Raw genomic sequence first — 56,204 nt, 5'->3', positions numbered from 1 at the left:
TGATCCAGGCAGCGGTGGAGATACACCACCCAGAGGCCGTGGCGGAGGTGAACCGGCTCCGTGCGCAGGGTCTCATGCTGCGCAACTGCGCTGCGGCAATGCTGATCGCCGCACTGGTTGCCGCAACCGAGGCGCTGTTGGGCGACAGGCCGGCGTTCGCGGCGACATCAGCCATTCTGCTCGCCGTTCTGGGCGTCGTCGGCGTCCACGGCGGACAGCGGTTCAGGAGCTGGGCGGCAGCCAAGACGCTGGAGGTCGCCTACTGGACGAGCGACGTCAATCTTCCGATCCCGGCCAGGCCGGCGGTCCCGGACACCGTCGGAAGTGGACGCGGTTGACGGCGATGCCCCGCCGGCTTTCGCGGATGCGTCAGCGGCTCCCGGCGTCCACGTGGTCCCGCCAGGAGTGCCGAGGCTCGTAGCCGAGCATCCGTCGGGCCTTGTCGATGCTGAGCAGGGTCTCGTGCTCGCCGAGTTCACCGCGGATCTCGACCCCTGGGTAGACCTCCGCCATGAGGCTGGCACTGGACCTGCTCATGACGGTGTCGGCGTTGGCGATGATGAAGACCTCCGCGCCCGGCCGGTCGTACGCCAGTGCCCGCTCGACCGCCTGCGCCCCGTCGCGGGCGTCGATGTATCCCCAGAGGTTCCAGCGACGCAGCAGCGGGTCGGCGTCGAAGGACGGGAACCGGGCGTAGTCCTCGACGTCCATGACGTTGGAGAACCGCAGACCCACCATGACCAGCTCCGGGTCCCAGCGGCAGAAGTGCCGCGCCATCTCCTCCTCGAGCACCTTGTTCAGCGAGTACGTCGACTCCGGACGCGGCGCGTACTCCTCGTCGACCGGCGCGTACGGCGGCGGGGTGTCGAATGGCAGCCCGAGCACCGTCTCGCTGGACGCCCACACCACCCGCTTGATCTTTGCTGCCTTGGCCGCGGCGAAGACGTTGTACGTCGCCGCGGAGTTGTTCGCGAAGGTGGTCGCGTTGGGCAGCAGCCCGGGAGCCGGGACCGCCGCCAGGTGCACGACGGCGTCGACGCCGCCCGCGTGCTCGTCGGCGCCGCCGGTGAACGCCTCCACCACCTGGCCGTAGTCGGTGAGGTCGACGAGGAGGAACTCGCCCTCGACGTCGCGGGGATCGCGACCGCCGGCGCGGTCCACCGCAAGCACGTCGACGCCCACCTCGCGCAGGTGCGCGACGACGGCGCGACCGAGTTTGCCGGTGGCCCCGGTCACGACGACGCGCCTGGGGAGTGGGGATGCGGAAGCAGGGTCGGTCATGGTCACATCCTTCCCCTGCGCCCGGATGATCCGCACCCGCGGGGTGCGTTCGCGTCGACCAACGGGATCAGATGGCGGTGGCCTTGGCGACCCGCCACTGCCCGTCGACCATGACCAGGGTGAGCACCACCCGGTTCTGGTCGACCTTCTCCCCCGCCGTGTTCACGTTGCGCCGGTACTGGTTGAGGTACACCAGCAACTCGACCCGCTCGGTGGTCGCCGTGACCACACCGGTGGAGGACACCTCGGCCGCCACGACCGCCTGTTGCTTCGTGGCGGTCTCCTTGAGCGCCGCGGTGGTCTGCGCGTACTCCTTCTCGAACTCGCCGGTGGCGAAGGTGCGACCGTTGGCGATGCTGTCGTCGAAGGTGCGGTAGTCGTAGGAGAAGATCGCCTTGGCGGCGGCCGGTGCGGTGGCGAGTGCCTGCCGTACGGCCGTGTCCCGCTGCGCCGCACGGTGGTCGCCGAACCAGGCGAGGCCGGCGAGGGCGGCTGCCAGCACGATGGCGACGGTCAGCGCCGGGACGAGCCCGATCCGGCCGGGGCGCCGCCGGGAGACGCGCGTTCGGCGCGCGAATTCGACCAGATTGCCCACGTCTGCTCCCTCTCTCATCCGACGAACTGCAGGCGGGACACCAGCCACCGGCCGGATTCCCGGTCGTGGACCAGGTCCGCCTGGATCCGGTAGTGCGACGGTCGTCCCTGCGGCGCCTTGACGTTCTTGACGGTGGCGTCGACGGCCACCAGCACGACCGCCCGGCGGCGGTCCCCGGAGACCAACCCGGCCCGCAGCACCGTCCCGCGCGAGTCGACCTTGTTCTCCACCACGGCGGCCCGGACCTGCGACTGACCTCGGGTGAACTCCTCCTTGAAGTCACCGGTCGCGCCGTCGATGATCCGCTGCATGTCCCGGTCGACGCTGGCCGCGCTGACCGAGACGAAGTTGACGCTGGCCTGCTTGGCGGCGGCGAGGGCGGCCTGCCGGGCCTGATCGGTGGCCCGGTCGGCGTACCACCGCTGACCGGTCACCCCGGCCGCCGCGAGCGTCGCGGCGAGCACGGCCACCAGCAGGACGACCAACGGCCGCCGGCGCCCGGCCGGCGTGGCCGTGGCCGGGACGCGGGCGCGCCGGTCGTCAGCGTCGTCCTGCGGCGGGCCGTCCACGCTCGCCGGGTCGTCGCCGGCGGTCGGGTCGTCCCCGGCCGTCGGATCGTCGGATGTCGTCGGGTCCTCGACCGGCTCCTGGTCGAGCCGCTTCAGCAGGTCCTCGATCGGCTCCGCGGGCCCGCGAAGCTGGCGGGGAACGATCCGGCGCTGTGCCACCCGGCCGGGTGCCCCCGCCTTCGCGCCCTTGATCACTTTCAGCGTGTGGTTCCTGCGAGCCTGCACCGCCACCTCCTCCTTATCGCCGGTCACGGGGTCACCCCGGCGAGCAGCAACTGCTTCCATGACTGGTCCCCGGCCGTCCGGGCCTGGCCGCCGGTCCCGCCGAACCGCAGCGGTCGACCGTCGGCGCCGAGCACCAGGCCGGTCGCCGGGTCGTACCCGGAGGTCCCGGCGGCGGGCGGTGGCGCCGCACCGGACCGGGACGGACCCGGCGCCGGTTGCCGGCCGCCCGGCCGGGGGGCGTTGCCCGCGCCGCGCACGCTGTCGCACGTCGTCGCGCCACCCTGGTAGACGCAGGACGGCGGGTCGTTCACGTTGAGGACGAGACCGAGGTGGGCGGTGCCGTCGCCGGGGGTGACCGTGAAGCCGCCGGCGACCGCTATCGGGTAGACCACGAGGAGCTGCTCGATGCCGGGCAGCCGCCGGGCGGCGATGCCGTTGACGGTCACCAGGTTGCCGAGCAGGGTGCCGACCGTCGGCTCCAGTCCGCGCAGCAACGCGACCAGTTCCCGCCCGGCCGGCGGTCCGGCGGCGAGCAGCCGGCGCAGATCGGGATCGGCGGCGCGGACGGTGGCGGCCAGCTGGGCCAGGCCGGACGCCCAGCGGCGCAGCGCCTCGGCCGAGTCCGCCTGGGTGGTGAGCACGGTACGTCCGTCGTCGATCAGCGTGAGGGTCTCCGGCAGCCGCGTGGACGCCTCGGTCAGCAGCGCGTCGCCGGCGTCCAGGATCCGCGCCAGCGCCGCCTCGTTGCCCTCGAACGCGGTGCCGAGTTCGGTGATCAGCACGTTGAGGTCGTCCGGATCGACGGAGCGGACCAGGGCGTCGAGGTTGGTCAGCAGCACCTCCGGGGCGAGCGGGACGCCGGTGCGGTCGGCGGGGATCACGGCGCCGTCACCGAGATACGGAGCGCTGTCGCGCTCGGGGCGCAGGTCCACGTACTGCTCACCGACGGCGGAGCGCTGGGCCACCACGGCGCGCAGGTCGTCGGGCACCCGGACGTCGCGGCGCAGCCGCAGGTCGGCGCGGACCCCGTCGCCGCGCAGGCTGACGGCGGTGACCCGGCCGACCGGAACCCCGCGGTAGGTGACCGGGGCGTTGGGGAAGATCCCGCCGGCGCGGGCGAGGTCCAGGTGCACGAGGTAGCTTCCGCCGAGCAGCCGGTCGCCCAACCCGACGTAGCGGATCCCGACGTAGCCGACGCCGAGGACGCTTACCAGCACGAACGCCAGGACCTGCAGTCTCGCGGTTCGTCCGATCATGGTGTGAGGCCCCCTCCGAGGACGTCCGGCAGGTCACCGATCAGACCGGTCACCGCGCCGGTCACCGGGAGCAGGCACTGTGCCGTCAGGACGGTGCCGGCGGGCAGTTCGGTGCCGGCGGGGAAGGCGGTGCCCGGCGGCACCACGCCCTTGGGCAGGATCAGGCCGCCGACGGGCACCGCCGAGCCGGGCTTGAGCAGGACACAACCCTCCGGCAGGAGGCAGTCCTTCGGCGGCGTCCAGGTCGCCGGGAAGTGGGCCAGGTCGGGCAGACATCCCACGATCGGCAGGTCGGGCACCGGACCGGGCTTGGCGCCGGGTCGCGGGGCGGCAGGTGCCCGGCCGCCGGCCTTCGGCGGCCCGCCCGGCGTGGACGGCTTCGGCGGCGCCGCCCGGCGTGCCGGTGCGGGGGCCGCGGCGACCAGGTTCGCCAGGATCGAGGCGGAGTCGAGATCGGCGGTCACGGACAGGTTGACGAAGTCGCCGACGATCGCGCCGGTGACGTTGGGCGGGAACGGGAACGACAGCATGAAGTCCAGGGACTTCGGCAGGTCGTCCCCGGCGCGTACCAGTTGCTCCAGGATCGGTTGCAGCGCCCGCAGGTCGGCCAGGGCGTCGTCCCGGCTGCGGTCGACGACCCGGGTGCCGACCTCACCGAGTTTGCCCAGGGCGGTCAGCGCTTCGGTCAGTTGGGCGCGCTGACGGGCCAGCACGGTCAGACCCGGGGCGAGTGAGTCCACCGCCTCACCGAGCGTCCGCCTCTGCCGGTCGAGCCGACCGCTCAGTCGGTCGAGGGCGTCGAGGGCGCGGACCAGGTCGGCCTTCTGCCGGTCCAGCCCACCGATGAACTCGTCGAGCTGTCCCAGCGCGTCCCGTACGGCGGGTTCCCGGCCTTCAAGGGCGGTGCCGAGCTCCTGGTTGATCGTCCGGAGCTGGGCCAGGCCGCCACCGTTGAGCAGCAACCCGAGGGCGGCGAGGACCTCCTCCACCTCCGCGCCACGGGCGGTACGGGACAGCGGGATGACGTCGCCGTCGGCGAGCCGGGCGCTCGCCGGTGCGGTGGGTGGCGCCGCGAGGGTCACGTACTTCTCGCCCAGCAGACTGCTCTGCCGCACCGCGGCGGTGGCGTTGGCGGGCAGGCGTACGTCGGTGCCGACGCGCAGGGTGACCCGGGCGGTCCAGCCGGCGAGGGAGATCTTCTCGACGCTGCCGACGGTCACGTCGTCGACCTTGACGGCGGCGCGGGGCACCAGGTCGAGCACGTCGCTGAACTCGGCGGTGACGGCGTACCCGTCGCCCTTGGGGGCGCCGCCGGGCAGCGGCAGACCGGCCAGATCCGGCAGGCCGCACCCGGCCGGGAGCAGCGCCACCAGGACCGCGCCGACCAGCGCGCGCGTTGCCCGGGCGCGCACGGTGCGGGCGGTCATGACACGCCTCGCAGGATGCCCCCGAGGGTCGGGTCGCTGGTGATGCCGGAGCCGCCCGGCGCCTGGTCGGGGATCGGCGCACCGGGGGAGCTGACAGGAGGTCCCGGTGAGGACCCGCCGGTCGCCGGGGCGCCGGGCGGCAGCTTGAGCAGCTTGCGCAGCTGGTCGGTCATGGGCAGCCCGCGCGAGTGCAGGGTCTGCGCGAGCGCCAGGCACTTCGCGGGCACCTTCGCCGCGGGGAGCTGATCCACGATCAACGAGCAGGCGAAACCCGCCGGGTCGTACGGGCCCAGCGCGTTGTCGCGGGTGTCCAGGGTGCCGGAACGGGGGTTGTAGGCCAGGTTGAGGTTGCTCAGCGTGAGTGGGGCGACATCGAGGATGTCGATGACCGCCTGCTGCTGACGGACCAGCACGCCGGTGATGTCGGTCAGGGCCGCGACGTTGGAGGTCAACGCCGCACGGTTCTGGTTGACGAACGTGGTGACCTCGGCCAGCGCGGCGGCGAGGTTGTGCAGCGCCGCGGCCAGCTCGTCACGCTCTCCGGCGAGCTGCCCGGCGACGTCGGCGAGCTGCTGGTTGAAGGCCCGCACCTGCTGGTCGCTGCGGGCCAGCGCGGTGGTGAAGCGTTGCAGGTTGGCGACGGAGCCGAAGAGGTCCTGCCGGCCGTCGGAGAGGGTGGTCAGTGCCTGGGACAGCCCGTCGAGGGTGTCGTGCAGGTTCTGGCCGTTGCCCTCCAGGTTGGCCCGGCCGGTGGCGACCAGGCCGGACAGCGCGCCGTCGCGGTTGGCGCCCTCGGGGCCGAGGGTGCGGTTGAACTCGTCGAGGGCCTGGTAGATGTCGTCGATCTCCATCGGTGCGGCGGTGCGCGCCAGCGGGATCTCCGCACCGTCGGCGAGCGCGGCGCCGCCGGCGTACGCGGGGGTGAGTTGCACGTACCGGTCGCTGACCACGCTGGGCGGGACGATGAGCGCCTGCGCGTCGGCGGGCACGGGGATCGCCGCGTCGTAGTGCATGGTGACCTTCACCGACCGGCCCTGCGGGGTCACCGCGACCACCTCGCCCACGCGTACGCCCAGCACCCGCACATCCGATCCCGGGTAGACACCGACGGCTCTGGTGAACCAGGCCACCACCTGTCGTGGGGGTGTGCCGTGGCGGAGGACGACCACGCCGGCGGCGACGGCGACCAGCAAGGTGGTGGCGACGGCGAGGGCGCGTCGCCAGCGCCGGATGGGACCGGGCATCAGCGGCCTCCGGTGGTGGGTTGGTACGGCTGGAGCAGCCCGGACACGTACGAGTCGAACCAGCGGCCGTTGCCCACCACGTTGGCGAACGCGGTGACGAACGGGCCCATCCGCTGGATGGTCTTCTCCAGGTCGTCCCGGTTGCGTTGCAGGATGGCCACCACCTCACGCAGCTCGCGCAGCGCGGGTTCGAGCTGCGCGCGGTTGTCGGTGATCAGTCCGGAGAGCTGGGTGGCGAGTTCGTCGGTGCCGACGAGAAGCTTGTGGATGGCGTCGCGGCGGCGGCTCACCTCGGTCAGCAGCGCCTCGCCGTCGGTGACCAGCTTGCGAAACTCCTCGTCGCGGGTGGCGAGCACCGACGTGACGTCCCGGGCCCGGGCGAGCAGGGTGCGCAGTTCGGCGTCGCGGCTGGCGACCGTACGGGACAGCCGGGACAGCCCGACCAGGGACGCGTTGACGCTGCCGGGGGTGTCGGCGAAGGTCTGCGACAGGGTGGTGAAGGCGGCGGCGAGCTGGTCGGTGTCGACCTTGTCGAGGGTGTCGGCGAGCCCCGTGACGGCCTGCACCACGTCGAAGGGCGCCGCGGTGCGGGCGAGCGGGATCTCCCCGCCCTCGCGCAGCCGCCCCGGCCCGGCCGGCGACAGGGCCAGGTACTTCTGGCCCAGCACCGTCTTGATCCGGATCGTGGCGCCGGTCTCGGTGCCGAGGCGGACGCTGTCGTCGTCCACCCGGAACCGGACCCGTACATGTGGTGCGCCGTCGCGGGCCAGTTCCACGGCGGTCACCTTGCCCACCCGCACCCCGGCGACGCGCACCTCGTTGCCGCTGGCGAGGCCGCTGGCGTCGTGGAAGGCCGCCTGGTACGAGCGTCCGGTCAGCGCGGCGAGCCGGTCGAGCTGGAAGGCGCCCAGCAGCACCGCCACGATCAGGGCCAGCCCGACCGAACCGACGACGGCGGGATTGCGTTCGCGAAACGGTGTCATTGGCTGCCTCCGGTGGCACAGCGGGCGGCCGAGGCGCTGAAGGCGGGCAGGTCGATCGGCGCCTGCCCGGCCACCGCCACGTTGCCGTCGAAGTCGCAGAGGTAGAAGTTGAACCACGAGCCCGAGGAGGCGACGCGGGTCAGCGCCTCGTACCGCTCCGGCAGCCGCCCGAGCGTGCTGTCGATGACGGCCGCGTTGCGGTTGAGGTTGCCGGCGAGGTCGTCCAGGGCGCGCACGTCGGCGGCGAGCGGTGGGCGGGCGTCGCGCAGCAGCGAGGACGTGGCGGTGGTGAGGTCGCCGATGCTGACCAGCGACTCACCGATGGCGGTGCGGTCGGCGGAGAGACCGGAGACGAACTGCTGCAACTGGCTGATGCTCTGGTCCAGGTTGCGGTCCCGTTCGGCGAGCGTGCCCAGGACGCCGTTGAGGTTGGTGACGACCCGCCCGATGACGGCGTCCCGGTCGGCGAGGGTGTTGGTCAGGGAGGCGGTCCGGCGCAGCAGGCTGCTCACCGTGCCGCCCTCGCCCTGCAACACCTGGATGATCTCGTAGGCGAGCTTGTTCATGTCGTCCGGGCTGAGCGCGGTGAACAGCGGCCGGAAGCCGTTGAACAGCACGGTGAGGTCCAGTGCCGGCGTGGTCTGGTCGAGGGGGATGAGGCCGTCGGACCGCAGTGGCCGCCCCTCCCCCGGCCCCTCGCTCAGTGCCACGTACCGCTGGCCCACCAGATTGCGGTAGCGGATCTTCGCGCGGACGCTGGTGGCCACCGCCACGTCGGGCGTGACGGTGAAGGCGACCTCGGCGACGCTGTCGTCGACCACGGTGATCCGGCTGACCCGGCCGACCTTCACCCCGGCGACGCGAACGTCGTCTCCCGGCAGCAGTCCGGTCACGTCGGTGAACCGGGCTCGGTAGGTGACGCCGCCGGGTGGGAAGGCGCCGAGGGTCTGGGCGAGCAGCGCGGTCAGCAGCAGGGTCACCGCGGCGAAGACCGCCAGCTTCAGCAGGGGTGCCCACGTCCTGGTGCTCATCGGGCGTTCACCACCCCGCCGCGCAGCAGCGGCCCCCAGAGCAGGACCGCGATGTCGGGGACCTCCGCCGGCAGGGTGCCCGTGACGGCCCCGACGAGGGGTTTGACCAGGGCGCGCTCCTCGGGAGTGCCGGCCTGGCCCATGGCCGGGGAAGCACCGGCGGGCGCGGTCGCCGGCGTGCCGACGACGAGGGGGGTACGGGGGCGGGCGCCGCGGTAGTCGTACCCGTCGTTGACGGGCACCTCCGGCGCCGGCTGTGCGGGGCGGGGCAGGCCGCGGCACTGCGGGCCGTTGCGCGCGCCGTAGGCCGGCTCGTCGCGGCCCTGCTCGTACCTGCCGCCGTCGCGGGTGACCTCCAGGGTGATGTGCATCCGTCCACCGGCGAAGACCTCCTCGACCCGGGGTTGCAGGGCCACCAGGCCGCTCATCAGGCAGGGGTACTCGGGGGCGTACGTGGCGAGCAGTTGCAGCACCGGTCGGCTCACCTCGCCGAGCGCGATGAGCTGGTCGCCGTGTCGGTCGAGGAAGCCCCTCGTGACGTCGGCGGTGTCGGTGGTGTCGGCCAGGAACGCCGCGAGCTGCCGGCTCTGGTCGGTGACGGTACGGGCGGTGACGGTCACGTCGCGCAGCAGCGCGAGCAGGTCGGGCAGCGCCGCGTCGTAGCCGTCGAGCACGACCGCCAGCTTCCGGACGTCCTCGGCGATGGTGGGCATCGCCGGGTTGAGCTGCCGGAGGTACTCGTCGAGCCGGACCACGTTCGCGCCGAGCTGGTCGCCGCGTCCCTCCAGCGCGGTCGAGAGGGCGCCCAGGGTCGCGGCGAGCTGGTCGGGCCGGATCGCCTGCAGCAGCGGCAGCGCCTGGTCGAGGACCCGTTCCAGCTCCACCGCGGTGCGGCTGCGGTCCTGGGTGATCACCGCGCCGTCCCGGATCGGCGGCCCGGCGTCGCCGCCGGGCGGCGGGACGAGTTCGACGTACCGTTCGCCGAAGAGGGTCTTGGGCAGCAGTCGCGCGCCGACGTCGGCGGGGATCCGGGGCGTGGTGCGGGGGTCCAGGGCCAGCCGGATGACGGCGCCGGCGCCCTCGGTGTCGACCGAGCGCACCTCGCCGACGACGACTCCGCGTACCTTGACGTCGGCGCCCTGGCTGAGCTGCAGGCCGGCCCGGTCGGCGCGCAGGGTGACCCAGGCGACCGGGGTGAACGCCTTGCGGTACTGCAGGACGGACGCGGTCAGCCCCGCCGTCAGCACGACGACGAAGACGATGCCGAGGATGCGATGTCTCATGGTCACCCCGCGATCCGGACGGTGGTGGTCGCGCCCCAGATGGCCAGCGACAGGAAGAAGTCGACGATGTTGACCGACACGATCGCGGTCCGGACGGCCCGGCCGACCGCGATGCCGACGCCGGCGGGCCCACCCGTGGCGGTGTAGCCGTAGTAGCAGTGCACCAGCACCACGATCACGCTGAAGACCAGCACCTTGGCGAAGGACCACAGCACGTCGCCGGGGGGCAGGAAGAGGTGGAAGTAGTAGTCGTAGGTGCCGGCCGACTGTCCGAAGTAGAAAACGGCGATGGTCCGGGTGGCGAGGTAGCTGGCGAGCAGCCCGACCACGTACAGCGGGATCACCGCGACGAAGCCGGCGATCATGCGGGTGGTGACCAGGAACGGCAGGGACGGCACCCCCATCACCTCCAGGGCGTCCACCTCCTCGGAGATCCGCATCGCGCCGAGCTGGGCGGTGAAGCCGCAGCCGACCGTGGCCGACAGCGCCAGCGCCGCCACCAGCGGGGAGATCTCCCGGGTGTTGAAGTACGCCGAGACGAACCCGGTGAACGCGCTGCTGCCGATCTGGTTGAGCGCCTGGTAACCCTGCAGCCCGACCTCGGTGCCGGTGAAGAAGGTCAGGAAGCAGATGACGCCGACGGTGCCGCCGAGCACGGCGAGCGCCCCGGAGCCGAAGCTCACCTCGGCCAGCAGCCGGAGCACCTCGCGCTTGTACCGCCGCATTGTCCGGGGCGCCCAGGCGAACGCGCGCAGGTAGAAGGCGAGCTGACCGCCCAGGTCGTCGAGTTGGCGCAACACGGCCATGTCAGCTTCCCTTCTGCGGTACGACCTGGAAGTACACGGCCGTGACGATGAAGTTCAGCGCGAACAGCAGCATGAAGGTGATCACCACGCTCTGGTTGACCGCGTCGCCGACTCCCTTCGGGCCGCCGCGCGCGGTCATCCCCTTGTACGAGGCGACGAGCGCGGCGGCGGCGCCGAACAGCAGCGCCTTGACCTCGCCCACCAGCAGGTCGGGCAGTTGCCCGAGGGCCTGGAAACTGGCCAGGTACGCGCCGGGCGTGCCGCCCTGCAGGACCACGTTGAACAGGTAGCCGCCGGTGACGCCGACGACGCTGACCAAGCCGTTGAGCAGGACGGCGACCAGCATCGCGGCGAGTACGCGGGGTACCACGAGACGTTGGATCGGGTCGATGCCCAGCACCTGCATCGCGTCCAGTTCCTCGCGGATCTTGCGGGAGCCGAGGTCCGCGCAGATGGCCGATCCGCCCGCGCCGGCGATGATCAGCGCGGTGACGATGGGGCCCGCCTCGCGGACCACCGCGAGCACCGACGCGGCCCCGGTGAACGACTGCGCGCCGAGCTGGCGGACCAGCGAGCCGAGCTGCAACGCGATGACCGCGCCGAAGGGGATGGAGACGAGCGCGGCCGGCAGGATCGACACCGAGCTGATGAACCACGCCTGCTGGACGAACTCGCGCACCTGCAGCGGCCGGCGACCGAGGCCGCGCAGCGTGTCCAGGCAGAACGCGAAGAACTCGCCGGTGGCGCGGACGGCGTTCACCGGGGCGCTCATCGGAATACCTCGGGCCGGTGCCGGCCACTGGTCGAGAGCCCGTCGAAGGAGCCGGGTGGCGGGGTGACGTCGTTGTCCCGGCACCACTGGCCGGGGGGCCGCTCGGCCTGGCGGGGCAGCCCGTCCGAGGGCGGCAGTTGCGGTGGGATCGGCGGCAGGGGCGCCAGCTCCACCCCGGCGTCCGCCTCGGCCTGCAACTCCTCGGCGTCCTTCTCCTCGGCCATGCCGATCGGGCCGACCCGCTGGGCGTTGAGGAACTGTCGCACCACCGGCTCGGTGCTGGACAGCAGCATCTCCCGCGGCCCGAACATGGCCAGGTGCCCGTGGTAGATCAGCCCGATGTTGTCGGGCACGGTGCGTGCCGTGTTGATGTCGTGCGTGACGATCAGGAACGTCGCCCCGGTCCGCTGGTTGAGGTCGACGATGAGCTGGTTCAGGTACGCCGTACGCACCGGGTCCAACCCGGAATCTGGCTCGTCGAACAGGACGATGCGGGGGTCGAGCACGAGCGCGCGGGCCAGCCCGGCCCGTTTGCGCATGCCACCGGAGATCTCGCCCGGCAGCTTCTTCTCCGCGCCGACGAGACCGACCATGTCGAGCTTCTCGGTGACCACGTCGCGGATCTGCGACTCGGACTTGCGGGTGTGCTCCCGCAGTGGGAAGGCCACGTTGTCGTAGATGTTCATCGAGCCGAACAGCGCGCCGTCCTGGAACAGCACGCCGAACAGCTTGCGCACCTCGTACAGCGCGCGCTCGGAGAGCCGGGGCAGGTCCTTGCCCTCGATCCAGATGGAGCCGGCGTCGGGCCGCAGCAGCCCCACGAGGGTCTTGAGGAACACCGACTTGCCGGTCCCGGACGGGCCGAGCAGGACGGAGATCTCGCCGGCCGGCAGCGTCAGACTGATGTCCGACCACACGGGCTGCCCGCCGAAGGACTTGGTCAGCCCCCGCACGTCCACCTCGACACCCATCGGCCCTCCCCTCGCCTCGTTCGAGAGATACATCGCGCGGGGACGCCAGAACGCAACACACACGTGTTCGGGTTTTGTCGGGCGCCGGGCCGCTGTCCGATGACAGAGGAGGCCGGACGGCGGGTGACAGCGACGACCACCCGTGCGGCGGGACGTTCAGCTCCGCCGCACGGGTGGTCGGTCTAGATGTTTCAGGTCCCCTCGTGGCCGTCGAATGGCGGCTCTGGGGAGGGGGTCAGCGCCTGCCGGCGTAGCGGACCACCCGCTGCGCCATATGGTCGAGAGCGGCGTACTGCACGTCGGTCAGCGGGTCGGTGTTGTTGCCGCCCGTGCCGTGCGAGACGCCGTAGGGGTTTCCGTCGGCGAACTTCAACGGGTCGGTGTATCCGGGCGGCACGATGATGCCGCCGAAGTGATAGATGCTGTTGTAGAGAGCCAGCAACGTCGCCTCCTGGCCGCCGTGGGGCGTCTGCGCGGCCGTGAAGCCCGCGTACACCTTGTCGGCCAGCAGACCCTGCACCCACTGCGGGCCAAGGGTGTCCAGGAACTGTTTGAGCTGGCTGGAGACGTTCCCGTAGCGGACCGGGGTGCCGAACAGCACGGCATCAGCCCAGACGACGTCATCCGCGGTGGCCTTCGGCTCGTCCTTGGTCCGGTCGAAGTGTTGGCTCCATGCCGCGTTGGAGGCGACGGCCTCCTCGGGAGCGAGCTCGGGGCACTGTCGAAGGCGGACCTCGGCACCGGCCTGCTGCCCCGCCTCCGCCAGGCGCTCGGCCATCGCATGGACCGTGCCGGTGGCCGAGTAGTAGATGACGGAAAGCTTGACGCTGCTCATGGCTGTTCTCCTGATCTGGCGGCCCCTGGCCGGGCGTCTCGTCCAGTCTCGGCGGAGCCTCAGCGTATGCGGCTTTCGAACTGGTTAGGGAGGCTTTGTGTAGCTGAGCCGGGCACTGCCGCCAGCTATACAAAGCCCCGGCCGGCTGGATAGCGTGCCGTTAACCAGTCGGTAATGAAGGTGCCTCGCGAACAACCATGACCACAGTGATCGAGCCGGAACTCGTCCGCCGGGCCGCCGAGGGCGACCGGGCGGCGATGGCCGCCCTGCTCACCGACGTACGGCCGCGGCTGGTCCGCTACTGCCGCGCTCGGCTGGGCCGCATCGGTGGGGCGTACACCACGGCCGACGACGTGGCACAGGAGGTCTGCCTGGCGGTGCTCAAGGCACTCCCCCGCTACCGGGAGCAGGGCAGACCGTTCACGGCGTTCGTCTTCGCCGTCGCCGCGCACAAGGTCGCCGACGCGCAGCGCGCGGCGGTGCGCGACTCCGCGGTCACCATGACCGACGCCCCGCTGGAGCACCCGGATGCCGCGCCGGGCCCGGAGCAGCAGGCCGTCGCCACGGATCTGGCCCGTCAGCTGTCGGTGCTGCTGCAGCGCCTCCCCGACGCCCAACGGGAGATCATCACGCTGCGGGTCGCGGTCGGTCTCACCGCTGAGGAGGTCGGCACGATCGTCGGTATGTCGGCCGCGGCCGTCCGCGTGGCCCAGTCCCGTGCGCTCGCCCGCCTCCGTACGCTTGCCCGCGGGGGACTGGACGAGGCGGTGGCATGAGCGAGCGTAGGCGGGACGACGAGGAACTGGACCTCGCCGTGGTGGCCCGTGACGACGCGACCCTCGACGCGCTCGGACGGGACGAGGCGGTGGCCGACGGTGACCTCCTCACGGAGATGCTGACCGCCTGGCGCGCCGAGGTCGTCGCCGACACGGCCGACGCCGACACCAGGATCTACGCCGTCGGCACAAGCGGCGGCCGCGATCACGTCGACCTGCCCGCGCCTGCCCTGCCCTCGGCGACCGGGCCCGCGCGGTCGCGGCCACCGCGGCGGCGGGCCTGGCGGCTGGCCGCAGCCGTCATCGCCGCGCTGGTGCTGGCCACGGGGCTCGGCGTCGGCAGCCGCAACGCCGGACCGACCAGCCCGCTGTGGTCACTGACCAGGGTCCTCTACCCGGAGCGGGCGGACGTGAGCAGCGTCGAGTACACCATCGCCCAGGCCCGCGACGCTGCCGCGGCCGGCCGGCTCGACGAGGCCCGGCAGTTGATCGAGCAGGCTCGGCGGGAGCTGGCCCGGGTCACCGACCCCACCGACGCCGCCCGGCTGCGCGCCGAGATCGACGCAGTCCTGCGCGACCTGGCCATCCCGGCCTGCCCCACCTGGCCCCGTTGCGGAACCGCGCCGGCGTCCCCGGCGCTCCCGCCCGCCGCCTCGACGCCCGCCGGCCCCCGCCCGAGCAGCCCTGCCCCGCGCACCACCGCCCCGGCCCGTCCGCCGGCGGCACCGGCGCCCTCGCCCAGCACCCGTCCCGAACTGCTGCCGTCGCTGCCCGGCCTTCCCCCGCCGCCGCTGCCCGGTCCCTCGGTGCTGCCGTCGCTGCCCAGTCCCTCGGTGCTGCCGTCGCTGCCCGGTCTGCCACTGCCTGGTCTGCCACTGCCCACCGGAGGTCTGCTCGACTGACCGGGGCCGCCCCGCGGGCCGACGTCACCAACCGCACGGGCACTTCCCGTCAGCGCACCCTCGACGCCGCACGGGACCGACGACCGAGGGGTGGCGCCGCACCCTCGGCGGGCCCCCGGCCGACGGGCCGGGCGGTCAGGGCGTGATGGGGGCCAACCGGCCGCGGGCCACCAGTTCGACGGTGAGGACGACCGCGATCGCCTCCACGGCCAGGAGGCCGACGAGGACGAACAGTTGCGTGATCCCGGCCGCCAGGGGTGTCGCTCCACCGAGGAGCACACCGACGAAGGCGCCCGGTAGGGTCACCAGGCCCACCGTGCGGGTCTGATCCAGCGCCGGGATCAACGCCTGGCCGGCGGCGGGGCGGCAGACCAGCAGGACCGCGTCGCGGGGCAGGAAGCCCAGCGCCAGGCCCGCCTCGACCTCGCCGCGCCGCCCGGTCAGCTCGTCCAGGGCCCGCCTACCGGCCAGCGAGGTCGCCGTCATCGCGCCGCCGATCAGAATGCCGGCGACCGGGATGATCGCGATCCCGCGCAGCGGAACCAGTCCGGCCAGCAGCAGACCCGCCACGACGGACATGCTGCCCGCCACGATCGGCACGCCCGCCCACCAACCTCGGACCCTGCCCGTGATCCGCCGGCTGGACGTGCCCGCGGCCACCGCGCACATGACGACGACGAAGCCGGCGGTGGCCCACAGCGACGCCACGATCGCCGCGATCAGCAACGACACCGCCGCCAGTTGGAGCGCGGCGCGGATGGCGGCGACGGCGATCTGCCGGCCGTGTCCGAGCTTTCCGGCGGTGACCACGGCCGCCGCCGCAGCGGTCAGCACGACCAGGGCCACCGCCAGCTTCGGACCGACCACCAGCATCGTCGTCGACATCCGGTCAGTCTGCCGCAGCGATCACGCCACGCTCGCCCGGCCGCGGCCGTACCCGCCGACCACCGTCACCCTGAAGAACCGCCCGGCCGTGCCGACCGCCGGGCCGGTCAGCGGCGGTGGCGGGTGGCCAACGAGCGCAGCGTCGGCCGGCGGACCACCGCCAGCCGGTCCCCGCGCACGGTGATCGACGTTCGCCCGCCACGCCGGCGCCGCACGGTCAGGTCGACGGTGGCGCCACCCACCTGTACGCCCTCCAGCCGCAGGTCCGGCAGCCACTCGGGCAGGTGCGGGTCCACGAAGATCGTCCGAAGCGGCGCTGCCGGGCGCAGCGCCAGCAGCGCCTGCACCAGCGCGATCACCGAGCTGGCCGACCATGCCTGCGGGGAACAGGAGTTCGGGTACACCCCCGGGTGCGGGTGCGCGGCGTCCCGGGGCAGACCGCTCAGCACCTCGGGCAGCCGATGCTCCTCGAACAACGCCGCCGCGGCGAACATCCCCTCGGCGAGCCGGTGCAGATGGTCCCAGCAGCCGTACCGGGCCAGGCCGAGGCCAATGGTGCCCGCCTCGACCGGCCAGACGCTGCCACGGTGGTAGCTGAACGGGTTGTACGCCGGATGGTCGCTCGACAGCGTGCGGACGCCCCAGCCGCTGAACATGTCCGGCGCGAGCAGCCGGTCGGCGACCATCGGGGCGACCCGCGCCGGCACGATGCCGGTGGCGAGCAGGTGCCCGTCGTTCGAGTTGACCGAGCCGACCGGCCGTTTGTCCGGTCCGAGCGCCATCGCGTAGCAGCCCCGGTCGGGCAGCCAGTACGTCCGGTGGAAGCGCCGCCGCAGCCGGTGCGCGCCGGCCAGCAGCGCGGCCCCCCGGGCCGGGTGACCGGTGGCGGTGAAGACCACTGCGGCGTGCCGCAGGGCCGCGTACCAGTAGGCCTGCAGCTCGCTGGACGCGATCGGGTTGGGCACCACCTGCCCGTGCTCGTCCACGATCGCGGTGTCCGAGTCCTTCCATCCCTGGTTCTTCAGCCCCGCGCGGGAGCGGCAGTGGTACTCGAGGAAGCCGTCCCCGTCGAGGTCGCCGTACCGCTCGATCCAGCCCAGGGCGCGCCGCGCGGTCGGCAGCAGCTCCCGCACCGTGTCCAGGTCGCCGGTCCAGACCAGGTACTGGCCGAGGAAGACCAGGAAGTCCGGCGCGGTCGACCAGTCGCCGTAGTAGCCGGTGAAGGGGTCGAGCCCGAGCACCGACACCGGTCCCCGCCGTGCCTCGTGCAGCGGCTTGCCCGGCTCCTCGTCACGCCACGGGTCGATCCGTCTGCCCAGGTGCTCGGCGTTGAGCCGCAGGCTGTCGCGCAGCATGGTGGGCCCGGCCAGCAGCGCCTGCCAGGAGGCGGTCATCGTGTCGCGCCCGAAGATCTCCTGGTAGATGGGGAGACCGGCGATCGGCGCGCTCGGGCCGGCCGGCTCGCCGAGCGGCAGCACCGCGAGGTCCTCCACCGCACACCGCCACGCGGCGGTGACGTCGAAGTTGCTGCTGCTCAACCGGGTCAGCTCGGTGCTCAGCCGGGCGCGGGCCCCCGCCGCGGTGTCGCCCGGCTCGGCGAAGGTCGCCGGCGGAGCGGCCAGCCGCGCGCCGTCGAAGACCGGCTCCACGAGCATGTCCGCCCGGACGCTGCCGCGCGGCGGCACCTCGACCTCGACGGTGAAGGCACCGTCCGCGTACCGGACCGGGGCGTCGGACCGGACCCGGACCGCCACCGCGCGGTCGAGACCGTCGCGTACGTAGGTCAGTCGCAGTTCCCCGGCCGTGGGATCCCAGCTCGTGTCCACGCCGCCGTGCTGCACCCGGTGGCCCGCCTCGGCCTCACCGGTGTCCGCGAAGTCGGCGCCGAGCCGGATCCGCACCGCCATCCGCAGCGGCTGCGCGGCGTAGCTGACCACGGTGAGCCGGGTGCGCAGCCCCTCGCCCACGAACCGCTCGGTCAGCAGGTACGCCGCCCGGGACGGTAGCCGCTCGCCGTCGCCCAGCTCGGCGTACGACAGCTGGGCGTGTCCCTGCACGTTCGCCGTGCTGAACGGCACCGGCTCACGCCCGTCGACGGTGATCCGCTCGGTGCTGAGCACCCGGGTGTTCCAGGCGAAGAAGCCCTGCGGGTCGGTGCCGGTGATCCGGCCCCGCACATCGGTGACCAGCGTGCTCCATCCGCTCGCGACATAGAGCAGGTCCGGCCGTACCCGCAGGTTACGGACCCTGGTCATCGCGCACGCGGCCGTTGCCCGCTCACCCCGCGCCGGTACCCCTTCGCGCCGCCGGTACACCCCGGCCGCCAGCGAGCAGCGCCGAGGTGGGTGTGACGTTGGCGTCGCCGAGGGCCGCGACCGCTTCGCGGGGTGCGTCAGAGGCGGTGGGGTGCGTACAGTTCCGGGTCGGACTTGGGGAGGGTCGGGTAGCTCCGGCCCAGGGAACGGGACGAGACATCGACGGCATGACGGCGGACAACATTACCGAAACCGGTCAGAACGGCATCGACCGCAGCCAGCTCGAGACCTGTCTCAGCGTCTTCGCGGCCTTGGAGGACCTGCCTCCCGACCATCCCGACGTGGTGCGGGTGCAGCGCGCCACCGCGAAGCTCTACAAGGTGATCAAGCAGCGGCGACGCGAGGAGCGGCGGGACGCCATCGCGGCGGCCGACCGGGCCGTGACGGCGGCCACCGCCACGGGCGCCCCGGGCCGGATCGACGACGAGACCCAGGGCATCCCGCTGGCCTCTCCCACCGCCGGTACCACGGCCGGTTTCCTGCACAACCCGCGCGGCTGCTACGTCTGCAAGCAGCGCTACCGCGAGGTGGACGCCTTCTACCACCAGCTCTGCCCGTCCTGCGCCGCGCTCAACCGCCAGCGCCGCGACGCCCGTACCGACCTGACCGGTCGGCGCGCGCTGCTCACCGGCGGCCGGGCGAAGATCGGCATGTACATCGCGCTGCGGCTGCTGCGCGACGGCGCGCACACCACGGTGACCACGCGGTTCCCGCACGACGCGGTCCGCCGGTTCGCCGCGATGCCGGACAGCGGGGACTGGCTGCACCGTCTGCGGATCGTCGGGATCGACCTGCGCGACCCGGCCCAGGTGATCGCCCTGGCGGACTCGGTCGCCGCCCAGGGGCCGCTCGACATCCTGATCAACAACGCGGCGCAGACCGTCCGCCGCACCCCCGGGGCGTACTCCCAGCTCGTCGCCGCGGAGGCGGCGCCCCTGCCGGACGGCCCGCTGCCGGAGATGATCACCTTTGCGAAGCCGGACGGCTGGGGCGACCCGGCGGCGATCCTGACGGCCTCGGCGCAGTCGGCCGCGATCACCCCGCGCGCGCTCACCGCGCTGGCGTTGACCAGCGGCTCCGCCTCGCCGGAACGGATCGCGGCGGCCACCGCCATCGACGCCGGCGGTCTGGTACCGGACCTCGACCCGGTGAACAGCTGGGTCCAGCGGGTGCACGAGGTGGACCCGCTGGAGCTGCTCGAAGTGCAGCTGTGCAACGTGACCGCGCCGTTCGTGCTGGTCAGTCGGCTGCGACCGGCCATGGCGGCGGCGACCGCCCGGCGCAAGTACGTGGTGAACGTGTCGGCGATGGAGGGCCAGTTCGGTCGCGGCTACAAGGGCCCGGGGCACCCGCACACCAACATGGCCAAGGCCGCGCTGAACATGCTGACCCGGACCAGCGCCCAGGAGATGCTGACCGACGGCATCCTGATGACCAGCGTGGACACCGGCTGGATCACCGACGAGCGGCCCCACCCGACGAAGATGCGGCTGGCCGACGACGGCTTCCACGCCCCGCTGGACCTGGTCGACGGCGCGGCCCGGGTGTACGACCCGATCGTCCGCGGCGAACAGGGCGAGGACCTGTACGGCTGCTTCCTGAAGGACTACGCCCCCTGCGCCTGGTGATCGCGGTCGGGCCATGACCGGATCTGTGGGGTGCTGGTCCGTACAACCATGGCCGGGCCGCGCGGCTGCCGCGCATGCTGGACACGCCGCCGGCGCCAGCCGGCGGCACAGCGGCACAGAGAGCGGGTGATTGGCATGACCTGGCACGAGCACGGCGAGGTGGCCGGAGTGCGGGTTCCGGACACCAAGCTCGCCCGGGCGGCGACCGAACTGGTCCGCGACAGCGCGAGCGATCTGATCTTCCATCACTCGCGACGGGTGTACTTCTTCGGCGCACTGCAGGGCCGCAACCGCGACCTCAGCTTCGACCCGGAGCTGCTGTACGTGGGTGCGATGTTCCACGACCTCGGGCTCGACGAGCGGTTCCGCGACAGCGGTCGCCGCTTCGAGGTGGACAGCGCGGACGAGGCGCGGCGCTTCCTGCGGACGTACGGGGTGCCGGAGGACAGCGTGCGGCGGGTCTGGACGGCGATCGCCCTGCACACCACACCGAACATCCCCGAGTTCATGGAGCCGGAGGTCGCGCTGGTGACCGCCGGCGTGGAGTACGACGTCCTGGGTCTCGGTTATCACGACCTCGCCGACGAGCAGCGGACGGCCGTCACCGCGCTGCACCCGCGTCCGGACTTCAAGCGGCGCATCCTCGACGCGTTCGCGGAGGGGATCCTCCCCCGGCCGGAGACCACGTTCGGCAACGTCAAGGCCGACGTGTTGCAGCACGTCGATCCCGGGTTCCAGCGCGGTGACTTCGTCCGTACCATCCTCGACTCGCCGTGGCCGGAGTGACCGGTTCCCGGATGCCCTGACCCGCGGTGGTGCCCCTCGCCTTCAACGAGGTGAGGGGACCGCCTTCTACGACAGCATCGCCTTCGACGAACTCTGGCGGAGCGTCCAGCCCTGAGCGGTCCCGGCCGGCCAGAGCGCGGCGAGCATGAGCAGTCCGGCGAGCGGCATGAGGTCGAGGGTGGCCACCGGCAGCACGATGCCCGTGATCATCAGGACCGGGCTCCACCACGGGGAGCGACGCGCCACCGCGAGCATGACGGTCAGGGTGAGCAGCCCCAGGAAGAACAGTTGCGGTCCGACGTCGTAGAAGGCCAGGCTCACGCCGGGGATGTCGTGGAACTGCTGGGACAGGGACCGCATCTCCGCCTTGTCCGCGGCCAGGAGTCCCTCCACGATGTCGGCGCCGAACTGCACCATCGTGCAGAGCAGGCCGACCAGGGCGACGCCGACGGTGCCGGTACGCCACGGCGTGCGAGGCAGCAGCCGGGCCAGCGCGAGGACGAGCGGGACGAACAGGACCATCCCCGCGAGGCCGGCGAGGTGCGCGAGCTGCCAGTCCAGGCCGGGCCCGTAGGCACCGTCGGCTCTGCCGGCGAGACGCAGGATGCCGTACGCGCTCACGAGCAGCGGGGCGGCGAGCAGGACGACTCGGTTCGATCTCATGATCTGATCCTCGTCGCCAGCGAGCCGGCGGCCCTCCGGCGGAAACCCGGTAACCGGCCCTGACTTTCACCGACGCCGGAGCGCAGCCACACCTAGGGGACACGTCTCGGGGTCGGGTCGCTGGCCTATCGTCGCCGCGCGCCCCTGCGCCAGCGAGGAGTCAGGAGCAGGACGGCCAGCAGGAGGGCGGCGCCGAGGCCGAGCGCGACGGGCAGCGCCCATGGCGACGCCGGCCGGGCCGGTTCGGGGCGTTCCCCCTTGACGGGTACCACCCGACGGTCGTACTTCTTCTCCTCCGGTGCGACCAGCTCACCGACCGACGCGCCGGGCGCGAGGGCGAAGCCCCAGTTGAGGAGAGCCGCCGCCTCGCCCAGACTGCCCAGCGGCGCCGTCTCCGCGCCGAGCAGGGTCACCGCGAGCCGTCGGCCGCCGCGTTCGGCCACACCGACGTACGTCTGCCGGGCGAGGTCGGTGAAGCCCGTCTTTCCGCCCAGCGTCCCGGGGTACCGGCCGAGCAGTGTGGTGTCGTGGGTGATCGCCAGGCCGGGCGTTCCCGGCTGCGCCGGTATCTGCGCCACCGTGGTCGCGACGTACCGCCGGAAGTCCTCACGGGCAAAGGCGGCCCGCGCGATCAGGGCCAGGTCGTACGCGCTGGTGTACTGCCCGGGACCGTCCAGTCCCGACGGTGTGGCCGCGTGGGTCTGGTACGCGCGCAGCCGGCGCGCCTCGTCGTTCATCGCCTGCACGCCGCCCTGCCGACCCGCCGCGCCCCCGCCGACGCGAGCCAACACGTTGGCCGCGTCGTTGCCCGATCGGAGCAGCAGCCCCAGCCACAGGCTCTCGACGGAGTACCGGCCGCCGACGGTCACCCCCATCAGTGAGCTGGCCGGGTCGAGGTCGCGCAGATCCGCCCGGGCCACCTCGACCATCTGAGCCGGATCGAGACGGGGCATCAGGGCCGCCGCCAGGAGCAGCTTCTGCACGCTGGCCGGCGTCCGGTGCACGTGCGGGCCGCAGCCACCCAGCACCTCGCCGCTGTTGAGATCCGCCACGAGCCACGAGGTGGCGGTGACCGCCGGCGCCGTCGGCGCACCGGCGGGAACGGCCAGCCCTGGGGTCGCCAACGCGGACCCGCCGACCGCCCCCTGTGCGGGGTCGACCGGTGGTGGAGACGGGAGGGCCGGCGGCGACACCGGTGGCTGCACGGCCGGGCAGCGCACGAATGGCGCGGCGGCCGCTTTCGTCGGTGGCACGACGCCGACCGCCGCCGTCGCGATGACGCTGAGCGTGACGGCCGTAACCCTTGAGGTGGTCACGTCAGCAAACGTTAATCGGCGGACGGGCGGGCGCGGACCGATTGCGGAAAGCGCCGGACGGAATGGAACAGGCGGCACCAATTAGCCGGGCCGGCGGCCTCACGAACGGACGAAACAGACGCACCAAGCAATGTCGCCCGTTACTGCCGGGATGTCGGCACCGCTGGACAAAGGGATCCAGCGGGTGGGTGAATTGGTTCTGCCGGGGCGATCAGTCGGTCGGGGTCAACGTGCGGCGCCGCTCGGTCGACCGCGGCCGGTCCCGGAGGGCCGGTGACCGATGCGGGGAGCCCGGATCACCGGGGAGGTGGCGGCCCCGGGGCGGAAATCGCGCGCCGCGCTGGCCACCATCTCGTCGGGATCGCGCGTGAGGGCCTGCCGGATGTGCGGCGGGACGACCTCCGATGTCGCCATCGCCAGCCGGACCTGCACCGAACGGTCCTCGATCAGGCGTTCCAGATCCGCCTCGGCCAGCTCGACCGCGCGGACCAGCGCGACACGGACGTCGACCACGGGGTCCTGTGCAAGCGCGCTGCGCTGTTCGGCGGTGGTCCGCGGGTTGCGGGCCAGCCCCTTGCGTACGCGTGCGGTGCGATCGGCCAGCAGGGCGGCGATCACGTCGGGGTCGTGGGTGTGGGCGGCGAGTCGTTCCCGTACCTCGGGTGAGACGTCGTTGATCAGCCCGGCGGCCAGATCCGGCTCCAGCTCCCGCGACTCCGCGAGCAGACCGCGAAGTTCCTTGTCGGATGCCGCCGCCATCAGCCGGCGAACCGACTCGTCGCAGGCCGGGTTGCCGGCCACCGCCCAGCGGACCCACCGGTCGGCGTCCTTGACGAGACGCAGCAGGTTACCGACCGAGGTCGAGGGGTTTCTCGCCACGGCCTCCCGAACCTGACGGTCATGGTCCCGGGTCAGCGGCCGCAGTGCCTGCGCCGGTGCGTCGGTCCGGGCCGCGACCGCCTTACGGACCACGGCCGACGGGTCGGAAGCGAGGTCGATGAGGGTCATCTGTGGCGTTGCGGGGTCCTGCGCGAGGGCGAGCCGCTCGTCCGCGCTGCCGTCGGGCGCACGGTGCTCGGTGGTGCCTGACCCGCTGTGACGGTCGGGCCCGCCGACGTCCTGCTGCTTCCCCATGGGCGCAATCATGTCACGGGCTTCCCGCGGCAGCGCGAGCCTGACCAGCGCGTCGACGACGGTCGAAGCGTCCACCTCAGCCGCTGCGCGGGGACACCAGGCCGGATTCGTAGGCGAGGACCACGAGTTGGGCGCGGTCGCGGGCGTGGAGTTTCGCCATGGCCCGGTTGATGTGGGTCTTGGCGGTCAATGGGCTGATCACCATGCGTTGGGCGATCTGGTCGTTGGACAGGCCACGCGCGAGGAGAGCGACGGTCTCGCGTTCGCGGTTGGTCAGCCCGTTCAGCCTCGTGGCCGTGCCCGTGTGCAGCGGTTCGGTCACGTACCGGTCGATGAGCTTGCGGGTGATCGATGGTGCGAGCAGGGCGTCGCCGCGCGCGGCGACGCGGATGGCGTGCAGAAAGTCTTCCGGCTCGATGTCCTTGACGAGGAATCCGGCGGCGCCGGCGCGCAGCGCGTGGAAGACGTGTTCGTCGAGGCCGTAATTGGTCAGGATGACGACGTGCACCCGGGCCAGGGCGGGGTCCGCGGCGATGCGCCGGGTCGCCTCGATGCCGTCCATGACCGGCATCTGGATGTCGATGAGCGCGATGTCGGGCAGATGTCGCCGGGCGAGAGCCAAGCCCTCCTCCCCGTCGGCGGCCTCGGCCACCACCTCGATGTCGTCTTCGACGTCGAGGAGCGCGCGGAAGCCGCTGCGCAGCAGCGGCTGGTCGTCGACCAGCAGGACGCGGATCACGACGTCCGACCCACGGGGAGTTCAGCCTGGATGGTGAACCCGCCCTCACCGCGCGGTTCCGCGCGCAGACGACCGCCGAGGGAGGTGACCCGTTCGCGCATCCCGAGCAGCCCGACGCCGGGCACCGGGGTGGTGTCCGCCATGGCCTTGCCGTCGTCATCGACGCGGATCGCGAGGGTGCCCGGGCGGTAGTCGATCCGGACCGACGCCGTGGCGGCGGCGGCGTGACGGGCGATGTTGGTCAGGGCCTCCTGAACGATCCGGTAGGCGGTGCGATCCACCGCGACGGGCACGTCGTGTCGTTGTCCCTCGATCGTCAACGTGGCGTCCAGGCCGGTCATGCGGGCTCGCTCCACCAGTGCCGGGAGCTGGTCGAGCCCGTGCGGCGGGGTGTTGCCGTCGTCGCGCAGCGCCTCCAGGGTCGCTCGCAGCTCCCGGGTCGCCTCACGACCGGCCTCCCGGATCGCCAGCAGGGCCTCCGGCACCTGTTCACCACGCTTCTGGGCCAGGTGGACGGCCACCTCGGCCTGCACCTTGATGATCGAGATCTGGTGGGTCAGGGAATCGTGCAGCTCCCGCGCGATGTGCAGCCGCTCCTCGTCGGCCCGGCGCCGCGCGGTCTCCTCCCTGGTGCGCTCGGCTTCGTCCGCCCGCCGCTCGGCCTGGCGCAGCGCTTCACCCGCGGCACCGGCGGCGACCAGCCAGGCCAGTTCGAGGGCGTTCCGGGCCCGCGCGAACGCCTCGCCCACGGGCAGGTCCCCCGGGAGAGCAAGGGCCGCGAGCGGGAGGGCGGCAAGCATCAGCACCGCCGCCACGACGGTGACGACGCGGTGGCCCGCCCGCACGGCGGCGTACACCGCGAACAGGAACGCGACGGCGGGCACGTCGAAACCGACCGCCTGGTAGCCCACCGCGCACACTCCGGTGGCGGCCAGGACGGCGACCGGAGCCCGACGGCGCGCGGCCAGAGCCAGGCCGCCGGCCACCAGCAGCGCGAAGCCGAGCGGGTCGACGGCCGTGGCGGGGCGGTCCCCGGACAGCCCGGCGACCAGCAGCACCGCCGCCACGCAGACGGCGATCACCCAATCCCGGAAACCGGCCCGCCCTGTGCTCATGGGCGCACCCTAGCCGGATGGCGCGACGGGCGAATCCTGCTCGCGGACGAGCAGCCGCCTACCGCGCACGCAGTACCCACGCGATGTCTGCGGCGTCTGCTGGAGCCGGCTGCGCCATCGGCGGCAGCGCGAAGTGCATCCGTCTGCTGGACGACCGGCGATGCGCGCGACGACATGATCAGGCGACATCCAAACCGGGAGAAGAGGAGAGGGACATGAGGTCTTCAGGAACGCCGGTCCGACTGGTGCTTGCCGCCGCCGTACCCGCCCTGCTCGGGGTCATCGGACTCGCCGCACCGGCGGCCGCGCACGTCTCGGCCCAGCCGGTCGCCGCCAGTGTCTACACCATGAGCGCCGGGCGACTCGGGGCGAGCGTGGCCGCGGTGCTGGGGCTGGCCGGCGTGATCATCGGTGGGCTGGCTCTGGCGCGCCCCACCAGTCGTGTCGGCACCGGCAACGGGCGACTCGGGGCCACCGTGGCCCTGGCGGCCGGGCTGATCGGCATGGCCCTCGGCGGACTGGTGGTGGCCACCTCCGACAGCGGCATCGGCACCGGCAACGGGCGGGGCGGGGCCTACGTTGCCCTGGTGGTGGGTTTGATCGCCACGGCCCTCGCCGGGCTGGCTCTGACCCGTTCCCGCCGCACCGGCTGATCGACCGAAGGCGCCGAGCCGCCGAGGCCGTCCTGGCCGTCGGCGCTCGGCTGGCCGGTCGGTGGACCGGCGGGTAATGTCCCAGGCCGTGAGCGCGACCGCCAGGAACAACGTCAAGGTCATGGGCAGTGGGACCGGTCGGACGCTGGTCTTCGCCCACGGCTTCGGCTGCGATCAGAACATGTGGCGCTTCGTCACCCCCCGGTTCGTCGAAGAGCACCAGGTGGTGCTCTTCGACCATGTGGGGGCGGGCAACTCGGACCTGTCCGCGTACCGCCCGGCGCGCTACTCCTCCCTCCAGGGCTACGCCGAGGACGTGCTGGAGATCCTGCGCGAGCTCGACCTGCACGATGTCGTCTTCGTGGGGCACTCGGTCAGCGCGACGATCGGCGTACTGGCCTCCGTCGCGGAACCGGAGCGCTTCTCTCGCCTGGTGCTCGTCGGGCCGTCCCCGCGTTACGTCGACGACGACGGTTACCGGGGCGGTTTCAGCCGGGCCGACATCGACGAACTGCTCGAATCGCTGGACAGCAACTACCTCGGATGGTCGGCGGCGATGGCGCCGGTCATCATGGGCAATCCGGACCGCCCGGAGCTGGGTTCAGAGCTGACCAACAGTTTCTGCCGGACGGATCCGACGATCGCCCGGCAGTTCGCGCGCGCCACCTTCCTCTCCGACAACCGCAGCGATCTGCCGAGCGTCACGGTGCCGAGTCTGGTTCTGCAGTGCTCCAACGACGTGATCGCCCCGTACGAGGTCGGCGAGTACGTCCACCACCACCTGCCCGGCAGTCGCCTGGTCGTGCTGAAGGCCACGGGGCACTGCCCCAACCTCAGCGCCCCGGAGGAGACGGCCGACGCCATCCAGGCGTTCCTGCGAGACGAACGGGCGTGAGCGGACCACAACCGCCGGGGGAGCCGCTCGCGCCCCTGTTGGAGGAGAGCGCCGCCGACCTGTACGAGGACGCTCCCTGCGGCTACCTCTCCGTCCTGCCGGACGGAACCGTCGCCCGGGTCAACCAGACTTTCCTGGACTGGACCGGCTACCGGCGGACGCAGCTGCTGGGCCGCCGGATCCAGGAGATCTACACCGTCGGCAGCCGCATCTTCCACGAGACTCACCTCACGCCGCTGCTGCACATGCAGGGTGAGGTGCGGGGCGTCGCGATCGAGTTCCGCACCGCCGCGGGCGGGCGGCTGGACACGCTCGTCAACGCGGTCCTGCGGCGCCAACCGACCACCGGGTCGTCGGTGATGCGGATGACGGTCTTCGACGCCACGGACCGCCGCAGGTACGAACGCGAGCTGCTGGACGAGCGCAGGCGCGCCGAGCGGATCGCCGCGCAGTTGCGGGTACTGCAGGAGATGGTGGCCCGGTGCGCCTCGATCGAACGTGCCGAACAGATCGTCGCCCCCATCGTGGCTGCCGGGAATGAGGCGTTCGAGGCGGCGGTGACCACGGTGTGGCTGCTGAACGCCGACGGGACCACCCTCACCGAGGCCGGGCTCAGCGACCCGAACCCCGCCGACCAGCCGCCGCGCGAGACGGCCGTCGACGGCTCGACGCCCGAGGCGCGTGCCGTGCGCGCCCGGGACGTGGTGGTGCACCACGACGACCCGGACGGGCGTGCGGTGACCCCGTTGCTGGTCGAGGAGCGCGTGGTGGGCGCGGTGTCCTTCGGCTTCGCCGGCTACCGGCAGTTCCCGCCGGACGAGATCGAGCTGATGCGGACGCTGGGGCGGCAGGCGGGGCAGGCACTTGAGCGCGTACGGCTGCACGAGGAGACCGCGCGGCGGGCCTGGCAGTCGTCCGTCCTGGCCCGGGTCGGACGGGACCTGGACGAGGCGGTCAGCCCGGCCGACCGGGCCCGGCGGCTGGTCAGCCTGCTGGTCCCGGACATCGCCGAGTACGCGCAGGTCGACATGGTCCACGCGGAGGACGACGGGTGGCTGGCCGCCAGCGCGTCACCGCGTCGGCCCGAGCGGGACGAGACGATCACCAGCGGCGCCGAGGGTCCCTGGCCCATTCCGGCGGAGGTCCGAGCGACCGTGCACACGGTGGCCCAGACCGGCGTCGCCGAGCCCGTGCCGTTGGCCGCCCCGGACGGGCGCCCGGCCGTCGTCCTGCCGCTGCGGGCCCGCAATCTCGTGATCGGCACGTTGTTGCTGGTCGGAGGGTCGACGCGGGAGCGGCTCGAGGTCGAATTTCTGCTCGATCTTGCCGACCGCGCTGGCCTGGCCCTGGACAACGCCCGCCTGGCCGAACAGGACCGCGAGGTCGCCCTCACGTTGCAGCGCAGCATGCTGGCCAGCGAACGGCCGAGCGACCCACGCTTCCACGTGGTCACCGTCTACCGGCCCGCCCTGAAGGCCCTCGAGGTCGGCGGAGACTGGTACGACGCGTTCGCCACGTCCGGGGGAAGAGTCGGCGTGGTGGTTGGCGACGTGGTCGGGCGGGGCATTCGGGCGGCGAGCGCGATGGGCCAGTTGCGCAGCGCGGTACGAGCGTTGGCGAAGGCCAGGTGCAGTCCGGCCACCCTGCTGCGGCACATGGACGACTTCGTCGCCACGCTGGAGGCCGGTCAGATGACCACCCTCGCCTACGCCGAGCTGACGCTGGACACGGGTCTGCTGCGGTACGCCTGCGCCGGCCATCCCCCACCGCTGCTGCTGTCACCGGGCAGCGACCCCCGCTATCTCTGGGAGGGCCGGTCCGGGCCGCTGGGCACCGGGGCCGCCAGCCGCTCCCGCCGGGAGGCCGAGATGACGGTGCCGCGGGGATCCCGACTGCTGCTCTACACCGACGGGTTGGTGGAACGCCGCGGGGAGCGCATCGACCAGGGGCTCGGCCGGCTGGCCGACGCCTTCGGCGGCCGACCGGACGCGCCACTCGCCGCCCTGACCCAGGAGGTCAGCGACGCGTTGCTGGCCGGCGAGGGCGGCCACGACGACATGTGCCTGCTCGCTCTCGCCTTCGACGGCGCCCCCCGGTTCCGCTCGGAGTTCCCGGCCTCGATGTCCGAACTCGGTCCGATGCGGGCCGAGCTGCAGGCCTGGCTCGCCGCCTGTGAGGTCGACGAGATCGAGCGCTTCGGCGTCGTGCTGGCCTGTTCCGAGGCGGTGGCCAACGCCATCGAGCACGGCTACGCGGGCAACCGGGCCGGCACGGTCGTCGTCACCGCCACTATCGACGGGGACATCCTGCGCCTGCGGGTCTCCGACGGTGGTCAGTGGCGTGCGCCCCGCGCGAGCGTCGACCGCGGGCGGGGAATGGCCCTGATGGGACGGCTGATGGACGACCTCGTCGTCGATCGCGGCGAGGGGACCAACGTGTTGATGAGCCGGCAGCTCGGGAGGACCGTGCGGTGAGTGCTGAGGACCGGGTCGCGGTGCGCAACGAGGGCGGCTGCGAGGTCGTCGAGCTACGCGGGGACGTCGACCACGCCAATGCCGAGCTGGTGGAGCGTGACGTGCTCACCGCCACCCGAGCCGCCGCGGGGGTGGTCATCGACCTCACCGCGGTGAGCTTCCTGGACAGTGCGGGACTGCGGTGCCTGGACCGGCTGGTGACCGCCTTCCGGCACCGGCGGGCTCCGGTGCGGGTCGTGGCCCCGCAGGGAACCGCCGTGCGCTTCACCCTGGAACTGATCGAGTTCCTGCCCGACCTGTTGGCCACGACGGTGGACGAGGCGATCGGTGACCTGACCGGCTGATTCGCCCCGGCCGAGCCTCCAGGTCGGGCCGGCGCGGACGGGCCAGCGGGGGCGATTCGGTTTCTACCTGCAATTTCGCCGCGACCGGGTGCTCGTTCCACCGGCCTGTCGATGCGGTTGATGCAACGATGGACGGCGTGGGAACTGCCAAGACGTCTATGCCTGCCATCTCGCCGCTCACTGGCGAGCCGATCAAGCGTGCCGATGCCGAGCGGCTCGCCGGGGTGCTGAAGGCATTCGCCGACCCGGCCCGGCTGCGACTGCTCAGCCTGATCCAATCCGCTCCGGAGGGCGAGGCGTCCGTGACTGACCTCACGGCGCCGCTCGGTCTCTCGCAGCCGACCGTGAGTCATCACCTTCGGATCCTCACCGAGGCCGGCCTGATCGAGCGCGAGAAGCGCGGTGTCTGGGCGTACTACCGCATCGTGCCGTCCGCGATCGCGGCGATCGCCGACCTCCTGACGCCGCCCCGCAAGCGGGCGACGAAGAAAGCCCGCTGAGCGGCTTCCGCATCGGTCCGGCCTGACGCGACGGGCCCGGTCGATCCGATGATGGATCGACCGGGCCCGTGGTTGGCGCCGGTCAGACGAGGTCGAACCGGTCGAGTTCCATGACCTTGGTCCAGGCCGCCACGAAGTCGGCGACGAACTTGTCACCGGCGTCCTGGCTGGCGTAGACCTCCGCGAGGGCCCGCAGCTGGGAGTTGGAGCCGAAGATGAGGTCGACCGCGGTGGCGGTCCACTTCACCTCGTCGGTGGCCAGGTCGCGGATCTCGTACACGTGCTCCTCGGACTCCGACGCCCGCCACCGGGTGCCCGGGGAGAGCAGGTTGGCGAAGAAGTCGTTGGTGAGCACGCCGGGCCGGTCGGTGAGGACGCCGTGCTGCGCACCGCCGACGTTGGCACCGAGCGAACGCAGGCCGCCGACCAGGACGGTCATCTCGGGCGCGGTCAGGTTGAGCATGTAGGCGCGGTCGACGAGCAGCACCTCCGGCTGGGTCTTCTCGCCCGGCCGCAGGTAGTTGCGGAACCCGTCGGCGCGCGGCTCGAGGACCCGGAAGGACTCCACGTCGGTCTGCTCCTGGCTGGCGTCGGTGCGCCCCGGCCGGAACGGCACGGTCACCTCGACGCCGGCGTCGCGCGCCGCCTTCTCCACGGCGGCCGAGCCGGCCAGCACGATCAGGTCGGCGAGCGAGATCTTCGCGCCGCCGGCGGCGTTGAAGTCCCGCTGGATGCCCTCGAGCGTGCCCAGGACGGTCGCGAGCTGCTCCGGCTGGTTGACCTCCCAGTTGCGCTGGGGCTCGAGACGGATCCGGGCGCCGTTGGCGCCGCCGCGCTTGTCGGTGGACCGGTAGCTCGCGGCGGAGGCCCAGGCGGTGGAGACCAGCTGAGCGGTCGTGAGGCCGGACTCCAGGACCTTCGCCTTGAGGGCGGCGACGTCGGCGTCACCCACGAGCTCGTGGTCGACGGCCGGCACCGGGTCCTGCCACAGCTGGGGCTCGGCGACCCACGGCCCGAGGAAGCGGCTCACCGGGCCCATGTCGCGGTGCAGCAGCTTGTACCAGGCCTTGGCGAACGCGAGCGCGAACTCTTCCGGGTGCTCCAGGAAGCGGCGCGAGACCTTCTCGTACGCCGGGTCGACGCGCAGCGCCAGGTCGGTCGTGAGCATCGTCGGCTTGTGCTTCTTCGACGCGTCGAAGGCGTCCGGGATGATCGCCTCGGCGTCCTTGGCGACCCACTGCTTGGCGCCGCCGGGGCTCGTGGTCAGCTCCCACTCGTAGCCGAAGAGGATCTCGAAGAAGCGGTTGCTCCACTGCGTGGGCACGTCGGTCCACGTCACCTCGAGGCCGCTGGTGATGGTGTCCGGGCCCTTGCCGCTGCCGTGGGTGCTCAGCCAACCGAGGCCCTGCGCCTCCAGCGGAGCTCCCTCGGGCTCCGGGCCCACGTGGTCGTCGGCGATGCCGGCACCGTGGGCCTTGCCGAAGGTGTGCCCGCCGGCGATGAGGGCGACGGTCTCCTCGTCGTCCATCGCCATCCGGCGGAAGGTCTCGCGGATGAAGTGCGCCGCCGCCAGCGGGTCCGCGTTGCCGCGGGGGCCCTCCGGGTTGACGTAGATGAGACCCATCTCGGTCGCGCCGACGCCGGCCACCATCTCCTTCTCGGAGGCGTAGCGCTCGTCACCGAGCCAGGTGTCCTCCGGGCCCCAGAAGATCTCCTCGGGCTCCCAGACGTCCTCCCGGCCGAAGCCGAAGCCGAAGGTCTTGAAGCCCATCGACTCCAGGGAGACGTTGCCGGCGAGCACGAGCAGGTCGGCCCAGGAGATCTTCTGGCCGTACTTCTGCTTGACCGGCCACAGCAGCCGGCGGGCCTTGTCCAGGTTGGCGTTGTCCGGCCAGCTGTTGAGCGGAGCGAACCGCTGACCGCCGTCACCGGCCCCACCGCGACCGTCCTCGATCCGGTAGGTGCCCGAGGCGTGCCAGCTCATCCGGATCATCAGGCCGCCGTAGTGGCCGAAGTCGGACGGCCACCAGTCCTGCGAGGTGGTGAGCACCTCGACGATGTCGCGCTTGAGGGCCTCGACGTCGAGCTTGGCGAACTCGCGGGCATAGCTGAAGTTCGTCCCCAGCGGGTTGCCCTTGGACGAGTGGGCGTGCAGCACCGAGAGGTCGAGTTGGTTGGGCCACCAGTCCCGGTTGGTACGCGGGCGACCGCCGGTCTTCGGGGTCGGCGAGTCGATCGCCGGGTTCTCGCTCTCGCTGCCGTGCGCGGTCACCGAGTCGTGCGCGACCGGGCAGCCAGCCGCGGCCTTCTTGTCCACGCCCTGCGCGCTGACGGGACCGTTGTCCTGGGTGTCGCTCATCTGCTTCCTTCCGAGCTGGCGGATCACTGTGGCGTGCGTTCGGTCGCGCAGTCGGGGCAGGTGCCCCAGTAGACGACCTCCGCCTCGTCGACCACGAAACCGTGGTCGCCGGAGGCGGTGAGACAGGGAGAATCGCCGACGGCGCAGTCGACGTCGGCGATCGCGCCGCAGGAGCGGCACACGACATGGTGGTGGTTGTCCGCGACGCGGGACTCGTAGCGGGCGGTGGCACCGGCCGGCTGGATGCGCCGCACCAGGCCGGCGTCGGTGAGCGCCCGCAGGACGTCGTACACGGCCTGGTGGGAGACCGTCGGGTGATCCGTCCGGACCAGCGCGATCACCGTGTCGGTGTCGACGTGCGGGTGGTCGCGCAGCGCCGCGAGCACCGCCAACCGGGGCCGGGTCACGCGCAACGAGACCGCCCGCAGCTGTGCCTCGAAGTCGGACGTCACCAGATGACCATAGCCTACTGTTCTGGAACGGATCCAGTCTTGCCCCAGCCCGAGCTGTGCGCCTCGACGGCGCCGCCGCGGCTCGGACACGCGGCGCGGCGGGAGCACTCGACGGCTCTTCGGGTCGAAGATCAGGAGGTGCCAGCCGGCCCAGGCATCCGGACGCCGCGCCTGGGGGCTACGAAGTAGGCGAGGAAGGAGCAGCCGTGCTCGGCGCCGGCGAGCAACGTGCGCCATGACCAGAGGTTCGGGTGTTCCCAGTGGGTCGCGGCCTCGGCCGGCGTCAGCAGCTCGACGGCCTTGGCCGCCTGCTCGCGGCTGAGCCGGAAGACCCCGGACGTGTCGACGTAGCCGCACACCGAGGCCAGGACGGCGGCTGGCAGCCGGTGCTCCCCGCCCGGCCCGTTCAGATACCCCACCGTGAGCCCGCCCGGATCCCTGCGCGCGAGGGTGTACGCGGTCGGCTGCACATAACCGGGGATGCGTGCGGCGAACCGCGAATGCGCGACCCGCAGGTCTTCGTCGGTCGGCCAGGAGTCGGCGGCAGAAGCAACCATGACAGAGCACGATAGCCGGACAGATCGAATGGCGTGGCCGACCCGGCCGTGGCCCCGTCGCCGCCGGCTCCAACCGACCCGGAGGTCCTCGGGACGGGATGTGAGGATGAAGGCGTGACTTCCCCGCTCGCGCTTCGCGTCCACCAGACCTGCCACCTGACCGGGTCGTTCCGCCTGCGCTCCGGGCAGGTGAGCGACGAGTACTTCGACAAGTACCTGTTCGAGGCGCAACCCGGTCTGCTGCGCGAGGTGGCCGAGACGATGGTTGCCCTGCTGCCGGAGTGCGACGTGCTGGCGGGGATGGAGATGGGTGGCATACCGATCGCCACGGTGATGTCGCAGCTGACCGGGTTGCCGACCGTCTTCGTCCGGAAGCAGGCCAAGGAGTACGGCACCGGCAAGGCGACCGAGGGTGGCCCAGTGGACGGCCGGCGCGTCGTGGTGGTCGAGGACGTCGTGACCACCGGTGGGGCGTTACTGGCGTCGTGCCGCCAACTGCGGGCGGCTGGCGCCGAGGTCGACTCGGTGGTCTGCGCCATCGACCGCGAGCAGGGTGGCCGGGAGAATCTGGCAGCGGAAGCGCTGCGGCTGCGCGCCGCCCTCACCCGCCGCGACCTGGAGTCCTGCCTGCCGGGGTGACAACACCTGTCCAATCCGTCGCACGTCATCTTCACAATGGCCGACGTGATGGCAACCCCTCGCCCACGACGTGAAGGAGACGGCATGTCCGACTCGATCCGGCTCAGTTCAACCACGCTCGACTGCTCCGACGTCGGCCGCCTGGCGGCCTTCTACGCCGACATCACCGGCGGGGCGGTGACCAATCTGGACGAGCACTGGGCCACGGTCCAGAGCCCGGGCGGGCGGATGGATTTCCAGGCCGTACCTGGCTACACGCCACCGACCTGGCCCGACCCGGCCTCATCGATCATGATGCACCTCGAGTTCTTCGTGGCTGATCGGGGGGCCGCCGAAGCACGGGTGCTCGCGGCGGGAGCGACGAAGTACGACTTCCAACCCAACAGCGGCCAGTGCTATGTGTACGCCGATCCGGCCGGTCACCCCTTCTGCCTGACCACCTGGGAAGACATGAAGCCTTGACCTGCCCTCCACGGTGAGGCGTGGTCGTCACCACCGCTCCGCGAGGTGTTCGCGGCCCTGCGGCGGTTCGTAGGGTTCGGGCCAGTAGTCGACGACCCGACTGATCAGTCCGTGTTCGGACACCTCGAGCCAGACACACGCATCCTGCTGCTCATCACCTACCCGGACGTCGAGCCACAGGGCAGCCACCCCGCTGTCCGCGACCACCCGTCGCACCCGCAGGTGCCAATCACCGGGATACTCGATGTTGAACTGCAGGAACGCATCCCTGCCGCGGATGCGTTCCCGGGTCTGCGGCATCTCGTAGACCACATCGTCGGTGAGCAGGCCGGCCAACCCGGGCCAGTCACGGCGTTCCAGGTGATCGACGTAGTCGTGCGCAGCCTGCCGGGTCGTGGCGGTGTCGTTCACAGCGTGGACCATACGTCGCCCGCGAACCTCATGACGCCGAGGCGTTCCGTTCGCGGATCGTGCAGTGGTGGCACTCGGTGGTGGAGTCCGCGTGTACCGGGTCAGCGGGCGGCGAGGGCGGCGGTGAGCGACTGGGCCAGCCATTGCTCGTACTCGTCGGGCGACCAGCCTCGGCCACCGACGAGCAGCTCGTAGACCTCGGGTGAGATCAGCGTCCAGACGATGTCCCGTGCCCGGTCGGGCTCGACGTCGACGCGTAGGCCACCGGATGCCGCGAGGTGGCCTACGAGAGCGCCGGCGCCGACCAGGCGTTCGCGGTTGATGGTCTCGCGGAACTGCGCGAGGTCGGCGTCGCCGCCGCTGGCAGCCGCGAGCAGCCTGGCGAGCAGGGGCCCCACGCGTTCGCCGACCCGGCGGGCGGCGTACGCGTACCGGGCGAGCTTGTCCCGCGGGCTGGTTGCGGCGAACACCGCCTTGATCTCGGGGCGGTCGATCATCGGGATGGGCTCGTCGTCGCCAGCGAGCGTGACGTCGTACACGTCTTTGATCAGCGCCGCCTTGGTGCGGAACGTCTTGTAGACGGTCTCGGCCGAGACACCGGCGCGCGTGGCGACGTCCCGCATGGTGACCGCCGCGGGGCCGCGTTCGATGAGCAGCTCGCGGGCCGCGTCCAGGACGCGGCGGCGGGTGAGCCCCGCCTGCTCGGCACGGCGGGTGTTGTCGTATGCACGACGAGGCATTGCTTACCGCCCATCGGTATTGAATACTTGCTCACTGTACCTGGTACTTCCGAAGGGGGCATCGTGGGCACCATCGACACCGATCCTTGTGTACGCTCCATGACGATCATGGCCTCCGGCGACCTCGCGGACCTGGCCCAGGTCGTACACCCGCAGGCTTCCAACCGCGAGGCGAAGGCCGAGCCGGCGGCCTGCCGGGGGCAGGGGCCGGCCGCGTTCGCGGCGACCGCCCGCTGGCTACGAGCCGCCTTCGCGGATCTGAACTTCGACATCCATCACGTGGTGACCGACGGCGACCTGGTCGCCGTGCACTGCACCATGTCGGGACGCCAGGTCGGCCCGTTCGTGGCGTACGACGAGCGCGGCGAGGTCGACCAGGCGTTCCCGCCGACCGGCCGCACGTTCGCGGTCACGCAGACCCACTGGTTCCGAGTCAGGGACGGCCAGCTCATCGAGCACTGGGCCAACCGCGACGACCTCGGCATGGCCGCCCAACTCGGCTGGGTCCCGCCCACTCCGGCATTCCTGTGGCGGATGGCCCGGGCGAAGCGCCGAGCCCGCCGCGACCTGACCCACTAGTTCTTCGTCCACCCGTGAGCCGCATCGTCATCAGGCCACGTTCGCTTGGTCGGTCACGTGACCGGTGGCCTCGGCGCGGGAGCTGACGTAGCCCGGACGCTCCTATCGTTCGTCAGGTGGTGTCGTGGGTGACTGACTGAGCCCGTAGAGCTCGTTGAGGTTGAGCAGGTGGTGACCGAGTACTGATGCTGTTCGGAGGTTGAGCACGAGCACCATGAACACGTTCGGGGTACCGGACGCGATGAGGACGTGCTGGTGCGTCCCGTCGGGCATCTGCCAGACGTTCGTCACCTCCTCACGGCTGAAGTCGTGGCCGGCGAAGTGATCCTGCGGGATGGCGTCGAAGTAGGGCCAGAAGTCGAACGGAGGAGGCTCATCGACGTCGACTGGTGCCGGCGGTGTCCCGAACGTGGCCTTGAACTCATCTGCCGTCAGTGGTCGCACCGGGGCCATGGTGCCTGCTCTGCCGGGCGAGGTGCGAGGTGGGTGAAAAAGGTTCCCGGTGAACCACCGGTGGCCGGTTCGGCGAGGCCGCTTTCCGACAGACACTGTGCGCGCGCCGCGTGAGGTTCTACAACGGACCCATGCCAGACAGTCAGACGGTCGATGCCTTCAAGTTCGTCGCCGTACGTCCGCCGCAACTGGTCGGACAGCGTGAGGCGGCCCTCGGCCTGATCACCGACCAGCGCAGGACCCTCGGCGGTGGGTCGCTCGCCGGCAACGACGATGGCGAGTCCTCGCGGCACCTGGACCCGCGGCTGGCCGCGCTGGCCGAGGCGGCGCGTGCGCTGGCCGACCGCTTCGGCGCACAGCCCGGCGGCGACCCGCTGGGCGACGCGGACGCGGAGCTGCGCGACGTGCTCGCCCTGGCCGACCGCGACGCCGCCGAGCTGGCCGGGACGGCCTGGGACGCGCTGTACCGGGCGTATCGTCAGGGGCCCGCGGCCGGACCCGACCTGGAGACGCCGACGGCCGCGCTGCGGGCACTGCACTTCGCCGCACTGTGGCGGGCCGAGGCGGCGACCACCGCCGCCGACGCGGTGACCGCGCTGGCCGCCACGCCGGTCGTGCCCGCGGAGCTCGCGGTCGTCGAGGCGCCCGAGACCGGACGCTGGCGCGGCTCGGCCTCGGTGGCGGGGCGTACCGACGTGTCCGACGAGCCGGTCCGCGCGCTGCTGCAGGAGGTCGCGGCGACCCGCGCGCTGCTGAACGCCGTGCGGGCGAACGCCGCGCCGATCCGGGAGCGGGTGCTGTCGGAGGAGCCGACCCAGCACGGCGACGTGTTCCGCAACCGGATCACGCTGGGGCGGGTGGCGAGCATGGCCGGGGTACTCGATGCCAGCCTGTCCGAGCAGGCGCGGAGTGTCGCGGCGCGGCTACGGATCGGGCAGGCCACCGCGGTGCCGACGGCGACCGCGACCGCGCAGACCCACCTGACCAAGCTGCTGCGGAGGGTGGACGCTCTGCGTGACGATCCGGCGCTGCGGCGCGAGTTCCGGGCGCTGTCGGGCACGCTCGATCTGAACGACGTGGGCACCATCGTGCCGGGCCTGGACCTGCCTCCGATCTTCGACCCCGACCCCGACCCGGGCACGAGCCCGGACGTGGACGTCAGCGGCCGGATCCGGCCGCTGGGCGTCGGCGACCTGAAGGTGGTCAAGCAGACCCTGCTCGGGTACGCCCCGGGAGAGGTCGCGCACATCGAGAACGTGCTCAAGGGCGAGCACCGCGAGCGGGTGCACCGCATGCTGGACCGGGTCGAGACCACCTACTTCGAGTCGTCGGAGGAGGTGAACGAGACCGAGCGCGACCAGCAGTCCACCGACCGGTTCGAGCTGAAGAAGGAGGCCGACCGGACCGTCAAGGAGGACATGAGCGTGCAGGCCGGGGTGACGGTGACCGCCGCGTTCGGGCCGGTCGTCACCACCGCGCACGGCGACTTCGCCTACGCGACGTCAAAGCAGGAGTCGACCAGGAGCAGCTCCAACTTCGCGCGCGATGTGGTCGACCGCTCCGTCACGAAGATCCAGAAGAAGGTGAAGACCGAGCGCACCACCAGGACCTTCCACGAGGTCGAGGAGACCAACACCCACGGCGTCGACAACGCCCAGGGCGCCGCGCACATCACCGGCGTCTACCGCTGGGTGGACAAGCGCTACCGGGCACAGGTCTACAACTACGGCCGGCGGCTGATGTTGGAGTTCATCGTGCCGCAGCCGGCGGCGTACTGGCTCGCCTCGCAGCTACGGCCGAAGACCGTCGTGGGCGCCGAACCGCCGATACCCTTCGTCAACGCCAAGAACAAGCCGCTGACCGCCGCCGACCTCGACGAGTCGAACTACCAGATGTTCGCCAGCCGCTACAACGCCCAGGGGATCACCACGCCGCCGCCGGAATGGACGTACGCGGCGACGTCGTTCGAGCAGAGTGGCGTCGACAACGGCAAGACCGTATCGAAGATGCTCAAGGACCTGGTCGTGCCGAACGGCTACACGATGATCTACTACATCGCCAACGTGTCGCTGATCTACGTGGTCGGCGGGCCCCGATTCTCGATCCAGATCGGTGACGACGCCGCCGAGCTCGTCACCAGCACCGCGGTCAAGCAGGGCGGAGTGCACACCCTGGGGTGGGCGCAGTCCCCGGAGACCTTCGACAACCCGACAGGGCCCATGGCGGTCAGCTGCATCGGGTACGACATCAACGCGTACTCGGTCAACGTCGGCATCAACTGCTACCGGGACGACGCGCACCTGCAGGACTGGCAGAACAAGACCTTCGAGAAGATCAGCACGGCCTACCTGGCCATGAAGACGGCGTACGAGCAGAAGGTGGCCCAGGCCGGCGCGCAGGAGGGGGCCGTGGTGATCCAGGGCCGCAACCCGGCCACCAATCGGGAGATCGAGCGCACCGAGCTGAAGAAGCTGTGTGTCACCATGATGACCGGCAGCCACCTCAGCGACTACAACGCGATGACGGACCCGGCGGACGCCCCGGCGAAGCTGCCCGAGGTCGACGTGCACGAGGCGATGGCAGAGGGCCCGGTCATCCAGTTCTTCGAACAGGCCTTCGACTGGCCGCAGATGACCTACCTGTTCTATCCGTACTTCTGGGGCCGCAAGACGAAGTGGACCGAGGCCAGCAACCGCTCCGACATCGACCCGTTGTTCGCCCAGTTCAAGCAGGCGGGCGCGGCCAGGGTGGTGGTCCCGGTGTCGCCCGCGTACAACCTGGCGGTCGCGTACTTCCTCGCTCGCAGGAGCCCCCGGCTGGCCGACCGGGTCTGGCTCGGCGGCGAGCCGCCGACCATCGACGACCCGCTGTACAAGTCGATCGCCGACGAGGTGCGGGCGCAGACCGACGACCTGGCCGGCGCGCTGCCCGAGGGCAGCCCGTGGGAGTTCACCGTGCCGACCACGCTGGTGTGGTTGCAGGAAGGCCCCGAACTGCCCGTCTACCCGGCCTGAGTCGATGGCCATCGACCTGGGCCCCTACCGGCGAATGCTGACCTCGGCTCGCGCCGAGTTCGAGGCCGGCATGACCGGCGGCAGGGCCAGCGCCTTCGAGTTGGCCGTGCTGCGTGGCGGGGTCGCCGTAATGGCCGAGGATCTCGCCCGGCGGCCTGACTCCCTTGCCGCGTACGAGCATCGCAAGGAGGGCGGCCTCTCCGGCCCGGAGCTGTGGAAGGTCACCGCGCGGCGGCAGGCCGCAGCGCCGCTGCGCCGGCGCGAGCTGACCCCGGAGGCCTTCACCGCCAGGAACAACGACTACCTGGCGTTGATGCGGATGCTGCGCCAGCGCGCCACCATGCCCACCCACCTGGTCGTCGATCGCACCCGCAAGCGCGTACTGCTGGTTCAGGAGCACGACCGGGAGCCAGCGGTGCCAGGGTCCGCGGTGCCTCAGGCGCCTTCCGTGCCCGACGCCCTCGACGACATCGCCGCGACCCTGGCCGCGTGGGTGGTGGCACACCAGGGCGACGACGACTTCCTCACCCTGCCCGCGGCCGAGGGCATGAACCGGATGCTGGCACAGCGCCAGGACCTGCTGGTGACGCTGCGGATAGCCCAGCAGCGGCCCACCGACACCAATTCGTTCCCGTTGCCCGCCGAACACCGTGCGGCGGTGCTGGAGGTCGTCGAGTTCGGCGTCGCCTGCATCCCGGTCGTCGGCACCGCGGTAGCGATCTTCGAGGCGACCTTCGGGTACGACATCTTCGGCTACGAGCTGACCGAGGTCGACCGGTGCATCATCGCCGCGGGCGTGCTGCTGCCGTTCGCCTCCCGGTTCGTCAAGGGCGGCCGGGCGCTCTACACCGCGGCGCGGATGGAGCGCCTGTACGGTCGCGGCGCCGCGCGGTGGAGCCTCGCCCTGGCCGCGGGTGAGAAGGTCAGCGAGGACGTCACCGGGCGCCTCGCCATCTCCGAGGCCCGAGCCCTCATCGCGGCGGGAAAGAAGGTCGATTCCGCGCTGGCGGCGAGGGCGGTCACCGCGCTGGAGAGGATGGGCGTCAAGCGGGGCAGCCCGCGAGGCATGTCCATCGCCACGTACGTCGCCGACTCGCTGAAGAAGCTCATCACCGGCAAGTCACTGCTCAGCGAGTTGGACCATCTGGCGCTGATGCGGGTCGTCGAGAAGGGCCCGAACATCAACCTGATGAAGGGGCAACTGCTGGAGGAGTTCCTGGAGGCGCGGATCGCGGCGTGGCTGCGTGATCCGGCCGGGGCGCGTGCCCTGGGCATCCACATCCCCGCGCCCCAGACGCTGGAGTTCATCCCCGGCCACATGATCCGCGACGCGTCCGGCCGGCAGCTCACCGACGGGATCCTGGCCCACCGACAGAACGGCGAGCTGATCATCGTCGCCATCTTCGAGGCCAAGGCGGGCAAGCACGCCGCCCGGGAGTTGAAAATCGCGTCCAGCAGCATCGGTGCGCTGTCCCAGGCCGAGCGCGCCGAGCTGCGCGCGTACGCCCGCGACGTGCTGCGCGCCCGCAACAACCGGGCCCGGCTGCGCGGCGAGAAGTTCCCCACCAGGGCCGACGAGGTCGACGCGGCCCTGGACAAGATCGAACGCGAGGTCGTGCTGAGCGAGGAGGGCGGGCAGGTCCGCCGCGACATCGAGCGGCTGGCGGCCAATCAGGACGGCACCGCGACGGTGATCCAGGTCGGCGAGGAGTTCCTGCCGGTGCGGGTCTCCCCGAAGGACACGAAGATCTTCGGCGTACTGCCCAGGGACGTGCCGGTGGGGAACATGGAGGAGCAGCTCACCGGACTGGGCTACAACTTCGAGGTGCTCGGCATGAACGTGACGCAGAAGGAACTCGTCGACCTGTCCAACAGCCTGCGCATCCACGTGCCGCCGGAGCACCTGCTGGGCCCGGCTCCCCTGCTCCCCCGCGGCGTGCCCGGCCAGGCCGTTCCGGTGCCCGCCACCGGCCAGCCGAAGTAGCGGCCCCGCGAAACCAACTGGAGTCCGCCTACGCCACCACCGTCAGCACCGGCGCGGTCGGCTCCTGGCAGCGGTACGGGACGCTGCCGGTGACGGCGTCGGACGGCCGGGCAGGGTGGGGTTCCAGCAGTCGAACCTCGCGGCGGCCGAGCCCCGTTTGCACCGGCCACCGCCGGGAAGGCGAGGAGCGATGGGCGCACGCGGAGCCGTGTGTGCCACCGTGCTCACGGGGAGGCCGACATGGGAGACCAGCAACGGCTGCACGACCTTCGCCAGCAGGCCCACGACGCGGGCATCGAGGGCAACTCCAAGATGACCGAGCAGCAGCTTCGCGAGGCACTGCGCAAGGTCGGCAAGGGCGAGCGGCCCGAGATGGCCAAGCAGGAGGCGAAACGATAAGGCACGTGGGCGGTGCCGGCGCGCGAGAGGGTGCCGGCACCGCCGGCCTGTCCCATGAGGCGGATGTGCCAGAGACGATGCGACAGGCCGGCTGGGTGTCATCGGCGGGCAGGTGGGTAGCAGCGGGGATGACGCCGAACAGCAGAGCTCTCATCGCCGGCGCGGCCGGCGCCGACCGGGTCAGCGACCTCGTCAGGCACCTCCCCCACGGCCCGGTCAACGCCGTCGCCTCCAGGGCGCTGCGGTGACGGGCCTGCTGAGCGACGAGCCGGTCGGCGAGCTGGAGGTCGTGCACACCTTCACCGGGCCGATGCCGACCGGCGTGAGTGTGTCGCACACCGCGCGCATCTTCGTCAACTTCCCGAAGTGGGGTGACGAGGTACCCGCCACGGTCGTCGAGCTGCGCGACGGGGCGGAGGTGCCGTTCCCCGATCAGCGGTGGAACAGCCCGGCCGCCGACGACGACGCCCAGGCGTTCGTCTCGGTGCAGAGCATCGTGGTCGACCCGGCCGACCGCCTGTGGGTACTCGACACCGGCAGCCCGATGTTCCAGCCCACCCGACCGGGCGGGCCGAAACTGGTCCGGGTCGACCTGGACACCGACACCGTCGCCCAGGTGATCACCTTTCCGGCCGATGTGGCGCTGCCCAGCACCTACCTCAACGACGTACGCTTCGACCTGCGCCGCGGCGAGGCCGGCGTCGCCTACATCACCGACTCCTCCGACTCGGGCCCGAACGGGATCATCGTGGTCGACCTGGCCACCGGCGCGTCGTGGCGACGGCTGCACGAGCACCCGTCGACGAAGGCGGAGCCGCTGGAGACGTTCCGGCCGGTGGTCGAGGGGCGGCCGTTTCTGGAACGTCCCGCCGATGGCGATCCGAAGCCGGTGAGCATGGGTTGTGACGGCATCGCCATCGCCGCCGACGGTTCCCGGCTGTACTACTGCCCGCTGGCGTCGCGCCGCTGGTACAGCGTCGCGACCGACGTACTGGCCGACCACACGGTTCCCGACGACGAGGTGGTGACGACGGTACGCGACGAGGGCGACAAGGGCGGCGGCTCCGACGGCCTGGAGACCGACGACGCCGGTCGGCTCTACCTCACCTCCTACGAGCACGACGCGGTGCTGCGCCGCCGCACCGACGGCGAGTACGAGACCGTGGTCCACGACCCACGGTTGCTGTGGCCGGACACGATGTCGGTGGCCACCGACGGGCACCTGTACGTCACCGCGAACCAGCTGCACCGCCAGGAGAAGTACCACCGCGGGCGGGATCTGCGGCGCAAGCCGTACGTCCTGTTCCGGACCCCCATCGACGCGGGCCCGGTCCTGCTGCGCTGAGCGCCGACGTCGCAACCGCAGCGGGCGGAGATGGCGGACGTCGGTTCCTCGGCGGGGGCGTCGGCGAGCCCCCTCATGAACGCGAAGAGTTCGACTGGCCTGGACCGGTCGAACTCTTCGCGATCATTACGGGTGCGGGTTCCGCACCATCGGCTCAGCTCACGCCCAGCCGTACTCCGGGGCCTTGCAGTCCGAGAAGGTGCCCTTCACCAGACAGATCTTCACTCCGACGAAGGTGCCCTCGGTGAGGTTTCCGGTTGCCCAGGGGGTGCAGTACGGCGAGTTGATGCCGCGGGTGGAGGCCATTCGGTCGGTGCGCCACGAGCTGGGCGACGTCGACGGGTTGATCATCATTCGGACTTCGATGCCATATCCATCCGCGTTGAAATCGCAGGCGCGGAGCGCGTCGCCGGGCTCGCTACCGAAGGGATCGGCCTGGAACTGACCACGTCCCGCCTCGACACCGTTGCTGTACAGCCACTCGACCCAGACGCTCTGGGAGGTGGGCTCCGCGTGGGCCGGGACCTGGGTGGTGAGCACCATGGCTACCGCGGCCAGGCCGGCCAGCAGCAGCCGGAGGGGCGACAGACTTCTCCGTTTCATGCGTTCTCCTCTGTGGGGGCAACCGCTCTGGGCACGCCCGCAGCTTCGGGTGTCGCGTCGGAGAATCCCATCGCCAACGCCCCCGTTGCGGCTGGGTGTGGATCAAAATCTAGCGGCGAGAAAGACCCATGTCTATGGGGTGCCTGAGGTGCGGCTGATGTCCCGATGCGGCTGGTATCAACCAGGCTGCGATACGACCAAGGGCCGGTCTCCCGTGTTGGGAAACCGGCCCTTGGCCTGCTGGGTGCCAAAAGCGAGTCGATCCGCTGCCCTCTGATCGTTCGTGTCCGCTCGGGGGCCGCCTGGCACCAGCGGGGTTGGTCAGGCGCTGAGCTTGCCGGCGATCTTGACGACCCGCTGAGCCATGTGGTCGAGGGCGTTGAGCTGGGCGTCGCCCAGGGGCGCGTCGTTGCCTCCGCCGGTGACGTGCGAGACACCGTACGGGTTGCCGTCGGCGAACTTCAGCGGGTCGGTGTAGCCGGGGGCGACGACCAGACCGCCGAAGTGGTGGATGGTGTTGTAGAGCGCCAGGAGCGTCGACTCCTGGCCGCCGTGGGCGGTCATCGAGGCGGTGAAGCCGGCGTACACCTTGTCGGCCAGCAGACCCTGCCCCCACTGCGGGCCGAGGGTGTCGATGAACTGCTTCAGCTGGCTGGAGACGTTGCCGTATCGGGTGGGGGTGCCGAACAGCACCGCGTCGGCCCATACGACGTCGTCGGCGGTCGCCTTCGGCTCGCTCTTCGTGGCGTCGAAGTGCTGGCTCCAGGCGGCGTTGGAGGCGATGGCCTCCGCCGGGGCAAGCTCCGGAACCTGGCGCAGTCGCACCTCGGCGCCGGCCTTTTCGCCAGCCTCGGCGAGTCGCCGGGCCATGGCGTGGACCGTACCGGTCGAGGAGTAGTAGATGACGGAGAGCTTGGTCATCGGGGGCATCCTTCCGCGAGGTAGTTGCTGACGATAAATTTGCGTCCGCAACAACCTGACTCTAGCAACGGCAGCAGGGCGGTCGCCACCGGGCCGGACCTGGTCGAGGAGAACTGCTCGGCCCGTGGCGCCGCTCGCCGCTCACCTGCACGTCAGGTGCGGCCCGGCTTCGATCGCCGGTCGGCCAACGCCGTGGCCTCCGCGCCGGTCACCGCCGCCTTCAGCATCTGGTGCAGCGCGTTGATGCGCGCCCAGTCGACGACGGCCAACCTGGCTGTTATGATCATCGATCGATGCCCGGGCCAGCCCGTTACGAGCCATCGGAGAGCCGGCCAGAAGGATCACGTCCCGGCGAGCCTGCTGGGGCCGTGCTCGGCGTGACGGCGGTGTCAGGACCGGCGTCGACAAGGCTCGGGCGACGCCGCGCACCATCGCGGCCGCCGTGCTGGCCAGCGTGATCGGCAGAGGCAAGTCCGACCGGGCCACGGCCCACGCCTGAAGGGCGAGAAGACCATGGCACACATCGATCTCGGCGTCGACGAGACCAGGTTCCCCGGCATCGCCGGCCTGATGCGGTACCGCCCGGAGACGGCCAAGCCGCTCGGCGAGCTGGCCGAGGTGCTGCTGCGCGCCACACATTCGCTCCCGGCCGGCGAGCGTGAACTGATCGCCGCGTACGTCTCCGGGCTCAACGAGTGCACCTTCTGCTGCGCGTCGCATTCGGCCTCCGCCGCCATGCAGCTCGACCAGGGCATGACCCTCGTCGACCAGGTCCACCTCGACCTCGATACCGCCCCGATCCCGGCCAAGCTACGGTCGCTGCTGCGCATCGCGGGCGCGGTACAGGTCGACGGGCGCAGCGTCACCACCGAGATGGTCGCCAACGCTCGCGCCCAAGGCGCCACCGACGTGGAGATCCACGACACCGTCCTGATCGCCGCCGCGTTCAGCATGTACAACCGGTACGTCGATGGCCTCGGCACCTTCGCGCCCGACGGGCAGGACGCCTACACCGACTCCGCCCGCCGGATCGTCGAGTTCGGCTACCGGTCGACGGGCAGACCCGAGCCAACCGGATCACCGGCTGCCTGAGCACACACCGGACCGCCGCGACCCTGCTCCCGGTCCGCCAGCATCATGTCGGCGCCGCAATGGGCTGGGACAGCTCGATCACCGCCAGGGTCTACGGCCGGCCCGCTCTGCCGCGTGGTCCGGCGAAGCCTGGCGCGGTAGGGGCGCGTGCGGTTGTCCGGTCAGCCTGCGCCACAGGAACTCCAGCGTCAGCGCCCACACGAAGGCGTGCTGCTCGTTGTTCGCCGCCGTGCCGTGCCCACCTTCGACGTTCTCGTAGTAGGACACGTCGTGGCCGTGCTCGCGCAGCCGGGCCGCCATCTTGCGGGCGTGCCCCGGATGCACCCGGTCGTCCCGGGTCGAGGTGATGAACAGGACCGGCGGGTACGACCGCCCGCCGCGGACGTTGTGGTACGGCGAGTACTCCCGCAGGTAGGCCCAGTCGGCCGGGTCGTCCGGGTCGCCGTACTCGGCCATCCACGAGGCCCCGGCCAGCAGCCGGTGGTAACGCCGCATGTCCAGCATCGGCACGGTGGCGACGACAGCACCGAAGAGCGCGGGATAGCGGGTCAGCATCACCCCCATCAGCAGCCCGCCGTTGCTGCCGCCCTCGATGCCGAGCCGCTGCGGCGTGGTGATCTGACGCGTCACCAGGTCGACCGCCACCGCCGCGAAGTCCTCGTACGCCCGGGGCCGGTTCTCCCGCCTGGCGGCGCGGTGCCACTCCGGGCCGTACTCCCCGCCGCCGCGGATGTTCGCCACCACGTAGCTGCCGCCCCTGGCCAGCCAGCCCCGCCCGACGACCCCGCTGTAGTGCGGAGTCAGGGAGACCTCGTACCCGCCGTACCCGGTGAGCAGCGTCGGCCCGCCGGCCGCGCCCGGGTCTCCCACCACGAAGTACGGCACCCGGGTGCCGTCGGCCGAGGTGGCGAAGAACTGGCGGACCACCAGGCCGTCGGTGTCGAAGAACGCCGGCTCCCGCTTGAGCGTCTCGACCGCGCCGCCGACCTGGCCGAACCGCAGCGCCGCCGGTTGCAGAAACCCTTCCGAGGCGAGCAGGTAGGCGTCGTCGTGGTCCGGGTCGGTCTCCACGATCCGGCTGTGCTCGAACTCCGGCACCCCGGCCAGCGGCTCCCGTCGCCAGCCCGTCTCGCCGGGCGTCAGCACGTCCAGCCGACTCCGCACGTCGACGAGCGTGACCAGGATCAGATGGTTCCGGGTCCAGAAGTAGCCGCTCAGCCCCGTGCGAGCGTCGGGCCGGAAGAGCACCGCCAGCTCCCGCTGACCGGCGAGGAACGCGTCGAATCGGGTCGCCAGCAGAACGCCGGCGGGATGGGTCACCCCACCGACTAGCCACGGCGAGCGCAGCCGGATCAAAAGCCACTCCCGGTGTACGTCCCACCAGGCGTCCTCCGGCACCTCAAGCCGGATCCGCTCGCCCAGCCCGGTCAGCAGACAGCTCTCCGAGCGGAAGAAGTCCAGGCTGCGACCGACGAAGTCGCGCTCGAAGCCGGGCGTTGGATCGTGCAAGGCGAACACCCCGACGTCCTCCGGCCGCCCCTCGTGCACCGTGTCGGCCGCCGACAGCGGAGTGCCCCGCCGCCACCGTTTGGCGACGCGTGGGTACCCGGAGAAGGTCAGCGACCCCGGCCCGAAGTCAGTGCCGACATAGATGTGGTCCGCGTCGATCCAGCAGACCCGGCTCTTCGCCTCGGGAAGCGTGAAGCCGTCCTCGACGAAGGCCCGGCGGACCAGGTCGAACTCCCGCACCACGACGGCGTCCGCGCCGCCTCGGGACAGGCTGATCAGGCAACGCTCGTAGCCCGGCCGCAGCACCGTCACCCCGCTCCAGACCCAGTTCTCGCCCTCCTCCGCCGCCAACGCGTCGACGTCAAGCAGCACGTCCCACTCCGGCTCAGGCCGGCGGTACTCCTCGCGGGTCGCCCGCCGCCAGATCCCCCGCGGGTGGGCCGCGTCCGTCCAGAAGTTGTAGTAGAAGTGATCCCCACGCCAGCCCGGATAGGGAATGCGGTCCTGCGCATCGAGCACCTGCCGGATCTCGGCCCGCAGGCCGGCGAACGCCTCGCTTCCGGTCAGCGTGGTCAGCGTCTCCGCATTGCGGTCGCGCACCCACCCGGCGGCGGCCACACCATCAAGATCCTCCAGCCAGAGGTACGGGTCATCGCCCTCGTCGGTCAGCCTCGCCACCTTCGCAACTATCCCGATGAGCGACCCGCATCCGTGTCGTATGTCAGCATGGCGACTCAGCGGGGTGATATCAGAACGGGCCGGATTGCGCTCCTACGGGCACCGTCCACATGCTCATCCGAGTGGGCGGCACCAGGTAGTCCGCGTCGGGTCGAACCGAGGTAGCCGCTGGCACGGCGGCCCCAAAGGGAATCCGGCATTTCGGTGAAAATCAGCGCATCAGCTGCGTAACGTGCCGGACATGCTCTTTCGCACCTGGCGTAACCTGTTGCTCACAGCGCTCGGGATGGGCGTGCTCGCCGGTGCCGGTCAGCTCGGCATCGCGTTCGGCTTCGGCATCGTTCAGCTCACCGGCGCCTCCACCGGCACCACCGTCAATCACTGGCCGGCTCAACTCGTGTGGGTGGGCTGGTTGGCGGCACACGCCGCCGTCGTCGGCACCGTCTTCGCCGCACGCCTGGCCCGCCGGTACGGGGGGCTGGGTAGCACGGGCAGATTGGTGGCCCTCGCCGCCGCCGCCGCGCTGGGTGCCACCGTCGTGGCGCCGCTCTGCGTCCGACCGGCCCAGGCGGCGGAGCGCTTCTCTGTGGACCCGATCTGGGCCGTCGGCATCTGCGCGATCCTCGGCGCTCTGGTCGGCGCGGGTGCCGCGATCGCCGTACTGATGAAGCCGCCGCTGGGCTGGAACATCGCGGCGGTGGGCGGCGCGGTCTGGCTGCTGGCGTTCGTCTCGGTCGCCACGTCAGTCGCAGCCGCCGGGCCGTTGCCCGCCGTACGGCTCGGTGTGCTGGAGCCGGTCGGGCTCGACGCTGACGCGGCACACCGGCAGACGCTCCTGATCTTGCCGGCGGTGGCCCTGCTCATCGGCGCGGTGACCGGCGGGCTGGCCCGCCGGCGCGGGCATTCCCCGCTGGTCAACGGCGCGACCGGCCTGGCCGGCACGGCGCTTGTCGCGTTCGCCTACCTGAGTGCCGGGCCCGGCGACGCCGTGGACCGTTACCAGATCACGCCGTACTACGGCGCGCTGCTCGCCGTCGCCGCCGGTGTGCTCGGTTCGGCCGCCGCCGCGTTGTTCCGCTGGCCGGCCCTGCCGCGCACCGCCCAAGGGCGGGTCATCGAGCCGACCGACATCCTCCGTCCGCCGTCCGCCGGCCCCGTGCCGCAGGCCAGGACGCCGGCCGCTGCTGATGCGACCGACGAGCCGGAGCCCGTCGACCTGGCCGGCACGGGGTTGGTCGCCGACGCGACCGCAGCGAAGCTCCCGACCAGGGCCGAACCGCTAGGCATCGGCGCGTCGGCTGGCGACCGGGACGCCAGCGCCGTACCGCCCGACACCGCGACGCGCACCGCCGCATCGGCCGCACCCGCCGACCTCGCCACACCCGCCGACCTCGACGACATCCCGGAGACATCGGAACCGGCCCCCGCGACGGCAGCCCACCTTCCCGCGGGACCCGGCGGGGACGGCTCCCGGACCGCGGCGCAGCCCGACAGCACCCCTCCCGATGGGATGCCGCCCGACGGGGCACTCGTCGCCCCCGGGACCCTCCTGATGTACCAGCCGCCGAAGACCGACCGGCCACGGGTTCAGGCGACCTGGCCGGTCGTTCCGGCGCGGCGGGTGCCGCCCCCGACCGAGCCCGCCTCGGGCGCCGAGGCAACCCACTCGGCCGGCACGCGAAAGAGGCCCGAACCGGCGCTCCCACCTCGGCACCGGCCGCCCCTGCCCAACCTGAACCGGGCCGCGAACTGGGACGCCCTCGCCACCGCCCAGCGCGCCGGCCCCCCGCCCACGACCGACGCCGCACCGGCCCGCCCCGCCGGGACCGAACCGGTCGCCGCGGTCCCCGCGCCGGCCAGCCCGGCAGCCGTCGCCGAGACGGGACGGACCGGTGGGAGACTGGGCCTGTTCCGGCGCAACAGGTCCCGGGCCGACGGGGACGGCACGCGCAGCCTGGCGGACGGCGAGCCGATGCCGAGGCAGGACGCGGAGTTCGTCGACTGGGTGACCCGGCTGGGCAAGCCGGGGGCGAACACCGAGCCGGACCAGGGCGCTCGCCAGTCCCTCCGCTCCCCCGGCCACCACCACAGCGACTGACCTCCACTGTCAGGCCCGCCGCCGCACCGGCGACCTGATCGCGCTCGGCGCCCTGCAGGGATGCGGGCTGCGCGCGCCGAACGAGCCTCGATAGCTGTCTTTCCCACCGGCGCTTCGCTAGCGGCGACATCCTCCATTCGGCACCATCGGACGGCGCCTGGCTCAAGCGATCGTGACGCCCAGCAGCGCCCGATCGGCGGCATGAGCAGGTGGGTGGACTCCTCGGTTGCCATACTCGTGGCGGCGGCCGGCAAGATGTCATGGTGGCCACGGCAGCAGAGTTCGACGACACCTACGAGGCTGTTGGACCAAGGGAGTACCTCGATCGGCTCCTGGCGGAGTATGGCCTCAGTGAAGAGGAACTGGGGGATCGGATCCGGGTACGCACGCCTGCGCGAGGGACGTCAGGGCTGGTCCCTTCTCAGGAGTATCTGGTGCACGAGTCGGTGCTGCGCTCGCACGGCCAATTCCCCTCCGGCATGAGCGCGTGTCGGCTCAGTCGGCTGGGGAGCCCCACGCCGCGGTCATGGCAGCGATCCGCGCGGTAACCGCGTCCGGATCGACGAGTTGGTGCAGATGTCCACCGGGCATCTCGGCTACGCTCCAGCCGCGCTTGCGCGACTCCTGCGCCATGCGGTCGTACGGCGGCCCGAACAGCAGATACCCGCATGGCCGATGGTCCCAGCCGGCGGGGACAGGAATTCGTTGCTCGTAGTAGCTGATTGGGAGTCTGGGCTGCTCGGCCGAGACGGCCCGCCTGGTCTGCGGATCGGGGAACAGCGTTGCGACGTCATCCCCGTCCCACCACGTCGTCCACTGCGGCAGCCGGCCCCGCGTGACCTTCGTCCGCAGGTAGGCCAGCCGCTCGGGCGATGCGGCGGGCGTGTATCCGGCCCGCGGGGGCAGACGGGCATCGACGAAGAGACACCCGACGACCGGACGCCGCACCGCCTGCACGGCAACCGGAACCAGCAGGCCGGCGTTGCTGTGCGCTACCAACACGATCGGCTGACCCTGCGGTAGGTGGGAGAGGCTCTGGTTGATGGTCGAGCCGACTCGCGGCCAGAACGGTGGGTCGCCTCCATCGACCACGTCGATCAGTGACGGCACCACCGTCTCGGCGCCCAGAGCTGCGAGCCGGGCCGCCACGGGCGTCCACGTCCGAGGACCCAGCAGCAGGCTGTGCACCAGCACGAACCCAGGCATCACCCGTTCAGCATTCACGACGCTGCCTGCCGTCCGCTACCCGAGCCTCCAGCACGCAGTGCCCGCTCGTCCGTACGACAGGGCGGTGCCGGACGCGCGGTCAGCGGCTTGAGCGCGGTCAGCGGCAGATCCGGACGCATGGCGGGTCACGAGAAGTTGCTGGACCGGTCAGGTTGTTGCCGGGACGGGCCTTGCTGCTGGAAGTCAGGGCCGGTGGATCGTCCAGGAATGGGCGGTCGTAATACTCCTCCGTGAGCCTCCGACGTCGTTTCTCGCTCAGGCGAGGGCCACGGCGGCGACGACCCCGGCAACGACAATGAGAGTGCGCAGCATTGTTGGTGGGAGCCGGCGCCCGATCCGAGAGCCCACGTAGCCGCCGCCGATGGACCCGAGCGCGAGCACGGCCACCACGGACCAGTCCAGGTCGGCGACGACCATGAAGATGACGCTCGCGACCACGTTCGCGGCGGCGACGGCCAACGTCTTGAGCCCGTTGACCACGCGCAGGTCGAGGTCGAGCCCGAAGCCGAGGACGGCGACCATCATCACGCCGGATCCGGCGCCGAAGTAGCCGCCGTACGCACCGGTCAGCACCCACAGCGCTGTGGTGACCGGGCCGGGGAAGGTCCGCGCTTTCGCGTCCGGCGTACGCCGGCGCAGCCAACGGGTGACCGCCGGTTGGGCGCCGACGAGCAGGCAGGTGAAGAGGATCAAACAGGGCACGACGCGCTCGAAGACACCGGGCTGGAGCGCCAAGAGCAGGGTCGCGCCGCCGACTGACCCGAGGGCGCAGGTAACGACGATGACCCAGGCGAGTCGGGGTTGCTCGCGCAGTTCTTCGCGATAACCCCAGGAGCCGCTCAAACCGGCTGGGGTGAGACCGATCGTGTTCGAGGCGTTGGCGACGACCGGTGGGACGCCTAAGGCTAGGAGGACGGGGAAGCTGGCGAGCGAGGCCACGCCCACGGTGGAGGTGAGCACGCCTGCCGCAAACCCGGCGACGAGCACCAGCAACTGTGCGGCAGGTGTCACGGGAGCGGCACCGTGTGCCCGGCCCGGGCGCACGTCCCCGGCGTGTAGCCGATGGTGCGCCGGATGACGTCGATGAAGGCACTCGCGGATGCCCACCCGCAGCGGTGGGCCCCCGCAGTGACCGGCGCCTGTCGCGCTCCACGCTCAGACGGCCGCCACGGTCCCTGCTCTGCAATGCGGATCGCCTCGGCGTCGCGTCCCTCCCCGATCAGAAACACGATGGCGTGGAGCTGATTGCGGAACTCCCGCTCGAGCGCCGCGCATGGGTTCTCGGAATCGACGATCTGCATGGCTCTCCTTCACGTACGGTCTTCGGCCTGCACTGAGGCTCCTGTCCATGCTCACGTGCGGCCCGCCGCTTCTGGTCACGGAGATGTGATGCAGCCTTCGGTGCCGCCGAAGGGCAGAATGTGCGTGTGATCGACATGCGTGATCTTCAGCTGTTCCTCGAGGTCGTCGAGTCCGGCTCCATCAGCGCTGGTGCGGAGCGTTGTGGCCTCTCCCTGTCCGCTGCCAGCGCCCGCATCACGGCGCTCGAGCGGCGCGTGGGAACACCGTTGCTCGAGCGCCACCGTCGTGGGGCAAGCCCGACGGCAGCCGGGGAGTCGTTGACGGCCCGCGCTGCGCGTCTCGTGGACGAGGCTCGGGAGTTCGAGCAGTCGCTGATGGCCCGGTCCCGCGGCATCACCCAAGAACTGCGCCTGGCCGTGAACAGTTCGGCGGTCGACAGCCTGCCCGAGGTGATCACCGCGGCGCTGAACCGGATGCAGACCGTCTCGCTGGATCTGGTCGAGCTGAGCAGCGTGGCCGCGGTGGACCACGTCCGCGAAGGACGGGTCGAGCTCGCTGTCGTATCAACTGGGACCGCCGCTACGCAGGGCTGCGAGACCATCGCCCTGTGGGACGACCCCTTGGTTGTCGTGGGCACGCCGCAAAAGGGGCTGTCGCGGCCCCTGTCGCTCGCCCAGGGCACAGCGGAGCCGATGGTCGGGCTGAACCGCGGTGTGCCCCTGCAGCAGCTGATCGAGCGGCAGGCCGCTCGAGCGGCCTTGCAGCCGACATACCGGGTGAGGTTTCCCTCGCTCGTGGCTGTGTGTGCCGCGGCGACGGCCGGAGTTGGTCGGGCCATCGTGCCGCGCAACTCGGCGCGGCGCTACGGCGTCCCGCTCCGCGCCCAGCACGAGCTGACCGAACCGTGGGCCCGGCGCGAGGCCGTCCTGGTCGCACGTGACTTTGCGCGGCTCAGCCCAACAGCGGCCGCCCTCACTGAACAGTTCGTCGCGTACCGGGCGGAAGTCGAGGTGTAAGTCCTGCACCGCGGTTGCTCGCCAGCCCTCTGGCCCGACCAGCACACCTACCGCTGCCCCGCAGTGCCAGCGCCCGACATGCGCAACGACACACGCGTTGCCCGACCTACGGTCGGTCCGGGCTCCTGGCCACTACCGGACATCGGCATGTCCGGATGCGTGCACCCGTGAGCTGGTTACCTTGCGTGACGAGCGCTACGCGGCAGAAGAGGATGCGCTCCCATGGCGCGGCGCCAAGAACTCAGGGCCCCACCACGTTTAGCCTTGGGTTAGCTCTCGCCGTTCGGGAACCCAGTCCACCGATTCGGCCGCCGAGGGGTCAGTGAACACGAGGACGGACTCGTCGCAGCGAGTGAACACCAATCGCTCCTGCGCAAACTCGTACAGTTCACCCGCCATCAACAGCAGCGGTCGGCCCTGAATGTGCAAGACCACCTCAGCCAGGACCTCTTCGTCCAGGAACGTCGAGACACCGTCGACCTCGCCGGTGGGCAACTCCGACAGGGTCCGCATGCGATAGATTCCGGCCATACCCGCCCAGTCCGCCGAGTAGTCGCTAGCTGCCCCGCGCAGCCACAGGCCCCATGCACTGTCGTCCTGGTAAGTGCCGACGGTCACGAAGGTCCCGTCGCCGAGTGAGGCACCTAGGGTCAGTAGTTGCAAACATGGCACGGCGCGATCCTCGAACTGCGGGGCACCGGCGGCAATTCGCTCCCGCAGCGCCATCTCAACGCCCGTCCAAGCTGTAATCTGCTGACCGCGGAGCTGGCCAAACTCCCGAACTCTTTCCGCGTTCCAGCCATCCCGCGCCATGCCTCAGTATCTCCGGCGACGTCCATGGTTGTGGCATCGGGGCATCCGCTCATCGGCACGAGCGGTCGGCTGGCTCGTCGGTCTCGCAGGTGCGGCCCCTGGCGCCGCCTCAGCGGCAGATCCGTGCACCGGATCTTCGGGCCAGGCCGGCTATTTTCTGATCTGATGCGCACCCAACTCGCCACGCGGCTAGCGGGTAGGTTGGCGCGGTGCGGATCGGTGCCTGCCAGACCCGGGAGATCCTCGGTGACGTGGACGCGGCGGTGACGGTCATCCAGGACTTCGCGGACGGTGCTGACGCGGCGGGGGTTGAACTCCTGCTGTTCCCAGAGTGCTTCCTACAGGGCTATCTGGTCACGGATGAGCATGTGCACCGCCACGCATTCGACGTGCGTTCGACGGAGTTCGCTGCGGTGTTGGCGCGGCTGGGCGGCATCCGGCAGATGCTCGTGCTCGGCATGATCGAGCGGTGGCGGGGCCGGTACTACAACACGGCACTGGTCGTCACGGGCGGTCGAGTGGTAGGCGAGTATCGCAAGACCTTCCTGACCGGCGGAGAGTCGGTGTTCACCGCGGGCGACACCTACCCGGTGTTCACCTACGAGGGTGTGCGATTCGGCATCAACATCTGCTACGACACGCAGTTCCCGCAAGCAGCGGCCGCGGTGGCGGCGGGTGGAGCCCAGGTGTTGCTGGTGCCGGCGCAGAACATGATGCGCCGCGATAAGGCACTCTGGTGGCAGGACCGGCACAACGAGATCCGCGCGCGACGGGTCCAGGAGACGGGCATGTGGCTGATCTCCGCCGACGTCACCGGCGAACGTGACGAGTCTCGGATCGGGCTGGGCCCGACCTGCGTCATTGACCCAGTCGGCCAAGTGGTGGCGCAAGTCCGCACGGGGACGACCGGAATGGCCACCATCGAGATCGACCCGCCGTAAGTCGCCCACCACCGACTTGCTCCACTCGGCTCGCGGCAATTGAGCGCGCTTCTGACGCGCAGCGATTTCCCGCATGGCTGGCCGTCAGCCGCGTCCGAAGGCGGTGTAGAAGGCGCTCGGGTCGGCGGCCAGTGACGCCTTGATGTGGGCGCTCCACTCGTCGGCGACGACCTCCAGTTTGCGGGCTTCGATGCCGTCGAGAGCGGC

55 protein-coding genes (1 of these 55 running past the window's edge) are annotated in these 56,204 nt (G+C 71.4%); 21 read left to right on the top strand and 34 right to left on the bottom strand.

What is annotated here, in order from left to right; genetic code table 11:
* On the top strand, window positions 1-338 hold the 3' portion of the coding sequence (locus tag ACFOW4_RS04110) for a hypothetical protein (RefSeq protein WP_377524533.1). Its footprint begins 319 nt before the window's first position; the window shows 338 of its 657 coding nt (coding positions 320-657); its start codon lies off the left edge, out of view; its stop codon occupies window positions 336-338.
* Window positions 339-369: 31 nt separating this feature from the next.
* Here the strand turns inward: ACFOW4_RS04110 and ACFOW4_RS04105 are convergent, their stop codons facing one another.
* The 13 genes from ACFOW4_RS04105 to wrbA (ACFOW4_RS04045) form a co-directional block, all read right to left on the bottom strand.
* Window positions 370-1,236 (bottom strand): NAD-dependent epimerase/dehydratase family protein, encoded by an 867-nt coding sequence (locus ACFOW4_RS04105; protein WP_377524531.1) that lies wholly within the window; start codon window positions 1,234-1,236, stop codon window positions 370-372.
* 112 nt (window positions 1,237-1,348) lie between these two features.
* Window positions 1,349-1,876: a hypothetical protein gene (locus tag ACFOW4_RS04100; RefSeq protein WP_377524529.1), complete on the bottom strand. Its 528-nt coding sequence runs from the start codon at window positions 1,874-1,876 to the stop codon at window positions 1,349-1,351.
* 14 nt (window positions 1,877-1,890) lie between these two features.
* Complete coding sequence (locus tag ACFOW4_RS04095) at window positions 1,891-2,697, bottom strand: hypothetical protein (protein ID WP_377524528.1); 807 nt, start codon at window positions 2,695-2,697, stop codon at window positions 1,891-1,893.
* A complete protein-coding gene (locus ACFOW4_RS04090; RefSeq protein WP_377524526.1) occupies window positions 2,694-3,926 on the bottom strand; it encodes an MCE family protein in 1,233 nt (410 codons plus the stop codon). Before ACFOW4_RS04090 ends, ACFOW4_RS04095 begins: the two co-directional genes overlap by 4 nt.
* Window positions 3,923-5,353: an MCE family protein gene (locus ACFOW4_RS04085; protein ID WP_377524525.1), complete on the bottom strand. Its 1,431-nt coding sequence runs from the start codon at window positions 5,351-5,353 to the stop codon at window positions 3,923-3,925. Before ACFOW4_RS04085 ends, ACFOW4_RS04090 begins: the two co-directional genes overlap by 4 nt.
* The gene (locus tag ACFOW4_RS04080) at window positions 5,350-6,597 is read right to left on the bottom strand and encodes an MCE family protein (RefSeq protein ID WP_377524522.1); all 1,248 of its coding nucleotides are present in this window, start codon (window positions 6,595-6,597) and stop codon (window positions 5,350-5,352) included. Before ACFOW4_RS04080 ends, ACFOW4_RS04085 begins: the two co-directional genes overlap by 4 nt.
* Window positions 6,597-7,580, bottom strand: a complete 984-nt coding sequence (locus ACFOW4_RS04075; protein ID WP_377524521.1) for an MCE family protein — start codon at window positions 7,578-7,580, stop codon at window positions 6,597-6,599. The genes ACFOW4_RS04080 and ACFOW4_RS04075 overlap by 1 nt, the downstream gene beginning before the upstream one ends.
* Window positions 7,577-8,611 carry an MCE family protein gene (locus ACFOW4_RS04070; protein ID WP_377524520.1) on the bottom strand — a complete coding sequence of 345 codons (1,035 nt, stop codon included), beginning with the start codon at window positions 8,609-8,611 and terminating at the stop codon, window positions 7,577-7,579. The genes ACFOW4_RS04075 and ACFOW4_RS04070 overlap by 4 nt, the downstream gene beginning before the upstream one ends.
* A complete protein-coding gene (locus tag ACFOW4_RS04065; RefSeq protein ID WP_377524518.1) occupies window positions 8,608-9,894 on the bottom strand; it encodes an MCE family protein in 1,287 nt (428 codons plus the stop codon). The genes ACFOW4_RS04070 and ACFOW4_RS04065 overlap by 4 nt, the downstream gene beginning before the upstream one ends.
* A gap of 2 nt (window positions 9,895-9,896) precedes the next feature.
* The gene (locus ACFOW4_RS04060) at window positions 9,897-10,700 is read right to left on the bottom strand and encodes an MlaE family ABC transporter permease (protein WP_377524517.1); all 804 of its coding nucleotides are present in this window, start codon (window positions 10,698-10,700) and stop codon (window positions 9,897-9,899) included.
* 1 nt (window position 10,701) lies between these two features.
* Window positions 10,702-11,472, bottom strand: coding sequence for an MlaE family ABC transporter permease (locus ACFOW4_RS04055; protein WP_377524515.1), 771 nt, complete (start codon window positions 11,470-11,472; stop codon window positions 10,702-10,704).
* On the bottom strand, window positions 11,469-12,443 hold the full coding sequence (locus ACFOW4_RS04050; protein ID WP_377524514.1) for an ABC transporter ATP-binding protein: 975 nt from the start codon (window positions 12,441-12,443) through the stop codon (window positions 11,469-11,471). The genes ACFOW4_RS04055 and ACFOW4_RS04050 overlap by 4 nt, the downstream gene beginning before the upstream one ends.
* A 235-nt stretch (window positions 12,444-12,678) precedes the next feature.
* On the bottom strand, window positions 12,679-13,278 hold the full coding sequence (gene wrbA / locus ACFOW4_RS04045; protein WP_377524511.1) for an NAD(P)H:quinone oxidoreductase type IV: 600 nt from the start codon (window positions 13,276-13,278) through the stop codon (window positions 12,679-12,681).
* 197 nt (window positions 13,279-13,475) lie between these two features.
* Between wrbA (ACFOW4_RS04045) and shbA the strand changes: the two genes are divergently transcribed.
* Window positions 13,476-14,054, top strand: a complete 579-nt coding sequence (shbA, locus tag ACFOW4_RS04040; protein ID WP_377524509.1) for an RNA polymerase sigma factor ShbA — start codon at window positions 13,476-13,478, stop codon at window positions 14,052-14,054.
* Entirely contained in the window at window positions 14,051-14,956 is a 906-nt protein-coding gene (locus ACFOW4_RS04035) for a hypothetical protein (RefSeq protein WP_377524506.1), read from the top strand. The genes shbA and ACFOW4_RS04035 overlap by 4 nt, the downstream gene beginning before the upstream one ends.
* Window positions 14,957-15,091: 135 nt before the next feature.
* Here the strand turns inward: ACFOW4_RS04035 and ACFOW4_RS04030 are convergent, their stop codons facing one another.
* On the bottom strand, window positions 15,092-15,841 hold the full coding sequence (locus ACFOW4_RS04030) for an ABC transporter permease (RefSeq protein ID WP_377524504.1): 750 nt from the start codon (window positions 15,839-15,841) through the stop codon (window positions 15,092-15,094).
* 107 nt (window positions 15,842-15,948) lie between these two features.
* Entirely contained in the window at window positions 15,949-18,096 is a 2,148-nt protein-coding gene (locus ACFOW4_RS04025) for a glycogen debranching N-terminal domain-containing protein (protein WP_377524501.1), read from the bottom strand.
* Window positions 18,097-18,323: 227 nt separating this feature from the next.
* Between ACFOW4_RS04025 and ACFOW4_RS04020 the strand changes: the two genes are divergently transcribed.
* Both ACFOW4_RS04020 and ACFOW4_RS04015 read left to right on the top strand, forming a co-directional pair.
* Entirely contained in the window at window positions 18,324-19,784 is a 1,461-nt protein-coding gene (locus tag ACFOW4_RS04020; protein WP_377524499.1) for an SDR family NAD(P)-dependent oxidoreductase, read from the top strand.
* Between the two features lie 135 nt (window positions 19,785-19,919).
* Complete coding sequence (locus ACFOW4_RS04015) at window positions 19,920-20,570, top strand: HD domain-containing protein (RefSeq protein ID WP_377524497.1); 651 nt, start codon at window positions 19,920-19,922, stop codon at window positions 20,568-20,570.
* Between the two features lie 66 nt (window positions 20,571-20,636).
* On the opposite strand, the gene ACFOW4_RS04010 is transcribed toward ACFOW4_RS04015, so the two are convergent.
* The 5 genes from ACFOW4_RS04010 to ACFOW4_RS03990 all read right to left on the bottom strand — a co-directional run bounded on the left by ACFOW4_RS04010 (window position 20,637) and on the right by ACFOW4_RS03990 (window position 25,537).
* The gene (locus ACFOW4_RS04010) at window positions 20,637-21,233 is read right to left on the bottom strand and encodes a hypothetical protein (RefSeq protein WP_377524496.1); all 597 of its coding nucleotides are present in this window, start codon (window positions 21,231-21,233) and stop codon (window positions 20,637-20,639) included.
* A gap of 125 nt (window positions 21,234-21,358) precedes the next feature.
* Window positions 21,359-22,549 carry a D-alanyl-D-alanine carboxypeptidase family protein gene (locus ACFOW4_RS04005; protein ID WP_377524494.1) on the bottom strand — a complete coding sequence of 397 codons (1,191 nt, stop codon included), beginning with the start codon at window positions 22,547-22,549 and terminating at the stop codon, window positions 21,359-21,361.
* Between the two features lie 225 nt (window positions 22,550-22,774).
* Window positions 22,775-23,683 (bottom strand): hypothetical protein, encoded by a 909-nt coding sequence (locus ACFOW4_RS04000; RefSeq protein WP_377524493.1) that lies wholly within the window; start codon window positions 23,681-23,683, stop codon window positions 22,775-22,777.
* Between the two features lie 76 nt (window positions 23,684-23,759).
* Window positions 23,760-24,422: a response regulator gene (locus ACFOW4_RS03995; RefSeq protein WP_377524491.1), complete on the bottom strand. Its 663-nt coding sequence runs from the start codon at window positions 24,420-24,422 to the stop codon at window positions 23,760-23,762.
* Window positions 24,419-25,537: a sensor histidine kinase gene (locus ACFOW4_RS03990; protein WP_377524488.1), complete on the bottom strand. Its 1,119-nt coding sequence runs from the start codon at window positions 25,535-25,537 to the stop codon at window positions 24,419-24,421. The genes ACFOW4_RS03995 and ACFOW4_RS03990 overlap by 4 nt, the downstream gene beginning before the upstream one ends.
* 215 nt (window positions 25,538-25,752) lie before the next feature.
* On the opposite strand from ACFOW4_RS03990, the gene ACFOW4_RS03985 reads away from it, so the two are divergent.
* From ACFOW4_RS03985 to ACFOW4_RS03965, 5 genes are all read left to right on the top strand, one after another.
* On the top strand, window positions 25,753-26,190 hold the full coding sequence (locus ACFOW4_RS03985; protein ID WP_377524487.1) for a DUF6223 family protein: 438 nt from the start codon (window positions 25,753-25,755) through the stop codon (window positions 26,188-26,190).
* Window positions 26,191-26,278: 88 nt separating this feature from the next.
* Window positions 26,279-27,085 (top strand): alpha/beta fold hydrolase, encoded by an 807-nt coding sequence (locus ACFOW4_RS03980; protein ID WP_377524485.1) that lies wholly within the window; start codon window positions 26,279-26,281, stop codon window positions 27,083-27,085.
* Window positions 27,082-29,559 (top strand): SpoIIE family protein phosphatase, encoded by a 2,478-nt coding sequence (locus tag ACFOW4_RS03975; RefSeq protein WP_377524484.1) that lies wholly within the window; start codon window positions 27,082-27,084, stop codon window positions 29,557-29,559. The genes ACFOW4_RS03980 and ACFOW4_RS03975 overlap by 4 nt, the downstream gene beginning before the upstream one ends.
* Entirely contained in the window at window positions 29,556-29,903 is a 348-nt protein-coding gene (locus ACFOW4_RS03970; protein WP_377524481.1) for an STAS domain-containing protein, read from the top strand. Before ACFOW4_RS03975 ends, ACFOW4_RS03970 begins: the two co-directional genes overlap by 4 nt.
* A 128-nt stretch (window positions 29,904-30,031) precedes the next feature.
* Window positions 30,032-30,403 (top strand): ArsR/SmtB family transcription factor, encoded by a 372-nt coding sequence (locus ACFOW4_RS03965; RefSeq protein WP_377524480.1) that lies wholly within the window; start codon window positions 30,032-30,034, stop codon window positions 30,401-30,403.
* Window positions 30,404-30,485: 82 nt separating this feature from the next.
* On the opposite strand, the gene katG is transcribed toward ACFOW4_RS03965, so the two are convergent.
* The 3 genes from katG to ACFOW4_RS03950 form a co-directional block, all read right to left on the bottom strand.
* Complete coding sequence (gene katG / locus ACFOW4_RS03960; RefSeq protein WP_377524478.1) at window positions 30,486-32,762, bottom strand: catalase/peroxidase HPI; 2,277 nt, start codon at window positions 32,760-32,762, stop codon at window positions 30,486-30,488.
* A gap of 23 nt (window positions 32,763-32,785) precedes the next feature.
* Window positions 32,786-33,214, bottom strand: coding sequence for a Fur family transcriptional regulator (locus ACFOW4_RS03955; protein ID WP_377524477.1), 429 nt, complete (start codon window positions 33,212-33,214; stop codon window positions 32,786-32,788).
* Window positions 33,215-33,345: 131 nt separating this feature from the next.
* Window positions 33,346-33,771, bottom strand: coding sequence for a hypothetical protein (locus ACFOW4_RS03950; protein ID WP_377524475.1), 426 nt, complete (start codon window positions 33,769-33,771; stop codon window positions 33,346-33,348).
* Window positions 33,772-33,885: 114 nt separating this feature from the next.
* Here ACFOW4_RS03950 and pyrE point away from each other — a divergent pair, with 114 nt between their 5' ends.
* Both pyrE and ACFOW4_RS03940 read left to right on the top strand, forming a co-directional pair.
* Window positions 33,886-34,410 (top strand): orotate phosphoribosyltransferase, encoded by a 525-nt coding sequence (pyrE, locus tag ACFOW4_RS03945; RefSeq protein ID WP_377524473.1) that lies wholly within the window; start codon window positions 33,886-33,888, stop codon window positions 34,408-34,410.
* Between the two features lie 84 nt (window positions 34,411-34,494).
* Window positions 34,495-34,872: a VOC family protein gene (locus tag ACFOW4_RS03940; protein WP_377524472.1), complete on the top strand. Its 378-nt coding sequence runs from the start codon at window positions 34,495-34,497 to the stop codon at window positions 34,870-34,872.
* 27 nt (window positions 34,873-34,899) lie between these two features.
* Here the strand turns inward: ACFOW4_RS03940 and ACFOW4_RS03935 are convergent, their stop codons facing one another.
* Window positions 34,900-35,295 carry a nuclear transport factor 2 family protein gene (locus tag ACFOW4_RS03935; RefSeq protein ID WP_377524470.1) on the bottom strand — a complete coding sequence of 132 codons (396 nt, stop codon included), beginning with the start codon at window positions 35,293-35,295 and terminating at the stop codon, window positions 34,900-34,902.
* A gap of 89 nt (window positions 35,296-35,384) precedes the next feature.
* Window positions 35,385-36,023: a TetR/AcrR family transcriptional regulator gene (locus tag ACFOW4_RS03930; RefSeq protein WP_377524469.1), complete on the bottom strand. Its 639-nt coding sequence runs from the start codon at window positions 36,021-36,023 to the stop codon at window positions 35,385-35,387.
* Between the two features lie 99 nt (window positions 36,024-36,122).
* Between ACFOW4_RS03930 and ACFOW4_RS03925 the strand changes: the two genes are divergently transcribed.
* Entirely contained in the window at window positions 36,123-36,602 is a 480-nt protein-coding gene (locus ACFOW4_RS03925; RefSeq protein WP_377524467.1) for an ester cyclase, read from the top strand.
* Between the two features lie 102 nt (window positions 36,603-36,704).
* Here the strand turns inward: ACFOW4_RS03925 and ACFOW4_RS03920 are convergent, their stop codons facing one another.
* Window positions 36,705-37,046 (bottom strand): hypothetical protein, encoded by a 342-nt coding sequence (locus tag ACFOW4_RS03920; RefSeq protein WP_377524465.1) that lies wholly within the window; start codon window positions 37,044-37,046, stop codon window positions 36,705-36,707.
* A gap of 140 nt (window positions 37,047-37,186) precedes the next feature.
* Between ACFOW4_RS03920 and ACFOW4_RS03915 the strand changes: the two genes are divergently transcribed.
* The 4 genes from ACFOW4_RS03915 (at window position 37,187) to ACFOW4_RS03900 (ending at window position 43,797) form a co-directional block, all read left to right on the top strand.
* Window positions 37,187-40,069 (top strand): hypothetical protein, encoded by a 2,883-nt coding sequence (locus ACFOW4_RS03915; protein WP_377524464.1) that lies wholly within the window; start codon window positions 37,187-37,189, stop codon window positions 40,067-40,069.
* Between the two features lie 4 nt (window positions 40,070-40,073).
* Window positions 40,074-42,053 carry a pre-toxin TG domain-containing protein gene (locus ACFOW4_RS03910; RefSeq protein WP_377524462.1) on the top strand — a complete coding sequence of 660 codons (1,980 nt, stop codon included), beginning with the start codon at window positions 40,074-40,076 and terminating at the stop codon, window positions 42,051-42,053.
* Window positions 42,054-42,293: 240 nt separating this feature from the next.
* Window positions 42,294-42,452 (top strand): hypothetical protein, encoded by a 159-nt coding sequence (locus ACFOW4_RS03905; protein WP_377524461.1) that lies wholly within the window; start codon window positions 42,294-42,296, stop codon window positions 42,450-42,452.
* Window positions 42,453-42,696: 244 nt separating this feature from the next.
* On the top strand, window positions 42,697-43,797 hold the full coding sequence (locus ACFOW4_RS03900; RefSeq protein WP_377524459.1) for an L-dopachrome tautomerase-related protein: 1,101 nt from the start codon (window positions 42,697-42,699) through the stop codon (window positions 43,795-43,797).
* A gap of 159 nt (window positions 43,798-43,956) precedes the next feature.
* Here ACFOW4_RS03900 and ACFOW4_RS03895 read toward each other — a convergent pair whose 3' ends face one another.
* The 3 genes from ACFOW4_RS03895 to ACFOW4_RS03885 form a co-directional block, all read right to left on the bottom strand.
* Window positions 43,957-44,400 (bottom strand): hypothetical protein, encoded by a 444-nt coding sequence (locus ACFOW4_RS03895; protein ID WP_377524458.1) that lies wholly within the window; start codon window positions 44,398-44,400, stop codon window positions 43,957-43,959.
* A gap of 321 nt (window positions 44,401-44,721) precedes the next feature.
* Window positions 44,722-45,330, bottom strand: coding sequence for an NAD(P)H:quinone oxidoreductase (gene wrbA / locus ACFOW4_RS03890; protein WP_377524456.1), 609 nt, complete (start codon window positions 45,328-45,330; stop codon window positions 44,722-44,724).
* Between the two features lie 143 nt (window positions 45,331-45,473).
* Entirely contained in the window at window positions 45,474-45,608 is a 135-nt protein-coding gene (locus ACFOW4_RS03885; RefSeq protein ID WP_377524455.1) for a hypothetical protein, read from the bottom strand.
* Window positions 45,609-45,834: 226 nt separating this feature from the next.
* Here ACFOW4_RS03885 and ACFOW4_RS03880 point away from each other — a divergent pair, with 226 nt between their 5' ends.
* Complete coding sequence (locus ACFOW4_RS03880) at window positions 45,835-46,413, top strand: carboxymuconolactone decarboxylase family protein (RefSeq protein ID WP_377524453.1); 579 nt, start codon at window positions 45,835-45,837, stop codon at window positions 46,411-46,413.
* Between the two features lie 78 nt (window positions 46,414-46,491).
* Here the strand turns inward: ACFOW4_RS03880 and ACFOW4_RS03875 are convergent, their stop codons facing one another.
* Window positions 46,492-48,600: a prolyl oligopeptidase family protein gene (locus ACFOW4_RS03875; RefSeq protein ID WP_377524452.1), complete on the bottom strand. Its 2,109-nt coding sequence runs from the start codon at window positions 48,598-48,600 to the stop codon at window positions 46,492-46,494.
* 241 nt (window positions 48,601-48,841) lie between these two features.
* On the opposite strand from ACFOW4_RS03875, the gene ACFOW4_RS03870 reads away from it, so the two are divergent.
* A complete protein-coding gene (locus ACFOW4_RS03870) occupies window positions 48,842-50,698 on the top strand; it encodes a hypothetical protein (protein WP_377524450.1) in 1,857 nt (618 codons plus the stop codon).
* Window positions 50,699-51,193: 495 nt separating this feature from the next.
* Here the strand turns inward: ACFOW4_RS03870 and ACFOW4_RS03865 are convergent, their stop codons facing one another.
* The 3 genes from ACFOW4_RS03865 to ACFOW4_RS03855 form a co-directional block, all read right to left on the bottom strand.
* A complete protein-coding gene (locus tag ACFOW4_RS03865; RefSeq protein ID WP_377524449.1) occupies window positions 51,194-51,922 on the bottom strand; it encodes an alpha/beta fold hydrolase in 729 nt (242 codons plus the stop codon).
* A gap of 258 nt (window positions 51,923-52,180) precedes the next feature.
* A complete protein-coding gene (locus tag ACFOW4_RS03860) occupies window positions 52,181-52,912 on the bottom strand; it encodes a sulfite exporter TauE/SafE family protein (protein WP_377524721.1) in 732 nt (243 codons plus the stop codon).
* A gap of 20 nt (window positions 52,913-52,932) precedes the next feature.
* Entirely contained in the window at window positions 52,933-53,226 is a 294-nt protein-coding gene (locus ACFOW4_RS03855; RefSeq protein WP_377524447.1) for a hypothetical protein, read from the bottom strand.
* A gap of 135 nt (window positions 53,227-53,361) precedes the next feature.
* On the opposite strand from ACFOW4_RS03855, the gene ACFOW4_RS03850 reads away from it, so the two are divergent.
* A complete protein-coding gene (locus ACFOW4_RS03850) occupies window positions 53,362-54,243 on the top strand; it encodes a LysR family transcriptional regulator (protein ID WP_377524719.1) in 882 nt (293 codons plus the stop codon).
* 258 nt (window positions 54,244-54,501) lie between these two features.
* Here the strand turns inward: ACFOW4_RS03850 and ACFOW4_RS03845 are convergent, their stop codons facing one another.
* Entirely contained in the window at window positions 54,502-54,969 is a 468-nt protein-coding gene (locus ACFOW4_RS03845; protein WP_377524446.1) for a hypothetical protein, read from the bottom strand.
* A gap of 296 nt (window positions 54,970-55,265) precedes the next feature.
* On the opposite strand from ACFOW4_RS03845, the gene ACFOW4_RS03840 reads away from it, so the two are divergent.
* On the top strand, window positions 55,266-55,997 hold the full coding sequence (locus ACFOW4_RS03840; protein WP_377524444.1) for a carbon-nitrogen hydrolase family protein: 732 nt from the start codon (window positions 55,266-55,268) through the stop codon (window positions 55,995-55,997).
* Window positions 55,998-56,204: the final 207 nt, after the last annotated feature.

The sequence above is a fragment of the Micromonospora sp. GCM10011542 genome, from assembly GCF_042650685.1.
In the GTDB taxonomy this organism is placed as follows: Bacteria; Actinomycetota; Actinomycetes; order Mycobacteriales; family Micromonosporaceae; genus Micromonospora.
The sequence above is the reverse complement of the archived record's forward strand: the minus strand, read 5'-3'. Positions and strand labels throughout refer to the sequence as shown.

Coding starts and splice junctions, on each gene's coding strand:
- ACFOW4_RS04065 (WP_377524518.1), bottom strand. CDS start 9,894: ATGAGACATCGCATCCTCGGCATCGTCTTCGTCGTCGTGCTGACGGCG.
- shbA (WP_377524509.1), top strand. CDS start 13,476: ATGACCACAGTGATCGAGCCGGAACTCGTCCGCCGGGCCGCCGAGGGC.
- ACFOW4_RS03895 (WP_377524458.1), bottom strand. CDS start 44,400: ATGAAACGGAGAAGTCTGTCGCCCCTCCGGCTGCTGCTGGCCGGCCTG.
- ACFOW4_RS04070 (WP_377524520.1), bottom strand. CDS start 8,611: ATGAGCACCAGGACGTGGGCACCCCTGCTGAAGCTGGCGGTCTTCGCC.
- wrbA (WP_377524456.1), bottom strand. CDS start 45,330: ATGCCCCCGATGACCAAGCTCTCCGTCATCTACTACTCCTCGACCGGT.
- ACFOW4_RS03870 (WP_377524450.1), top strand. CDS start 48,842: ATGCTCTTTCGCACCTGGCGTAACCTGTTGCTCACAGCGCTCGGGATG.
- ACFOW4_RS04025 (WP_377524501.1), bottom strand. CDS start 18,096: ATGACCAGGGTCCGTAACCTGCGGGTACGGCCGGACCTGCTCTATGTC.
- ACFOW4_RS03885 (WP_377524455.1), bottom strand. CDS start 45,608: ATGATCATAACAGCCAGGTTGGCCGTCGTCGACTGGGCGCGCATCAAC.
- ACFOW4_RS04030 (WP_377524504.1), bottom strand. CDS start 15,841: ATGTCGACGACGATGCTGGTGGTCGGTCCGAAGCTGGCGGTGGCCCTG.
- ACFOW4_RS04060 (WP_377524517.1), bottom strand. CDS start 10,700: ATGGCCGTGTTGCGCCAACTCGACGACCTGGGCGGTCAGCTCGCCTTC.
- ACFOW4_RS03985 (WP_377524487.1), top strand. CDS start 25,753: ATGAGGTCTTCAGGAACGCCGGTCCGACTGGTGCTTGCCGCCGCCGTA.
- ACFOW4_RS03930 (WP_377524469.1), bottom strand. CDS start 36,023: ATGCCTCGTCGTGCATACGACAACACCCGCCGTGCCGAGCAGGCGGGG.
- ACFOW4_RS04085 (WP_377524525.1), bottom strand. CDS start 5,353: ATGACCGCCCGCACCGTGCGCGCCCGGGCAACGCGCGCGCTGGTCGGC.
- ACFOW4_RS03940 (WP_377524472.1), top strand. CDS start 34,495: ATGTCCGACTCGATCCGGCTCAGTTCAACCACGCTCGACTGCTCCGAC.
- ACFOW4_RS03950 (WP_377524475.1), bottom strand. CDS start 33,771: ATGGTTGCTTCTGCCGCCGACTCCTGGCCGACCGACGAAGACCTGCGG.
- ACFOW4_RS03990 (WP_377524488.1), bottom strand. CDS start 25,537: ATGAGCACAGGGCGGGCCGGTTTCCGGGATTGGGTGATCGCCGTCTGC.
- ACFOW4_RS03965 (WP_377524480.1), top strand. CDS start 30,032: ATGGACGGCGTGGGAACTGCCAAGACGTCTATGCCTGCCATCTCGCCG.
- katG (WP_377524478.1), bottom strand. CDS start 32,762: ATGAGCGACACCCAGGACAACGGTCCCGTCAGCGCGCAGGGCGTGGAC.
- ACFOW4_RS03915 (WP_377524464.1), top strand. CDS start 37,187: ATGCCAGACAGTCAGACGGTCGATGCCTTCAAGTTCGTCGCCGTACGT.
- ACFOW4_RS03910 (WP_377524462.1), top strand. CDS start 40,074: ATGGCCATCGACCTGGGCCCCTACCGGCGAATGCTGACCTCGGCTCGC.
- ACFOW4_RS03845 (WP_377524446.1), bottom strand. CDS start 54,969: ATGGCGCTGCGGGAGCGAATTGCCGCCGGTGCCCCGCAGTTCGAGGAT.
- ACFOW4_RS03850 (WP_377524719.1), top strand. CDS start 53,362: ATGCGTGATCTTCAGCTGTTCCTCGAGGTCGTCGAGTCCGGCTCCATC.
- ACFOW4_RS04035 (WP_377524506.1), top strand. CDS start 14,051: ATGAGCGAGCGTAGGCGGGACGACGAGGAACTGGACCTCGCCGTGGTG.
- ACFOW4_RS04055 (WP_377524515.1), bottom strand. CDS start 11,472: ATGAGCGCCCCGGTGAACGCCGTCCGCGCCACCGGCGAGTTCTTCGCG.
- ACFOW4_RS04015 (WP_377524497.1), top strand. CDS start 19,920: ATGACCTGGCACGAGCACGGCGAGGTGGCCGGAGTGCGGGTTCCGGAC.
- ACFOW4_RS04020 (WP_377524499.1), top strand. CDS start 18,324: ATGACGGCGGACAACATTACCGAAACCGGTCAGAACGGCATCGACCGC.
- ACFOW4_RS04000 (WP_377524493.1), bottom strand. CDS start 23,683: ATGGGGAAGCAGCAGGACGTCGGCGGGCCCGACCGTCACAGCGGGTCA.
- wrbA (WP_377524511.1), bottom strand. CDS start 13,278: ATGAGCAGCGTCAAGCTTTCCGTCATCTACTACTCGGCCACCGGCACG.
- ACFOW4_RS03925 (WP_377524467.1), top strand. CDS start 36,123: ATGACGATCATGGCCTCCGGCGACCTCGCGGACCTGGCCCAGGTCGTA.
- ACFOW4_RS04075 (WP_377524521.1), bottom strand. CDS start 7,580: ATGACACCGTTTCGCGAACGCAATCCCGCCGTCGTCGGTTCGGTCGGG.
- ACFOW4_RS04090 (WP_377524526.1), bottom strand. CDS start 3,926: ATGATCGGACGAACCGCGAGACTGCAGGTCCTGGCGTTCGTGCTGGTA.
- ACFOW4_RS03855 (WP_377524447.1), bottom strand. CDS start 53,226: ATGCAGATCGTCGATTCCGAGAACCCATGCGCGGCGCTCGAGCGGGAG.
- ACFOW4_RS04050 (WP_377524514.1), bottom strand. CDS start 12,443: ATGGGTGTCGAGGTGGACGTGCGGGGGCTGACCAAGTCCTTCGGCGGG.
- ACFOW4_RS03935 (WP_377524470.1), bottom strand. CDS start 35,295: ATGGTCCACGCTGTGAACGACACCGCCACGACCCGGCAGGCTGCGCAC.
- ACFOW4_RS04010 (WP_377524496.1), bottom strand. CDS start 21,233: ATGAGATCGAACCGAGTCGTCCTGCTCGCCGCCCCGCTGCTCGTGAGC.
- ACFOW4_RS03905 (WP_377524461.1), top strand. CDS start 42,294: ATGGGAGACCAGCAACGGCTGCACGACCTTCGCCAGCAGGCCCACGAC.
- ACFOW4_RS04080 (WP_377524522.1), bottom strand. CDS start 6,597: ATGCCCGGTCCCATCCGGCGCTGGCGACGCGCCCTCGCCGTCGCCACC.
- ACFOW4_RS03880 (WP_377524453.1), top strand. CDS start 45,835: ATGGCACACATCGATCTCGGCGTCGACGAGACCAGGTTCCCCGGCATC.